Source organism: uncultured Algibacter sp. (assembly GCF_947487605.1).
GTDB lineage: Bacteria > Bacteroidota > Bacteroidia > Flavobacteriales > Flavobacteriaceae > Algibacter_D.
Map to the genome: position 1 here is coordinate 1 of NZ_CANKXK010000005.1, position 57,671 is coordinate 57,671.

General features: G+C 32.4%; 50 protein-coding genes (1 of these 50 running past the window's edge). 26 read left to right on the forward strand and 24 right to left on the reverse strand.

The genetic code is table 11. The features are described from left to right. From Q0739_RS06905 to Q0739_RS06920, 4 genes are all read left to right on the forward strand, one after another. On the forward strand, positions 1–1,323 hold a 1,323-nt coding region (locus Q0739_RS06905; RefSeq protein ID WP_298237980.1), incomplete at its 5' end, for a gliding motility-associated C-terminal domain-containing protein. An 11-nt stretch (positions 1,324–1,334) separates the two neighbouring features. Next, complete coding sequence (locus Q0739_RS06910) at positions 1,335–2,255, forward strand: type IX secretion system membrane protein PorP/SprF (protein ID WP_298237981.1); 921 nt, start codon at positions 1,335–1,337, stop codon at positions 2,253–2,255. A gap of 15 nt (positions 2,256–2,270) precedes the next feature. Beyond that, positions 2,271–4,187, forward strand: a complete 1,917-nt coding sequence (locus tag Q0739_RS06915; RefSeq protein WP_298237982.1) for an OmpA family protein — start codon at positions 2,271–2,273, stop codon at positions 4,185–4,187. A 242-nt stretch (positions 4,188–4,429) separates the two neighbouring features. Beyond that, positions 4,430–4,813, forward strand: a complete 384-nt coding sequence (locus Q0739_RS06920) for a hypothetical protein (protein ID WP_298237983.1) — start codon at positions 4,430–4,432, stop codon at positions 4,811–4,813. A gap of 208 nt (positions 4,814–5,021) precedes the next feature. On the opposite strand, the gene Q0739_RS06925 is transcribed toward Q0739_RS06920, so the two are convergent. Both Q0739_RS06925 and pdxH read right to left on the reverse strand, forming a co-directional pair. Next, the gene (locus Q0739_RS06925) at positions 5,022–5,516 is read right to left on the reverse strand and encodes a CAP domain-containing protein (RefSeq protein ID WP_298237984.1); all 495 of its coding nucleotides are present in this window, start codon (positions 5,514–5,516) and stop codon (positions 5,022–5,024) included. A gap of 165 nt (positions 5,517–5,681) precedes the next feature. After that, positions 5,682–6,329: a pyridoxamine 5'-phosphate oxidase gene (gene pdxH, locus Q0739_RS06930; protein WP_298237985.1), complete on the reverse strand. Its 648-nt coding sequence runs from the start codon at positions 6,327–6,329 to the stop codon at positions 5,682–5,684. Positions 6,330–6,401: 72 nt separating this feature from the next. On the opposite strand from pdxH, the gene Q0739_RS06935 reads away from it, so the two are divergent. Next, a complete protein-coding gene (locus Q0739_RS06935; RefSeq protein ID WP_298237986.1) occupies positions 6,402–6,830 on the forward strand; it encodes an SRPBCC family protein in 429 nt (142 codons plus the stop codon). A gap of 2 nt (positions 6,831–6,832) precedes the next feature. On the opposite strand, the gene Q0739_RS06940 is transcribed toward Q0739_RS06935, so the two are convergent. From Q0739_RS06940 to rpsA, 6 genes are all read right to left on the reverse strand, one after another. Next, positions 6,833–7,741 (reverse strand): ribonuclease Z, encoded by a 909-nt coding sequence (locus Q0739_RS06940; RefSeq protein WP_298237987.1) that lies wholly within the window; start codon positions 7,739–7,741, stop codon positions 6,833–6,835. Position 7,742: 1 nt separating this feature from the next. Further along, on the reverse strand, positions 7,743–8,213 hold the full coding sequence (locus Q0739_RS06945; protein WP_298237988.1) for a DUF3291 domain-containing protein: 471 nt from the start codon (positions 8,211–8,213) through the stop codon (positions 7,743–7,745). 1 nt (position 8,214) lies between these two features. Next, the gene (locus Q0739_RS06950) at positions 8,215–8,547 is read right to left on the reverse strand and encodes a ribonuclease Z (RefSeq protein WP_298237989.1); all 333 of its coding nucleotides are present in this window, start codon (positions 8,545–8,547) and stop codon (positions 8,215–8,217) included. A 2-nt stretch (positions 8,548–8,549) separates the two neighbouring features. Next, positions 8,550–9,479 (reverse strand): aspartate carbamoyltransferase catalytic subunit, encoded by a 930-nt coding sequence (locus tag Q0739_RS06955; protein WP_298237990.1) that lies wholly within the window; start codon positions 9,477–9,479, stop codon positions 8,550–8,552. Between the two features lie 125 nt (positions 9,480–9,604). Continuing rightward, positions 9,605–10,144, reverse strand: a complete 540-nt coding sequence (pyrR, locus tag Q0739_RS06960; protein WP_298238214.1) for a bifunctional pyr operon transcriptional regulator/uracil phosphoribosyltransferase PyrR — start codon at positions 10,142–10,144, stop codon at positions 9,605–9,607. Between the two features lie 124 nt (positions 10,145–10,268). After that, positions 10,269–12,101, reverse strand: a complete 1,833-nt coding sequence (gene rpsA / locus Q0739_RS06965; protein WP_298237991.1) for a 30S ribosomal protein S1 — start codon at positions 12,099–12,101, stop codon at positions 10,269–10,271. Positions 12,102–12,451: 350 nt separating this feature from the next. On the opposite strand from rpsA, the gene Q0739_RS06970 reads away from it, so the two are divergent. Then, a complete protein-coding gene (locus Q0739_RS06970) occupies positions 12,452–12,832 on the forward strand; it encodes a LysM peptidoglycan-binding domain-containing protein (protein WP_298237992.1) in 381 nt (126 codons plus the stop codon). Between the two features lie 50 nt (positions 12,833–12,882). Here Q0739_RS06970 and cmk read toward each other — a convergent pair whose 3' ends face one another. The 3 genes from cmk to lon all read right to left on the reverse strand — a co-directional run bounded on the left by cmk (position 12,883) and on the right by lon (position 17,313). After that, a complete protein-coding gene (cmk, locus tag Q0739_RS06975) occupies positions 12,883–13,584 on the reverse strand; it encodes a (d)CMP kinase (protein WP_298237993.1) in 702 nt (233 codons plus the stop codon). Beyond that, on the reverse strand, positions 13,584–14,606 hold the full coding sequence (porQ, locus tag Q0739_RS06980) for a type IX secretion system protein PorQ (protein ID WP_298237994.1): 1,023 nt from the start codon (positions 14,604–14,606) through the stop codon (positions 13,584–13,586). Before porQ ends, cmk begins: the two co-directional genes overlap by 1 nt. A gap of 256 nt (positions 14,607–14,862) precedes the next feature. Then, positions 14,863–17,313 (reverse strand): endopeptidase La, encoded by a 2,451-nt coding sequence (lon, locus tag Q0739_RS06985; protein ID WP_298237995.1) that lies wholly within the window; start codon positions 17,311–17,313, stop codon positions 14,863–14,865. A 254-nt stretch (positions 17,314–17,567) separates the two neighbouring features. On the opposite strand from lon, the gene Q0739_RS06990 reads away from it, so the two are divergent. Next, entirely contained in the window at positions 17,568–18,374 is an 807-nt protein-coding gene (locus Q0739_RS06990) for a hypothetical protein (RefSeq protein WP_298237996.1), read from the forward strand. 65 nt (positions 18,375–18,439) lie between these two features. Here the strand turns inward: Q0739_RS06990 and Q0739_RS06995 are convergent, their stop codons facing one another. Then, complete coding sequence (locus Q0739_RS06995) at positions 18,440–19,111, reverse strand: rhomboid family intramembrane serine protease (RefSeq protein ID WP_298237997.1); 672 nt, start codon at positions 19,109–19,111, stop codon at positions 18,440–18,442. Between the two features lie 55 nt (positions 19,112–19,166). Between Q0739_RS06995 and Q0739_RS07000 the strand changes: the two genes are divergently transcribed. Then, positions 19,167–20,045 (forward strand): lysophospholipid acyltransferase family protein, encoded by an 879-nt coding sequence (locus tag Q0739_RS07000; RefSeq protein WP_298237998.1) that lies wholly within the window; start codon positions 19,167–19,169, stop codon positions 20,043–20,045. Here Q0739_RS07000 and glmM read toward each other — a convergent pair. Then, on the reverse strand, positions 20,042–21,430 hold the full coding sequence (gene glmM, locus Q0739_RS07005; protein WP_298237999.1) for a phosphoglucosamine mutase: 1,389 nt from the start codon (positions 21,428–21,430) through the stop codon (positions 20,042–20,044). The two genes, Q0739_RS07000 and glmM, sit on opposite strands and share 4 nt — an antisense overlap. Before the next feature lie 78 nt (positions 21,431–21,508). On the opposite strand from glmM, the gene Q0739_RS07010 reads away from it, so the two are divergent. The 3 genes from Q0739_RS07010 to Q0739_RS07020 all read left to right on the forward strand — a co-directional run bounded on the left by Q0739_RS07010 (position 21,509) and on the right by Q0739_RS07020 (position 24,611). Next, the gene (locus tag Q0739_RS07010) at positions 21,509–22,105 is read left to right on the forward strand and encodes an acyl carrier protein phosphodiesterase (protein ID WP_298238000.1); all 597 of its coding nucleotides are present in this window, start codon (positions 21,509–21,511) and stop codon (positions 22,103–22,105) included. 3 nt (positions 22,106–22,108) lie between these two features. Next, positions 22,109–23,818: a gamma-glutamyltransferase gene (ggt, locus tag Q0739_RS07015; RefSeq protein WP_298238001.1), complete on the forward strand. Its 1,710-nt coding sequence runs from the start codon at positions 22,109–22,111 to the stop codon at positions 23,816–23,818. A gap of 88 nt (positions 23,819–23,906) precedes the next feature. Then, entirely contained in the window at positions 23,907–24,611 is a 705-nt protein-coding gene (locus Q0739_RS07020) for a hypothetical protein (protein ID WP_298238002.1), read from the forward strand. Between the two features lie 13 nt (positions 24,612–24,624). Here Q0739_RS07020 and Q0739_RS07025 read toward each other — a convergent pair whose 3' ends face one another. Further along, entirely contained in the window at positions 24,625–25,149 is a 525-nt protein-coding gene (locus tag Q0739_RS07025) for a hypothetical protein (RefSeq protein ID WP_298238003.1), read from the reverse strand. Positions 25,150–25,248: 99 nt separating this feature from the next. On the opposite strand from Q0739_RS07025, the gene uvrA reads away from it, so the two are divergent. The 7 genes from uvrA (at position 25,249) to Q0739_RS07060 (ending at position 37,687) form a co-directional block, all read left to right on the forward strand. After that, the gene (gene uvrA, locus Q0739_RS07030) at positions 25,249–28,080 is read left to right on the forward strand and encodes an excinuclease ABC subunit UvrA (protein WP_298238004.1); all 2,832 of its coding nucleotides are present in this window, start codon (positions 25,249–25,251) and stop codon (positions 28,078–28,080) included. Positions 28,081–28,096: 16 nt separating this feature from the next. After that, complete coding sequence (locus Q0739_RS07035; RefSeq protein ID WP_298238005.1) at positions 28,097–28,786, forward strand: TIGR00730 family Rossman fold protein; 690 nt, start codon at positions 28,097–28,099, stop codon at positions 28,784–28,786. 126 nt (positions 28,787–28,912) lie between these two features. Beyond that, on the forward strand, positions 28,913–31,744 hold the full coding sequence (locus Q0739_RS07040; protein WP_298238006.1) for a metalloprotease: 2,832 nt from the start codon (positions 28,913–28,915) through the stop codon (positions 31,742–31,744). A gap of 168 nt (positions 31,745–31,912) precedes the next feature. Then, the gene (locus Q0739_RS07045; RefSeq protein ID WP_298238007.1) at positions 31,913–34,324 is read left to right on the forward strand and encodes an alpha-ketoacid dehydrogenase subunit alpha/beta; all 2,412 of its coding nucleotides are present in this window, start codon (positions 31,913–31,915) and stop codon (positions 34,322–34,324) included. A gap of 92 nt (positions 34,325–34,416) precedes the next feature. After that, entirely contained in the window at positions 34,417–34,806 is a 390-nt protein-coding gene (locus Q0739_RS07050) for a DoxX family protein (RefSeq protein ID WP_298238008.1), read from the forward strand. A 133-nt stretch (positions 34,807–34,939) separates the two neighbouring features. Next, entirely contained in the window at positions 34,940–35,416 is a 477-nt protein-coding gene (locus Q0739_RS07055) for a hypothetical protein (RefSeq protein WP_298238009.1), read from the forward strand. Between the two features lie 102 nt (positions 35,417–35,518). Next, a complete protein-coding gene (locus Q0739_RS07060) occupies positions 35,519–37,687 on the forward strand; it encodes a DNA mismatch repair protein MutS (protein WP_298238010.1) in 2,169 nt (722 codons plus the stop codon). Positions 37,688–37,690: 3 nt separating this feature from the next. On the opposite strand, the gene Q0739_RS07065 is transcribed toward Q0739_RS07060, so the two are convergent. Further along, positions 37,691–38,830: a T9SS type A sorting domain-containing protein gene (locus tag Q0739_RS07065; RefSeq protein ID WP_298238011.1), complete on the reverse strand. Its 1,140-nt coding sequence runs from the start codon at positions 38,828–38,830 to the stop codon at positions 37,691–37,693. A 98-nt stretch (positions 38,831–38,928) separates the two neighbouring features. Then, complete coding sequence (locus Q0739_RS07070; protein WP_298238012.1) at positions 38,929–40,536, reverse strand: thiol-activated cytolysin family protein; 1,608 nt, start codon at positions 40,534–40,536, stop codon at positions 38,929–38,931. A gap of 305 nt (positions 40,537–40,841) precedes the next feature. Here Q0739_RS07070 and Q0739_RS07075 point away from each other — a divergent pair, with 305 nt between their 5' ends. The 3 genes from Q0739_RS07075 to Q0739_RS07085 all read left to right on the forward strand — a co-directional run bounded on the left by Q0739_RS07075 (position 40,842) and on the right by Q0739_RS07085 (position 44,983). Continuing rightward, complete coding sequence (locus Q0739_RS07075; protein ID WP_298238013.1) at positions 40,842–42,722, forward strand: tetratricopeptide repeat protein; 1,881 nt, start codon at positions 40,842–40,844, stop codon at positions 42,720–42,722. A gap of 123 nt (positions 42,723–42,845) precedes the next feature. After that, entirely contained in the window at positions 42,846–43,262 is a 417-nt protein-coding gene (locus Q0739_RS07080) for a thiol-disulfide oxidoreductase DCC family protein (RefSeq protein ID WP_298238014.1), read from the forward strand. Positions 43,263–43,504: 242 nt separating this feature from the next. Next, on the forward strand, positions 43,505–44,983 hold the full coding sequence (locus tag Q0739_RS07085) for a peptidase S10 (RefSeq protein WP_298238015.1): 1,479 nt from the start codon (positions 43,505–43,507) through the stop codon (positions 44,981–44,983). Between the two features lie 92 nt (positions 44,984–45,075). Here Q0739_RS07085 and Q0739_RS07090 read toward each other — a convergent pair whose 3' ends face one another. From Q0739_RS07090 to Q0739_RS07110, 5 genes are all read right to left on the reverse strand, one after another. Further along, the gene (locus tag Q0739_RS07090) at positions 45,076–46,236 is read right to left on the reverse strand and encodes a tyrosine/phenylalanine carboxypeptidase domain-containing protein (RefSeq protein WP_298238016.1); all 1,161 of its coding nucleotides are present in this window, start codon (positions 46,234–46,236) and stop codon (positions 45,076–45,078) included. 4 nt (positions 46,237–46,240) lie between these two features. Next, positions 46,241–47,071: an N-formylglutamate amidohydrolase gene (locus Q0739_RS07095; protein WP_298238017.1), complete on the reverse strand. Its 831-nt coding sequence runs from the start codon at positions 47,069–47,071 to the stop codon at positions 46,241–46,243. 3 nt (positions 47,072–47,074) lie between these two features. Next, positions 47,075–47,896 carry a sulfurtransferase gene (locus Q0739_RS07100; protein WP_298238018.1) on the reverse strand — a complete coding sequence of 274 codons (822 nt, stop codon included), beginning with the start codon at positions 47,894–47,896 and terminating at the stop codon, positions 47,075–47,077. Between the two features lie 89 nt (positions 47,897–47,985). Next, positions 47,986–49,023 (reverse strand): glutathione synthase, encoded by a 1,038-nt coding sequence (gene gshB / locus Q0739_RS07105; protein ID WP_298238019.1) that lies wholly within the window; start codon positions 49,021–49,023, stop codon positions 47,986–47,988. A gap of 135 nt (positions 49,024–49,158) precedes the next feature. Next, positions 49,159–50,484, reverse strand: a complete 1,326-nt coding sequence (locus Q0739_RS07110; protein WP_298238020.1) for a dicarboxylate/amino acid:cation symporter — start codon at positions 50,482–50,484, stop codon at positions 49,159–49,161. Positions 50,485–50,843: 359 nt separating this feature from the next. Here Q0739_RS07110 and dnaG point away from each other — a divergent pair, with 359 nt between their 5' ends. Beyond that, on the forward strand, positions 50,844–52,802 hold the full coding sequence (dnaG, locus tag Q0739_RS07115; RefSeq protein WP_298238021.1) for a DNA primase: 1,959 nt from the start codon (positions 50,844–50,846) through the stop codon (positions 52,800–52,802). On the opposite strand, the gene Q0739_RS07120 is transcribed toward dnaG, so the two are convergent. Together Q0739_RS07120 and nadE are read right to left on the reverse strand one after the other, a co-directional pair. Continuing rightward, on the reverse strand, positions 52,797–53,429 hold the full coding sequence (locus Q0739_RS07120; protein WP_298238022.1) for a response regulator transcription factor: 633 nt from the start codon (positions 53,427–53,429) through the stop codon (positions 52,797–52,799). The genes dnaG and Q0739_RS07120 overlap by 6 nt on opposite strands. 108 nt (positions 53,430–53,537) lie before the next feature. Continuing rightward, a complete protein-coding gene (gene nadE / locus Q0739_RS07125) occupies positions 53,538–54,326 on the reverse strand; it encodes an NAD(+) synthase (RefSeq protein WP_298238023.1) in 789 nt (262 codons plus the stop codon). 92 nt (positions 54,327–54,418) lie between these two features. Between nadE and gldB the strand changes: the two genes are divergently transcribed. Together gldB and gldC are read left to right on the forward strand one after the other, a co-directional pair. Beyond that, a complete protein-coding gene (gene gldB, locus Q0739_RS07130; protein WP_298238024.1) occupies positions 54,419–55,381 on the forward strand; it encodes a gliding motility lipoprotein GldB in 963 nt (320 codons plus the stop codon). Then, positions 55,381–55,716, forward strand: a complete 336-nt coding sequence (gldC, locus tag Q0739_RS07135; protein WP_298238025.1) for a gliding motility protein GldC — start codon at positions 55,381–55,383, stop codon at positions 55,714–55,716. The genes gldB and gldC overlap by 1 nt, the downstream gene beginning before the upstream one ends. 39 nt (positions 55,717–55,755) lie before the next feature. Here the strand turns inward: gldC and aroC are convergent, their stop codons facing one another. Further along, positions 55,756–56,817: a chorismate synthase gene (aroC, locus tag Q0739_RS07140; protein WP_298238026.1), complete on the reverse strand. Its 1,062-nt coding sequence runs from the start codon at positions 56,815–56,817 to the stop codon at positions 55,756–55,758. Between the two features lie 159 nt (positions 56,818–56,976). Here aroC and Q0739_RS07145 point away from each other — a divergent pair, with 159 nt between their 5' ends. Then, complete coding sequence (locus Q0739_RS07145) at positions 56,977–57,513, forward strand: acyl-CoA thioesterase (protein WP_298238027.1); 537 nt, start codon at positions 56,977–56,979, stop codon at positions 57,511–57,513. Positions 57,514–57,590: 77 nt separating this feature from the next. Next, a protein-coding gene (locus tag Q0739_RS07150) for a DUF3291 domain-containing protein (RefSeq protein WP_298238028.1) crosses the window boundary here: on the forward strand, positions 57,591–57,671 show its start. Its footprint extends 252 nt past the window's final position; only the first 81 of its 333 coding nucleotides appear in the window; it begins with the start codon at positions 57,591–57,593; its stop codon lies off the right edge, out of view.

Consider the following 57,671-nt stretch of genomic DNA (forward strand, 5'->3'; position numbering starts at 1 on the left):
GCCGATTATATCGCTTGGAGAGATGGTTTCGCTGGTGTAACTTCTACCGATATTTGTGGTGCTGCTACAATGAGCTTCACAGAAGGTACTTGGGATTCACAAGGATGTACTGATACTATAATTGTAACCTTTACAGCTACTGATGAATGTGGATTGACTTCTAGTCAAAATCAAACTTTCGTTATCTCTGATACAACGCCTCCTGCTTTAGCTGGTGGTGCTGATGGAGCTGCTGAGTGTACAGGTGATGATCCTGCTCTTAATGCCGATTATATCGCTTGGAGAGATGGTTTCGCTGGAGTAACTTCTACCGATATTTGTGGTGCTGCTACAATGAGCTTCACAGAAGGTACTTGGGACTCACAAGGATGTACTGATACTATAACTGTAACCTTTACAGCAACTGATGAATGTGGATTGACTTCTAGTCAAGATCAAACTTTCGTTATCTCTGATACAACGGCTCCTGAGTTAATAACTGAATTCCCTGCTCCTATTTCTGTGAGTTGTGATAACATTCCTGATGCGGCAGAATTAACGTTTGCTGATAACTGTTCAACAAATGTAACTGTTACTTTCACAGAAGAGTTTATGTATACTACAAATGATACTGAAGAATATGAGATTAAAAGAACTTGGAGAGCAGTTGATGATTGTGGTTTAGAAAGGGAAGTTGAGCAAATCATAACAGTAACTGTTGATGAATTTATAACTCAAGTTTCAGATGAAGCTTGTGTTGATGATGGCACAGTAGACCTTAATCAGTATGTAAGTGATTTAGATGATGATGCTAGCTGGACATTTGTATCAGGTGTTGGAACGCCTATACTGACCGATAATATTTTTGACCCATCAAACTTATTAGATTTCAATGGTGATTATGTATTTAGCTATACGTACACAAGCCCAACAGAATGTTTAGAAACAACTGAGGTGACAATAAATGTAAATAACGAATGTGTGGTATTCCCATGTACTTCAAATGATATAGTTATTTCTAAAGCAGTTACGCCAAATGGTGATAGTTATAATCAATCATTCGACATTGATGCCGATCCTAATTGTGGATTCTTAGCAGAAGTTAAGATATTTAACAGATGGGGAGCTCTAATTTTCGAGTCTAATAGTTACCCATTAGGGGTCAATGCAACTGGCACACCAGATCCTCTTAAATGGGAAGGACAAGCAAATGGCTCAATCGGTAATTCAGATACTGCTCCAAATGGAACATATTATTATATAGTCACTTTAAAAAATAGTACTGGAAACGGTGGAGTTGGATTACCTCCTTTTACTGGACCAGTTTACTTAGGAACCAAATAAAACTTTAACCTATGAAACTTATTAAACATTACATAATCGCAATTGCATTGTTTAGTTGTACGTTTGGAGTTGCGCAGCAATTGCCGCAGTTCACACAGTACATGTACAATACAATTTCTATAAACCCTGCTTATGCAGGTAGTAGAGAAGCCTTAAGCATTGTAGGCTTGCATAGAAGTCAGTGGGTTGGCTTTGATGGTGGCCCAGTAACGCAAACACTTTCTATTCATACACCTTTAAGAAATGATAGAATTGGCGTAGGGTTGTCTTTTATTCAAGATGATTTAGGCCCAGAGAATTACTCTTATTTATATGGAGATTTCTCATATACTATTCCAACTGGTGTTGATGGCAAATTAGCTTTTGGTATTAAAGGTGGTTTAACAGGCTATAGTTTGGATCCAGATTTTCAAGCATCTCAAAGTTTCGATCCTTCTATTAGAGGTATCGAAGATAGATGGAGTCCTAATATTGGTTTAGGTGTTTTTTGGCACACGAATAAATGGTATGTAGGTTTATCTGCTCCTCGTGTATTGAATACAGACAGAAACCGAGAAGATGGATTTGAAGCTCTTGAACGATTGAGCTACTATTTTACTGGTGGTTATGTATTCGATTTAAGCAAAAACATTAAGTTTAAGCCATCATATTTAGTTAAAGCAACAAATGGTGCACCACTATCTTATGACTTAACAGCGAACTTCTTATTTAATGAGAAATTTTGGTTAGGTGGTTCTTATAGAGTTAACGAACGTACTGGAGCATTTGGTGGCTTTGCCGATTTTCAAGTTTCAAGACAGTTACGTGTAGGTTATGCTTACGAGAAACCTATATCCGATATCAACAACTTTACGAATGGTACTCATGAAGTATTATTAATATATGAGTTCAAGTTCTTAAGCAATAAATTAAAATCACCTAGATATTTCTAATAAAAAAATCACCCCATGAAATTAAAAAATTACATATTAGTTTGTATCCTATTGACGGTGAGTTTTACAGCTTCGGCGCAATATGGAAAACAGAAAAAAGCAGATACTTTATTTAATAAGTTTTCATTTGTAAAAGCTTCTGAAGCTTATCAAGAACTTATAGAAAATAAATACAATGAGGATTATGCTATTAGAAGGTTAGCAGATTGCTACGCGCTTCTTAGAGATTCTAAAAATGCAGCCAAATATTATAAAAAAGCTGTTAATCAAGAAAATATTCCAATTGAATACTATTATAACTATGCACAAGCTTTAAGAGGTATTGAAAAATACGACGAATCTAAAGAATGGATGAAACGTTATAAAGATTCTGGAGGCGTTATAAATACTAGTAAGTATTTGAAAAAAGGTAATTTCATTACAAACATCTTTAATGCAAAGCAACAATATTTTTTAAAGAAGTTTAATCATAATTCAAAGTTAAGCGATTTTGGAGCTTATGAGCATAACGGTAAAATATACTTTGCTTCAACTCGTGATGAAGGAGTATCTATTAAGCGATTATATGGCTGGAACGAGCAACCCTTCTTAGATATGTATGCTGTTGAAAAAGATAGTAAAGAACCTGCAGATCATACTTCAAAAATAAAAGGTGATGTAAACTCTATCTATCACGATGGTCCTGTTACTATTACAAATGATGGTAATACTATGTATTTCACTAGAAATAGCTTTATTAAGAATGTTTACGACAGTAATAGTAAAGGCATAAACCAAGTAAAAATTTATAGAGCAACTCTAGTCGATAGTACTTGGACTAACGTTGAGGATTTATCTATTAACGATTCAGAATACAGTACACAACACCCTGCCTTGAGTCCTGACAATAAAAAACTATATTTTGCATCAGATAGACCTGGTGGCATGGGCGCATCAGATATTTATTCTGTAGATATTAATGACGATGGTTCTTTAGGAGAGCCTAAAAACTTAGGTGAAGTAGTAAATACTAAAGGAGCCGAAGGTATGCCATATTTAAACAATGAAGGAAGTTTATTCTTTTCTTCAGATGGTCATGTTGGTCTTGGAATGTTAGATATTTTTGGAACCATTGCCAATGAAGATGGTGACATCGTTGATATCATCAACCTTGGTGTTCCAGTAAATTCAAGTAAAGATGATTTCTCTTTTACAATGAATGAAGATGGGCTTTCAGGATACTTTGCTTCCAATAGAGCTGGTGGCATGGGAGATGACGATATTTATGCATACAACAGAGTACCATTATTAAACGTTGAAGGTACTGTAACAGATATTGTGAATAAAAAACCTGTACCAAATGCTATAATTACATTGTTAGATGGTAATGGTAAGCAGATTGCTTATATGGAAACTGATGAAGAAGGCTATTATGAAATCAATATTGATAGAGATGTAGATTATAAAATTACTGCTAGCCAGAAAAAATATGAAGATGATGTTAAAAACTTCACTTCTAAAAACATTGAAACTAGCGTAACAACTATTACTGCAGATCTAGAATTAACACCAGTACGCGATGTTGTTAAATTAGCCGATTTAGGTATTATTTACTTCGATTTCGACAAGCATAATATTCGACCTGATGCTGCATTAGAGCTTGATAAAATTGTTAAGTTAATGAACGAAGATTATCCAGGAATGGTAATTAGAATTGAGTCGCATACCGATTCTAGAGGTACATTATCATACAACGATAAATTATCTATAGATAGAGCTAATTCTACTTACGAGTACATAGTTTCTCAAGGAGTTGATGCTTCAAGAATTACAGAACATCAAGGATTTGGTGAGCGTAGATTAACTAATGGATGTGATGGAAGTATAAATTGTGAAGAAGATAACCATCAATTAAACAGACGTACTGAATTTATAATTATTCAAATGGAATAGACGTTTGAACCTCAAACAATAATTTTTAAAACCATCAAGTGAAAGCTTGGTGGTTTTTTAGTTAATTTAACAGCTCACGATTGTTTAGTAATTGTTTAAATTATTCAGCCTTACCTACTAAAAAAGATAACAGCTATAAAAACAATTAAGATTTCACTAACCTTTGTACGCTAGTTATAAGTATACTATTCTTCTTAACTACATGTTAAAAGTCATATAAACAAAATAATTTATAGGGAGTTATGGAAACATGTCCTTTTGCTTCATATAACCATACGGCATTGTTGGTAATAGATTTAGATTCTAGTGTTGCATGTTATCAGTATATCTTTAATTTTGATACAATCAACTACCCTTTTCCATACAGAAAACATATAAAAGCAAAATGGCTTTCCATTGGAGGTAATGCTGAATTACATTTAGGCGAATTTATTGGAGATACAACACAACACTATTACACTAGACATATTGGATTTACCGATAAATCTATAGATTCTATATTTTCAAGACCAAAAAACTTAATTATACGTTACCTCAAATTGAAAAAACACCAAATGGTGAAAGAACTAATCGTATTACCGATATTGATAGCAATAACATACATATCATTGAAAGACAATAGATAGACTAATGTTTGAAGTCCATCTTAAGAACTAAAAAAATCCTCTCATCTCTGAGAGGATTTTATACCTAAAGCTAAATTCAATAACAACAAGTTATCAAAAAATAACCATTTAATTACCAGTGTAAAAAGTCATAATAGACTAATACTTAGTTGCTACTAATCAGTAAATAAAAGGTTATGGGGTTATTGCTTAATAATATTAAACAATATTATTTCTTTATGAAGATGTTGGTATAATACCACTTTCCTTCAGAGTTTTGTTCAGCAGAAATTTCAAAGTTTGTAAAATCGCCTTCTATGTTTGCTTTATGTCCTTCACTTCTTATCCACGCATTAACAACGGACTGAGCAGAAGTATACCCGTAAGCAACATTTTCTGAAACAATTTTAGCTCCAGCATTATTTTTTAAATAACTGCTTCTAGTATAAAAATTATCGTGAGAAACAACAGCATTATCAACCATATAGTCTGTATGTGTATATGCAACAGATTTTACAACAGGTAAGGCATTTAATGGATTTAGACCTTCTGAAAGTCTATGATTATTAATAAGCTCTAAGATTTCAATCTCAATAGTTTTAGCAGTAGGTACTACAAGATTTTCAGTAATAGCTTCAACTTGATCGTCTACACTATCCGTTGAACATGAGTATGTTAGGATAGTAAACAGTGCCAATAAAGGCAGTTTTCTTAATAACTTCATAAGTAGGTAAATTTAGATTTGGTTCTGTAAAATTAGCAGCCTACTTAGAAGAGAGTGTTAAGGAAATGTTAAAATCGATTAAATACATGTATTTTGTCGATACATTATGTTTTTAATCGATGAAATACGTTTTTTAGAATCAAAAAGGTGTATTTCAACGATATTTTATGGAGATAATCGATGAATTTGCCAATTGTAGTCCTTTTGAAGTTGATAACGTATTCTATCATGAAGTCTATTAGGGCGTCCTTGCCAGAATTCAATTTCTACTGGCTTTACAATATAACCACCCCAAGTTACTGGTCTAGGGATTTCCTTGCCTTCAAATTTTTTTTCAAGAGATAATAATTTTTTTTCTAAAACTTCTCTATTAAATACAACTTCACTTTGATTGGATGCGATTGCACCTAATTGGCTTCCTCTTGGGCGCGACTCAAAATAACCATCACTTAAATTTGATGCTATTTTTTCTGCTTTACCCTTAATAATAATTTGTCGCTCTGCCCCATGCCAGAAAAACGACAAGCATACGCTAGGGTTTGCCTCTATAGCCTTTCCTTTTTCACTTGTATAATTGGTATAGAATATAAACCCTTCATAGGTGTACTTTTTAAGTAGCACTACCCTATTTTTTGGATAGCTATCAACACCAATGGTGGAAATTGTCATAGCGTTGGTTTCATCTTCAGCAAAAAAACGATCTACCTCATAAAACCATTTTTGAAATAGTTCCATAGGGTTTTCTGGCACTTCGCTTAAAAGTAATTCGCCTTTCTCGTAAGATTTTCTATAGTTGCCTAAATCCTTTTCCATACAGTTGCAAGTTACGTGTTTTTTAAAATATTTATAAAACATTTTTATTATATTAATACCAAACTTTATGCTATGAAATTTGTTTGTGCTATAGAAATTAATAAGCCAATAATTGAAGTTGCTAAACATTTTGAAGACCCTCAAGCCTTAAAAGAATCGCAAAAAGATTTTATAAGAGTAGAATTAATAAGTGGTGTTGAAGGAGAGGCTGGAGCAAAATGTAAATTGGTTTATAAGAAGTTTGATTTGATAGAAACTATAATTCACAACAAATTACCTAACGAGTTTTATGCAACTTACGAGCATAAGAGTATGACAAATACCATGCTATCAAAGTTCACGGCTATAAATAAAAACAAAACCAAGTTAGATACAGAAATTGAGTATTTAGAATTTAAAGGTTTTGTTATAAAACTAATTGCGAAACTATTCCCAAATATGTTTAAAAATCAAGTAGATAAATGGCTTGTGAGGTTTAAAGCTTATTGTGAAAAAGTATAGTTCTATTTAAAATCGAAGGTTTTACCATCTTCTGCTAATTCTACATTATCAAAAACTTCTTTTGCTTCTTCCTTGAATGCATTTAAACTATCGTAACGCGTTGAATAATGCCCAAGTATCAATGTGCCTACATTAGCTTTTTTAGCAATACTAGCGGCTTCTTTGGCTGTAGAATGCTTCGTTTTTGGTCCTAAATGGGCATGTTTTTCTAAAAATGTAGATTCGTGATATAAAACATCTGCATTTTTTATAATTGGAATAATACTTTCATTATAAACAGTGTCACTACAAAACGCATAGCTTTTTGGTTTCTTTCCATTTTTAGTTACAAGCGTGTTCTTTATTAATTTCCCTTCTTCATTTGTTACATCAAAGCCTTGCTTGAGTTTTCTATAATATGCAACGTTTATTTTTGCATCTTCAGCGGCAGTAATATCTAATTTTCGGTCTTTAGGTTTCTCTTTAAACAAAAAACCATTTGTGTAGACCCTATGTTCTAAAGGAATGGTGTGAACTTCAACCACTTCATCTTCAAAAATTAATTCTGATTCTGTAGAAGTTAATTCATGAAAGAAAATATTGTAATTAGTCCAAGAATCGGCGAGTTTCATTTGAAGCGTGACCACTTCTTTTATACCTTTTGGACCATAAACATGTAAATCGGCTTCTCTGGTAAGCAATCTAAACGTAGAAATTAAACCTACCAAACCAAAAAAATGATCTCCATGTAAATGAGAAATAAAAATATGTTTTATACGATTAAATTTTATTTTATGCTTACGAAGCTGTACTTGAGTTCCTTCACCACAATCAATTAAAAACATGTGGTTACTAATTTCTAGTACTTGAGATGTTGTATTGGTTAAAGCTCTTGGTGTGGCACTATAGCATCCGAGTATTGATAATTTCATTTTATTTACTCGGTTTATAATTTAAAAAATCGGTTACCGAAAAGTTGCTTTTAAAACTAAAAGCAAAAGGTGTATTGCCATAAGTGTTTAGATAATCTAATCGATTTTTTGCATCTTGAAACGTTGGTTCATAACCAATTGGTACATACCAAAAGGCCATGTGCATTATTTTCATTTTAGAAAACCATTCTTTTTTACGTTTAAAAACTTCAATATGTCCAGATTTATATGTGTAATTAAATAATGCTTCTAAGTCTGTCCAAACAGACATATTAATAATTAAGGTGTCATCTTGAAAGACTTCAAGGGCTTCATCTTTATCTTCATCTTGAAGGCGCCAAATAAATCCTTCTGCTTTATCTGCTATGGCATTTATTCTATCTAAGTTATTTACAAAATCTTGCATGATTGGGTCTTCCATAGGTGCCAATCGTTTTGCAATATTTACTTGTGCTAGATGAAACTCACTCATATTAAAACCCTAAATCACGCTCCATTTCTTCCATTTCAATAATATCGTAAGCTTCTTGAATGCTTGGAACTACAATTATTTCATCTGGGATAACATTTAAATCTACCTTATCTGAAACAATTACAAAGGAATGTTTCGTATTTCTATGTGTGTTTGATAATTGAAGAAATTCAACAATATCTTCTAAACTTATTTTGTTTAAACTAGTTAGACTAATTATAATATTGTCATTCTTAAATTTAGGATATAATGCTTGAATTTTTTTTACTAATTCAACTATAGTTGCCTTTTCTTGGGTAATGATAGAGACATTACCATTTTTATCTATTATCATACCTATTGTTTTATTTTTGATGCTAGCAAATAAATAACTGCCATCCTTATAGCAACACCATTTTGTACTTGATCTAGAATTATGGCTTGTTTAGAATCGGCTACATCACTAGTTATTTCAACTCCTCTATTAATTGGTCCTGGATGCATGATAGTAATTTCTTTATCTAAAGAATCTAATAGGGCCTTATTAACTCCAAATTGTTGTGTATATTCTCTTGTAGAAGGAAAATAGTTTATTTCCATACGTTCATTTTGAACTCTTAACATATTTGCAACATCGCACCAGTTTAAAGCTTTGCGCAAATTAGTCTCTACCTTAACCCCTAATTTATCTATATATTTTGGTAATAAGGTTTTTGGCCCGCAGACCATAACTTCTGCTCCTTGTAATTGCAGTGCGTAAATATTAGAAAGTGCCACTCTACTATGTAAAATATCGCCTACTATAACCACTTTTTTACCTTTAACCTCTCCTAGTTTTTCTCTAATAGAATAAGAGTCCAGTAATGCTTGCGTTGGATGCTCATGAGCCCCATCACCTGCATTAATAATGCTTGCTTTAACGTGCTTTGATAGAAAAACACCTGCTCCAGGGTTAGGATGCCTCATAACTACCATATCTACTTTCATAGATAAAATGTTATTTACAGTATCTATTAAGGTCTCCCCTTTTTTTACTGATGATTGTGCTGATGAAAAGTTTATAACATCTGCAGACAAACGCTTTTCTGCTAATTCAAAGGATAGTTTAGTTCTTGTAGAGTTTTCAAAAAATAAATTGGCAATAGTAATATCTCGAAGTGAAGGGACTTTTTTAATAGGTCTATTGATTACTTCTTTAAAGTGGTCGGCTGTTTTAAAAATAAGTTCAATATCTTGTTTGTTAAGATATTTTATTCCTAATAAGTGATTCACACTTAATTCGCTCATTGTAGCTCTTATTAGATATTTTTATTAATTTAATTAGGTTTCGACTTTAGCCTGTCTTGAACGACAGTCGAAAGGCTCAACCTGACAAGAACTTCTAACTTCCTGCTCCTGCCTTCAAACTTTAATTATTTTTCAATTAAGTAAACCGAATCTTCATCATCATGCTCTTTCCAATTTACTTTTACTTTTTCGTTATTAATAACATCGACCTGTCGACCTCTATAGTCTGGTTGAATAGGTAAATGTCTGCTAAAACGTCTATCAATTAACGTTAATAATTCAATTTCGTTTGGTCTTCCAAAAGATTGTATAGCCGTTAAAGCCGCTCTTATGCTTCGACCAGTATATAATACGTCGTCTATAAAAATGATGTTTTTATCTTCGACTATAAAATTAATTTCTGTTTTATTGGCAGCCAATGTTTTATCGCCTCGGCGAAAATCGTCTCTATAAAATGTAATGTCTAAATGTCCTAATTGAATATTTTTAACCTTATAATCTTCTCGTAGTATTTTGGCTAATCTATCAGCTAAAAACACACCACGAGGCTGTAAGCCTATTAAAACTGTGTTAGAAAAATCGTTGTGTTTTTCAATTAGTTGACAAGCCAATCGATGAAGAATGATGTTTACCTCTTTTGCGTTAAGTAAAACTTTTTGACTCATATATAATCCAAACGTATCTGGGGTACAAAGGTAATGCAAAAATTTAAAATTGCAGATGATAAATACTGATAATAAAAAAAGCCTTCAATTTCTTGAAGGCTTTAAGTTATAAATGTTGGGAAAATTATTTCTTACCGTCCATTTTATCTTTAAGAGCTTGTAAAGCATCATTAGCATCACCTAAAGTTGGTTTTGCTTCTGCTGCTGCAGTTGCCGCTTTTTTGGCTGCTGCTTTTACGTTTTTAATCTCTTCAGCTTTAAATATTGCTGTGTGAGACGCTACTACACGTTTAAACTCTTTGTTAAATTCAATGATTTTGAATTCTGCTTCTTCTCCTTTTTTAAGTTTATTACCGTCTTCTTTTTCAAGATGACGAGATGGTATAAAGGCAACGATATCTTCGTTAAATGCTACCGTAGCACCTTTATCAACTATTTCGGAGATTGCTGCTTTATGAACAGTTTCTAAAGCGAACTCAGTTTCATACTTATCCCAAGGATTATCTGTAGTTTGTTTGTGACCTAAACTTAATTTACGTCCTTCTACATCTAATTCTAAGACAACAACGTCTAATTTATCACCTACTGCACAAAACTCAGATGGATGCTTGATTTTCTTAGTCCAAGATAAATCTGAAATATAAATTAATCCGTCAATACCTTCTTCTAATTCAACAAAAACACCAAAGTTTGTAAAGTTACGCACAATACCTGTATGCTTAGAAGCTAATGGGTATTTACCTGTGATATCTGTCCATGGATCTGGCGTTAATTGTTTGATACCAAGAGACATTTTACGATCTTCTCTATCTAAAGTTAAGATTACTGCATCTACCTCATCTCCTACAGAAACGAAATCTTGAGCAGAACGTAAATGTGTAGACCAAGACATTTCAGAAACGTGAATTAATCCTTCAACACCATCTGCTACTTCAATAAACGCACCGTAATCTGCAATAACAACTACTTTACCTTTTACTTTATCACCTACTTTCACCTCTTCTGCAAGAGCTTCCCATGGGTGTTTGCTTAATTGTTTTAATCCTAATTGGATTCTTGATTTGTTTTCATCAAAATCAAGGATTACAACATTAAGTTTTTGGTCTAATTCTACAATTTCGTTAGGGTGATTGATTCTAGACCAAGATAAATCTGTAATATGAACTAATCCGTCTACACCACCAAGATCAATAAATACACCGTAAGATGTGATGTTTTTAACAACACCTTCTAATACTTGACCTTTTTCTAATTGACCAATAATTTCTTTCTTTTGTTCTTCAATATCAGCTTCAATAAGTGCTTTATGAGAAACTACTACGTTTTTAAATTCGTGGTTGATTTTTACAACTTTGAATTCCATAGTTTTATTTACATACTGATCGTAATCTCTAATTGGTTTAACATCAATTTGAGAACCTGGTAAGAATGCTTCAATTCCAAAAACATCTACAATCATACCACCTTTAGTTCTGCACTTAACAAAACCGTTTACAATTTCACCTGTGTCATGAGCAGCATTTACTCTATCCCATGCTTTAATTACTCTTGCTTTTCTATGAGATAATACTAATTGTCCTGTTGCATCTTCACGAACGTCAATTAATACTTCTACTTTATCTCCAACAGCTAAGTTAGGATTGTAACGGAATTCATTTAATGAGATTACACCTTCAGATTTTGCATTGATGTCAATAATAGCATCTCTATCTGAGATATGTACTACTGTACCTTCAACAACTTCGTCATTTAAAGTGTCTACAAAGTTTTCTGCTACTAATTTTTCAAATTCTTGTAATTGTTTGTCGTCAACTTCATCAATACCTTCTTGGTAATTGTGCCAATTGAACTCTTTTAAGAATTTTTCTGGGTTTGCTTGTGCTTCAGATACTACTGGAGCTTCAACTGCTGTAGTTTCAGTTACTTCAACTTCAGCTTGTTTTTCGTTTTCAGCCATGTGCTGATTAAGATTTGTATTCTATTTATTTCGGAAGTTTTAAGCGATTAATAAACAGAAGTGGTAAATTATTTTTATGTTTCATTCCTTTTATCTTTCCGACTATTCGCTAAAAGGAGCGCAAAAATACATATTATTGAGGTAATTACCTAAAAATGAGAAAATAAATAATAAGTTTTTTAATTCTTATGCGCCCCTTGATTTAACCTATATAAATGTTTGAAATGAATGTGACTTTTTTAAACCGCCTGTGTCTTATAAAAAGATAACAAAAGTAAAACCTTAATTTATTAAAAAAGATAAGAAATTTATTATCTTGTAAAACTCAAATTAATTTAAAATTCACAATTATGACAATGAAAGCAAAATACCAATCAGTTCTTGATTTAGGAGAATCTTTAAACATTCAAGACGGTAGTGTAACTGAAGAAAATGGTGTTCTAAAAGTAAAGGGAACGGCTAATACACAATATGAAAAAAATATCCTTTGGGACAAAATAAAAGAAATAGGCGGTGATAGCCCTTCTGATATTATGGCGAACATAACTGTTGCAGACGAAAGTGTATATCACAGACATGTTGTTAATAGTGGTGAAACTTTAGGAAAAATAGCGAAACATTATTATGGTGATGCTATGAAGTATAAAGAAATTTTTGCAGCAAACACAGATATATTAAAGAATCCAGATTTAATTTATCCAGATCAAGAATTGATTATTCCTAATTTATAATTGAAAAGGAAATATTTAATAATAAAAAAAACGGCAAATTGCCGTTTTTTTTATTCCATACCCTCAATTGTCATTTTTGCTAATTGTAATATTTTATCAAACTGATCTTGCAATGTCATATTTGAGTTATCTAATGCAATAGCATCCTCTGCTTTAACCAGAGGAGAATCTTCTCTGTTAGAGTCAATATAATCACGTTCTTGAACATTTTTTAAAACATCTTCATAATTAACATTGTTGCCTCTTTCTAAAAGCTCATGGTAACGGCGTATAGCTCTGGTTTCTGCAGAGGCAGTCATAAATAATTTTAGTTCTGCATCTGGAAATACAACGGTTCCAATATCTCGACCATCCATAACAACACCTTTATGCCGTCCCATTTCTTGCTGTTGTTCTACCAATTTTTGCCTTACTTCAGATATGGTAGCTACTTTGCTAACAAAACTCGAAACCTCAAGGGTTCTAATATCTTTTTCAATATTTTCATCATTCAAATAAACTTCAGCAAAACCAAGTTCTTTATTAAATTTAAAACTTATGTCAATACTGTCTAGCTGAGAAATTATAGCTTCAATATTAAAATTAAGATCATTAATAAAACCATTCTCCATAGCAAAGTAAGTAATAGCTCGATACATCGCTCCAGAATCGACATAAATATACCCTAGATGTTTTGCAAGTTGCTTTGCAACCGTACTCTTTCCTGTGGAGGAAAATCCATCAATAGCTATGGTTATTTTATTATTACTCATCACGGATTCAAATCAATTTGCAATCCAAAAAAGTTTGAATTGGCTGCACTCGTATATTTAGCATGCGTATAACTAAAGCGCATTTTATTCATTTTTATTGAAATTCCAGCAGATAATCCAGAAAAATTTCGCTGATCAACAATACGTAACTCCTCACCTCTTCTAAAGTTATAACCAAGTCTGATATTAAAACCACCTTCTGGAAATAATTCGGCTCCAAGAATAGTGTGTCTTATAACCTGCCCCAAGAAAGCTATTTTCTCGGAGGTTTGATTTCCTCCTAAATCGCTAGTAGCTCTTGCTGGATTAGGTCTAGCTATTGGCCAATCTTGTAGGTTTTCAAAAGTAACATGCCATCTTAATGGAACATGCTCTAATGTTTGTGACATACCAAAATCGATTTCAAATGGTAATGGCTCATTTAAACCTGCATAAGTTGTAATTTGCGACCCTAGGTTTCTAATTGCTAATGCGGCATTAAAATCTATATCTTCATTTATATACAATAAACCTAAGTCTACAGCAGCTCCAATAGAATTATACTGTTCTAATTTTGAAGTAATTAGCTTAACATTTGCTCCAAAATAAAAATCGGAATATCCCAATTGCAAAGCATACCCTACAGATAGGGCTGCCTCGTTACCTGTAAATGTTCCTGTAGCATTCCCGTCTTCATCATACCCATCAAAAGTTCCATAATTAATATAGGTAATTCCTGCATGAAAGGTTTGTGTACGTCTATCAACTGTATATGCGTACGACGCTGTACCGTAACCAATATCTCCTAAATAACTTGTATAATTTAAAGCTAATTGATTATCCATTTCTGGATTTATAGTAGCTGGGTTAAATAGAGCTTGAGTTACATCGTAATCTACATTTGTAAGCACCTTGCCTCCCAACGCTGCCTGACGAGGAGATGATACCAAATTTAAGAATTGATAGGTCGATTCGCCTCCTACTTGAGCATGCAAGCAAACACTCAACAACAAATAAAAAATTATGATATTCTTTTTCAGCATATTTACGGCACAAAGGAAATAAAAAATTTATTAAAAGGCTTCATGTTATTTAATTGGATTTGCTTTATTCCTTTTAATTATTCTTTATATAGAGTCCATTTTTTTTAGAATGACAATTTTAAAGGAAACCTTGAAATTATAATTCATGGAGTTCATCTTAAAGTAAATCTATTTTAAAACGATAGCATGTCTCATTTATTTTAAAACACAAAAAAACCTCGAATTAATCCGAGGTTTTTAAATGTAATAATAAAGTTTATAGTTTTTTTGCGTTTTTAACTTTTTGACTAGTTACAGCCAATTTTATAACGTCACTCATATCTGTAACATAGTGGAATGTAAGTCCATTTAAATATTCTGGCTTAATTTCGTCAATATCACGTCGGTTATCTTCACAAAGTAAAATTTCTTTAATTCTAGCACGCTTTGCAGCAAGAATTTTTTCTTTAATACCTCCTACTGGTAAAACTTTACCTCTTAGTGTAATTTCACCTGTCATAGCTAGGCTTTTCTTTACTTTTCGTTGTGTAAATAAAGAGACTAACGATGTAAGCATAGTAACACCTGCACTAGGACCATCTTTTGGTGTAGCACCTTCTGGCACGTGAATATGAACGTTGTACTTCTCGAAAATAGTAGTATCAATACCAAATTCATCAGCATTCGACTTTATATATTCCATAGCAATGGTAGCCGATTCTTTCATTACCTTTCCTAAGTTTCCAGTAATTGAAAGGCTGCCTTTCCCTTTTGATAAAATGGATTCAATAAATAAAATATCACCACCAACGCGTGTCCAAGCTAATCCCGTTACTACTCCAGCTACGTTGTTGTTTTCGTATTTATCTCTTTCTAGTTTAGGACCGCCTAATACCTCAATTATGTCTTCGTTAGAAACTTTTATGTTATAATCTTCTTCCATAGCAATATTTTTGGCAGCATAACGCACCATTTTTGCTATTTGCTTTTCTAGCCCTCGAACGCCAGATTCTCGTGTATATCCTTCAACAATTTTCTCAAGTTGAGGCTTTCCTATCTTCAAATTATCTGTGGTTAAACCATGCTCTTTTAATTGTTTTGGTAATAAATGGCGTTTTCCAATTTCTACCTTTTCTTCAATTGTATAACCCGTAACATTAATAATTTCCATACGGTCACGTAAAGCAGGTTGAATTGTAGACAAACTATTTGATGTTGCGATAAACATAACTTTAGACAGGTCGTAACCCATTTCTAAAAAGTTATCATAAAACTCACTATTTTGCTCAGGATCTAATACTTCTAACATGGCAGAAGAAGGATCTCCTTGATGCGAGTTTGATAATTTATCAATTTCATCTAAAACAAAAACTGGGTTTGATGTTCCTGCCTTTTTTAAACTTTGAATTATACGCCCTGGCATAGCTCCTATATAGGTTTTTCTATGTCCGCGAATCTCTGCCTCATCTCTTAAGCCGCCTAAAGAAATGCGTACATATTCTCTACCCAAAGCCTCGGCAATAGATTTTCCTAAAGATGTTTTACCAACTCCTGGAGGGCCATAGAGACATAAAATTGGTGATTTCATATCGTTGCGAAGTTTTAATACCGCTAGATATTCAATAATTCTGCGTTTTACATCTTCCAAACCAAAATGATCTCTGTCTAATATTTTTTTTGCGCGTTTTAAATCAAACTTATCGGTGCTAAACTCGTTCCAAGGTAAATCTAAAAACAGTTCTAAGTAATTGCGTTGAATAGAATATTCGGCAACTTGTGGATTCATTCGTTGCATTTTCGCAATCTCCTTCTCAAAATGTTTTGCTACGTCTTCATCCCATTGCTTTTCATTTGCTCGAGCCTTCATTTCTTCAATTTCTTCATCATGACTCACACCTCCAAGTTCTTCTTGAATTGTTTTCATTTGTTGATGTAAGAAATATTCGCGCTGTTGTTGGCTCATATCCATCTGAACCTTAGATTGGATATCGTTTTTAAGTTCTAACTTCTGAAATTCAATATTCATGAACTTAAGCGTAGCTAAAGCACGTTCTTTCAAATCATTTATCTCAAGTAAAGATTGTTTTTCTGTAACTGAAAGATTCATGTTTGAAGACACAAAGTTTACTAGAAACGAATTACTCTCTATGTTTTTAATAGCAAACGAGGCCTCACTTGGAATGTTAGGACTTTCTTTAATTATTTCTAATGCTAAGTCCTTTATAGAATCGATAATTGCAGAAAACTCCTTATTATTTACAGCTGGTTTTGCCTCAGGAATATCTCTTATAGTGGCGTTCATATATGGCTCCTCGGTAAGTACTTCGGCAACTTTAAAACGCTTTTTCCCTTGAATGATTACAGTAACATTACCATCTGGCATTTTTAAAACACGTAATATTCTGGCAACCGTACCAGTTTCATGAATTTCTTTTGCTGAAGGATTTTCGACTGATTCATCTTTCTGTGCAACAACTCCTATAACTTTTCCTCCTTTATTAGCATCATTTATAAGTTTTATTGACTTATCGCGTCCAGCAGTAATTGGTATAACAACACCAGGAAACAATACAGTATTTCTTAAAGAAAGGATTGGTAAGGTTTCAGGTAACTTCTCGTTATTTATAGCTTCTTCATCCTCTGGAGTCATTAGTGGAATTAACTCTGAGTTTTCATCAAATTCCTGTAATGACAAAGTGTCAAGAGTCATAATATTAGATTTCTTCATAAATATATTTAGGTCAATCTGTCATTAAAACAAGATTGATCATTTTTTATAATTCAAATTAAATATTTTAAAATATTGAATATCAGTAATTTGAATGCAAACTAAGATATACATCAGTATTATAAAGTCAATAGCTGTGCCAGACTGAAACTAATCATTACTATCAATATAAATTAATTAAGGTTTTTCCTAATAAATTATTTTATATGTAAGATTATATATCTATTTTTGATACTTAACTTAAACTCAAAACCATGAAATTAAAATTAATTTTACTAAGTGTTTTATTAATCAGTGTTCTATCCTGTAGTTCGGATTCCAATGACAATCCAGACTCACAAGTTCTAGACGATGTTTTAGTGAAACAAATAGTTTATGCAAAAGGTACATCTGATGAATATATAAATACATTTAACTACGATAGCAATAAACTTACTAGTGTCGATTATGGTGATGGTTACAAAAATGTTTATACTTATGATGGAAATAATAACTTGATTAAAGACGATTATTATGAAGAAAATATACTTACAGCTTCTATAGTACTAGAGTATAACTCACAGAACGTTTTAACTAAATCAACGGAAATTTTTTACCCTAATTCGGGGTTAGATGACCGCCAATATGAAAATATATTTACCTATAATCCTGAAGGAACTATAACGAAAGTAGTATATATTGATTATTTTGATTCCAATGCTGGCTTTGAACTAGCTTGGACAGAAACCATCTCTTATTCAAGCAACAATATAATTGAAATAGCCCATGATGATGGCTTTACTGAAACTTATACTTATGATAATGAAAATAATGCCTTCCAAAATATCCATACTGTTGAAATTTTAAATCTTTTAAGTGAAAATGAATTTGGATCTTTAATTTTTGGAAACACTAATAACGTAATAAGTTTTACTGAAGATGATAACAGTGCTGGAGATAATTACAACGATACCTACGAGTATACTTATAATAATCAAGGTTTTCCTATTACTGGCACATATACGTCTAAATACGGCAACCAAGTTGTAGACATTGAAACACTAGAGTTTATTTATCAATAAATAAATAATTAATTAATAAACCATTTATAAAGCGTAAACCTAATTTAGGCTTACGCTTTTCTTTTTTAGATTTTCCCAATTTTCTTCAAAACAAACAACAAAATAATTGGCAATGTTAATAAGCCAATCATCAATAAATTAGTTTCAAATAACCAAGGAGATAGTATTAAAGTAATAACAAAACCACCAATAGCTCCTCCAAAATGTGCATCATGCCCTATATTTCCTGTCCTTTTTTTCATTCCGTAAATCGAATACAATAAATAACCTATTCCTAAGATATAACCTGGAATACCTAAGTCTACATTGCCTATTCGAGAAGGCAAAAATAGAAAGTAATACTCCCGTTCTGGATTTAAAAGGATTGCAGAATATAAAATTCCTGTTACAGCTCCGCTTGCTCCAACAGCACTGTAATGATATTCGTTTTTATGAAAATATAAAGATAATAAGCTACCAGCAACCAAACTTCCTATGTAAATTATAAAAAAACTATATTGACCTACTTCATAAATCACTTGGCCAGAAAAAAGATATAACGCAAACATATTGAAGAATAGATGAGCAGTGTCTGCATGTAAAAATCCTGTACTTAGCATTCTAAATTGTTCTCCTCTCCTAATGCTACCTATATTAAATTTGTGCCTTTCGAAAAAACCAAAATCATTGAACCCCTTGTACGATACAAATATATTCGCTGCGATAATTATAATAGTAATTACATCTAAATTGCCCATTGAGTCCAAAGGTTTAAAGTCAAATAATATATATTTGCAAATCTAAAATTAATTCATGCAATTTCTAGTCTATATTCTTGTTTATCCATTTTTATGGCTAATTTCTATATTGCCCTTTAAATTGCTTTATCTCTTTTCGGATTTTCTCTATGTTATAGTTTATTACATTGTAGGCTACAGAAAAAAAGTAGTCTATGAAAATTTGAAATTGGTTTTCCCTGAAAAACGTGAGATTGAAATTAAACGTATTTCTAATAAATTCTACCATCACTTTTGCGATTTAATAGTAGAGTCTATTAAATCTTTAACTATTTCTGAAGCTGAAATGAAAAAACGCTTCAAATTTACTAATGTAGAATTAATTCGAGAGCTAGAAAAAAAACAGAGAAACACTATTTTAATGTGTGCTCATTATGGGAATTTTGAATGGATTTTTATACTTCAAACCTATATTAAAAGCAAAGGTTATGGTGTTTACAAGCCATTAGCTAATAAATATTTTGATGCGCTAATTAAGCGTAAAAGAGCTAAATACAATAGCTATTTAATAAGCACAAAAGAGGCAATACCTTCTCTAATAAGAGCTAAAAGGAATAACGAATTAACTATAAGTGGTTTTGTTGCAGACCAGTCACCAAGATTGGATAAAGCTTTTTATTGGAATGAGTTTATGGGTGTTAACACACCTGTGCATACTGGCGCCGAAATGTTAGCTAAAAAATTAGATATGCCAGTTGTATTTTTTGCTGTTAATAAAATAAAGCGTGGATATTACGAAACAACTTTCGAAACTATAACGACCACCCCAAAAGATTATAAGAATTATGAAATCACAAATAAGTATTTAAAACTGGTTGAAGCACAAATTTATAAAGCTCCAGAGTTCTATTTTTGGACGCATAAACGATGGAAGCATCGTAAAAAGCAGCATTAATTTTTTGCCACTTCTCCTATTTCAGTTATAAACTTATCTGCTAAAGCATCTGCCTCGGTTTGTGTTTTAGCCTCTGTATAAATTCTAATAATAGGCTCTGTATTACTTTTTCGTAAATGAACCCAACTATCTGAAAAATCTATTTTTACGCCATCTATGGTAGTTAAATCTTCATTTTTATAACGATCCTCCATTGTTTTTAGAATACCATCAACATCTAAGCTAGGTGTTAACTCTATCTTCTTTTTACTCATAAAGTAATTAGGATATGTTTTACGAAGTTCACTAACTCGCATTTTCTTATCTGCTAGCAAGCTTAAAAACAATGCTATGCCAACAAGTGCATCGCGTCCATAATGAGACTCTGGGTAGATAATTCCACCATTACCCTCTCCTCCTATTACTACATTGTTTTTCTTCATTAAATTAACAACATTAACTTCTCCTACCGCACTAGCTTCATAAGTGCCACCATGCTTTTCAGTTACATCGCGAAGTGCTCTTGTAGAGCTCATATTACTTACGGTGTTTGCTGGTGTTATACTTAATACATAATCTGCACAAGCAACCAAAGTATATTCTTCACCAAACATCTCACCATTTTCATCTACAAACGCTAAACGGTCTACATCTGGATCGACTACAATACCAAAATCTGCACGTTCTTTTACTACTTTCTCAGACAAATCTGTTAAATGTTCTTTGAGTGGCTCTGGATTATGAGGAAAATAACCAGTAGGTTCACAATATAACTTAATAACATCAACACCTAAACGCTCTAAAAGCAACGGAATAATAACACCTCCCGAAGAATTAACACCATCTACAACTACTTTAAATCTAGATTGCTCAATAGCCTTAACGTTAACCAATGGTAAATCCAAAACTTCAATAATATGTAAATCGAAATATGCCTGATTCTTAGTTATTTTTCCTAAGCTATCGATATCTGAAAAAGACATTGTATCACTTTCTGCTATTTCCAAAATTTTAGCGCCTTCTTCACCATTTAAAAATTCGCCATCTTTATTTAACAACTTAAGTGCATTCCATTGCTTTGGATTATGGCTTGCAGTTAAGATAATTCCTCCATCAGCATGTTCCATAGGAACAGCCATTTCTACAGTTGGGGTTGTAGAAAGTCCCACATTTACAACATGAATTCCTTGACCAACCAACGTGTTCATAACTAAATTCTGAATCATTTTACCAGAAATTCGAGCATCGCGTCCAACTACTATTTTGTAAATTTCTTTTTGGCGTTGCTGTTTAACCCAAACACCATATGCTGCCGCAAACTTAACGACGTCAATAGGTGTTAAATTATCACCTACTTGACCACCAATAGTACCTCTAATTCCAGAAATTGATTTTATAAGCGTCATGAATAAGAATTTTTATTAAGCAACAAATATACAATTAGAAAACTGTAATTCTTAAATCCTAATTCGTAAATTACACGAATGAATTTTTTAGCACATATCTATCTTTCTGGAGAAAATGATTTAGTTACAATTGGTAATTTTATTGCTGATGGCATCAAAGGAAAAGATTATAAAAATTACCCTATAGACATTCAAACTGGCATATTATTGCATCGCAATATTGACACCTATACAGATGCACATAAGACTGTAAGAATGAGCACTAAGCGATTGCATGAAAAATATGGACACTACTCTGGTGTGATTGTAGATATTTTATACGATCATTTTCTTGCAAAAAATTGGAATATATATTGCGATGAACCTTTAGATGATTATGTGCAAAAATTTTATAACTCATTAGAAGAAAATTATGATATATTACCACTTCGTATCCAAAAAATGATGCCTTTTATGGTAACCGATAACTGGCTTCTAAGCTACGCTTCTATTGATGGAATAACTAGGGTTTTAGAAGGCATGAATAGAAGAACAAAACATCGTTCTGGCATGAATGAAGCTGTAAATGAACTTGAAGAATTCTATTCAGCTTTCGAAAAAGAGTTTACACATTTCTTTGAAGAACTCATCGAATTTTCTAAATCAAAATTAAACGAGTTAACTTCACAATTATAAAATATGAGTCGAATTTTTTATTTATTTTTTTTTATAGCAATCACCGTTTTTACTTCATGTAAAAAAGAGAAAACATTAGAAAATAATAAAGTATTAAAAAGAGGGCTTATTACTAATAATGCCATGGTGGTTTCTGCACGTGCTGAAGCTTCTAAAATAGGCAGCAACATTCTTAAAAAAGGTGGCAATGCTTTTGATGCTATGGCCGCAACCCATTTAGCTTTGGCAGTAGCCTATCCATACGCGGGAAACATTGGAGGTGGCGGATTCATGGTGTATAGAAAATCTAATGGCGAAACTGGTGCATTAGATTTTAGAGAAAAAGCACCATTGGCAGCGACAAAAGACATGTATTTAGATGAGAACGGTGATGTAATTCCTGGAAAAAGTACTTTGGGAGCCATGTCTGTTGGAGTACCAGGGTCTGTTGCTGGGGTGTTTGCTGTTCATGAAAAAATGGGTAGTCTACCAATTGAAGGCATAATAACGCCATCTATTGAATTAGCCAAGAAAGGTGTTATAGTAACAGAAAAACAGGAAAAAATGATTGTTAAATATATGCCCGGTTTTAATAAAGCTAACAAAGATTCGATATTATTTCAAAAGTATTGGAAAGCAAAAGACACTATCAAGTATGTAGCATTGGCAGAAACCTTAACTCGAATAATGAAACATGGGAAGGATGAGTTTTACAAAGGAGAAACTGCTAAAATTCTAGCAAAGTTCATACAAGATAATGGTGGGGTTTTAACAGAAGAAGATTTGAATAAGTACGAAGTCAAATGGCGTAAACCAACAAGTTTTAATTATGATGACTTGAGTATTATTTCTATGCCTCCTCCATCAAGCGGAGGTATATGTTTGGCACAAATACTAAAAATGATAGAGCCTTATCCATTGCATGAGTATGGCCATAACTCTTTAAAAGCAATTCAATTAATAACCGAAGCTGAACGTCGTGCTTATGCAGATAGAAGCTTTTATTTAGGCGACCCAGATTTTGTTTATATCCCAATTGAAGAATTAATAAGTGAAACATATTTAAGTGGTAGAATGAATTCTTTCACATTTGAAAGTGCAACGTTGTCAAGTAACGTCTCACACGGAAATGTTGAAGTTATTGAAAGTGATGAAACCACCCATTACTCTATTGTTGATACTTTTGGAAATACCGTTTCTGTTACTACAACTATTAATGGTGCTTATGGTTCAAAATTATATTGTTCAGAGTTAGGTTTTTTTTTAAATAATGAAATGGACGATTTTAGTAGTAAGCCTGGGGTTCCAAATATGTTTGGTGTAACTGGTGGTAAAGCTAATAGCATCTTACCTGAAAAACGTATGCTAAGTTCTATGACGCCTACCATAGTAGAAAAAAACGGGAACTTATTTATGTCTGTTGGTACACCAGGTGGCTCCACAATTATTACTTCTGTCCTGCAAACTATTTTAAATGTTCATGAATATAATATGACCATGCAAGAAGCGGTTGATGCGCCTCGTTTTCATCATCAATGGCTTCCAGATGAGATAAGAATGGAACCAAATTCTTTCGATAAAAAGATTATCACAGAATTAGAAAAATTAGGGTATTCTGTAAACGAATCTCGCTCTCCTGTTATTGGCAAGGTCGACGGAATACTTGTTTTAGATGACCAAACGTTAGAGGGTGGTGCAGATCGTCGAGGTGATGATACGGCTGTCGGTTTTTAAGATTTTTACTTCTTTTAGTGCTTTCTAGTTAGTAATTTAGCTATAAGTAGATACCATTTTTTAGATTGAAATCTACAGCATTACTATAATGAGGTTTAAAAAAATAATTAAAATATCTATTGGGGTAATTATATTTTTTACGCTACCAAGCCTATTACTTTATGGCTTTGTATATTTTAAATATAACGAAGAATTACCAACAGGTTTGCAAGGAGACAAAGCAGATGCTCTTGCATACAAGATGTTGAATGCATTAGATTATGAAGCCTTTGAAAATACCGATTACATAGAATGGACCTTTAAAAAGAGACGTCATTATAAATGGTATAAAAATGAGAATAATTGCGATGTCCATTGGAAAGACTATAAAGTCAATATAAATCTTAAGGACGCTTCACTTAATAAAGCCTATGTCCATGGATTCATCATAGAAGGAGATGTAGGTGAAGAACTTATAGAGAAAGCTGTTAAATATTTTAAAAATGATTCTTTTTGGCTAGTAGCCCCCTATAATGTTTTTGATGAAGGAGCTGAAAGGCGTTTGGTAAAAAACCAAGGACTTTTGGTAACTTATAAAGAGGAAAATGCCAAAACCCAAAATTCGTATTTATGGTTGTTAGATGAAGAAGGCAAACCAAATGCCGTTAAAATGTGGACACCACTCCTACCTATAAATGGTCTTGAAGCTTCTTGGACCGATTGGATAATTACCGAAAGTGGTGCACAATTACCCACAAACCACAGATTTATTTTTAGCAACTTAGGAATCCAAAACTTAAAAACAAGTTTATAGAATTTCCCTTATTTTATTTGGAACGTTGCCCAACGAAATTATGGCTCTTCGATTTAAACAGCACGTTAAAGCTAGTTAAACTGCCGTATATTCTTGTAATATATTGCTGTAAATCTATCTTACCTTGTTCATCTAAATCACTAGAATTGATACGTTGTTCCATAACACGCAACCTATCACGAACCATTGTTATTTTATGAAAAAAGGTATCAATTGGTAACTCATAAGATTTCAAACTCGTATCTGCTGGTTCAAAAATAATTTTACCGCCTTTATATTTATCTGCAATGGGTACAATCTCACTTGCATCACTCCACTTTTTTAAAATTTTAACCAGACTGCTTTCAACTTCAAAAAAGCTAACAGCATCAACGTCGCCATCTGCTGCTTCAATAACTTCAAAATCACTATCTATATCTATAGTTTCCAGTCCAGTTTCAATAAAAGTTACCCAATAATGTTGCGATGTTACATTAGTAACTACTCCTTTTCCGTATTCAGAATGATTAATTCTAGAACTTATACCTAATAATTTCATCTATCAAATTTTACTAATTATTTACAAGTATAATAAATCTGAGATTAATCTTCACAAGAATTTAACATCTAAAATTGTACCTTTGCAACTTTGCATTTTATGAGCCACTTTGAAGAACATATTGAAGTAAAAGGTGCTAGAGTTCACAACCTTAAAAACATCGATGTATCCATACCTAGAGAAAAACTTGTAGTTATTACAGGGCTTTCAGGTAGTGGTAAATCATCATTGGCTTTCGATACAATTTATGCTGAAGGTCAACGTCGTTATATAGAGACTTTTTCGGCATATGCACGACAATTTTTAGGTGGTTTAGAACGTCCAGATGTCGATAAAATTGATGGCCTTTCTCCAGTAATTGCCATTGAGCAAAAAACGACAAGTAAATCGCCCAGATCTACAGTTGGTACAATTACAGAGATTTACGATTTTTTGCGCTTGCTTTTTGCTAGAGCAAGTGATGCTTATAGCTATAACACTGGAAAAAAAATGGTTAGTTATACCGATGAGCAAATTAAAAACTTAATTCTCGAAAATTTTAAGGATAAGCGCATAAATATATTAGCGCCTGTTATTCGTTCTAGAAAGGGACATTATAGAGAGTTATTCGAACAGATTGCGAAACAAGGTTTTGTTAAGGTAAGAACAGATGGTGAAATTCGAGATATTGTAAAAGGCATGCGCCTTGATCGCTACAAAACTCATGATGTAGAAATTGTTATAGACAGGCTCGTTGTAAATAAGGCTGTAGATAATGATAAAAGACTAAGCGAAAGTATTAATACAGCCATGTATCATGGTGAAGATGTCTTGTTAATAATAGATCAAGACACTAACGAAACTCGCTATTTTAGTAGAAGTTTAATGTGTCCTACTTCGGGAATATCTTATCCTAATCCAGAACCCAATAATTTTTCTTTCAATTCCCCAAAGGGTGCATGCGATGCTTGTAATGGTATTGGCGAATTATACCAAGTAAACGAAAACAAGATTGTTCCTGATGATAGCATTTCTATAAATGCTGGGGCTTTGGCACCACATGGCCCTGCAAAGAACAGCTGGATATTTAAACAATTTGAAACCATTTCTCAAAGGTTTAATTTTAAATTAACCGATGCTTATAAGGATATTCCACAAGAGGCAAAAGAAATGATTTTATATGGGGGTAATGAAAAATTTTCCATTGAAAGCAAAGTTTTAGGTGTTACTAGAGATTATAAAATTGATTTTGAAGGTGTTGCTAATTTTATCGAAAATCAGTACAAAACAGCAGAATCTACTTCATTAAAGCGTTGGGCAAAGGATTATATGGACAAAATTAAATGTCCTAAATGCGAAGGATCTAGACTAAAAAAGGAGTCGCTTTATTTCAAAATAAATAATAAAAATATAGCTGAATTGGCTAATATGGATATTGTTGAAATAGCGGAATGGTTTAAAGATTTACATAAACATTTATCTGAAAAGCAGTTAAAAATTGCTGAAGAAATAATAAAAGAAATAAAATCGCGCCTTCAGTTTTTATTAGATGTTGGCCTCGATTATCTAGCTTTAAATAGAAGTTCTAAATCCTTATCTGGTGGCGAAGCACAGCGCATTAGACTCGCAACTCAAATTGGATCACAATTAGTAGGCGTGTTATATATTTTAGACGAACCTAGCATAGGATTGCATCAACGAGATAATGAAAAATTAATTAATTCATTAGTTTCTCTTCGAGATATTGGTAACTCTGTTATTGTTGTAGAACATGACAAAGACATGATTGAACGGGCAGACTATGTTATTGATATTGGTCCAAAAGCAGGTAAACATGGTGGAGAAATCATCAGTATTGGTAATCCTGATGAATTAAAAACTCAAAATACCTTAACAGCAGATTATCTAAATGGTTCTAAAAAAATAGAAGTACCTAAAAAAAGAAGATCTGGTAATGGCAAAAAATTAACTCTAAAAGGATGTACTGGTAATAATCTAAAAAACATTTCGGTTGAACTTCCTTTAGGTAAAATGATTGGTGTTACTGGTGTTTCTGGTAGTGGCAAGTCTACATTAATTAACGAAACGCTTTACCCTATTCTTAATGCACATTACTTTAACGGTGTAAAGAAACCAATGCCATATAAAAGTATAAAAGGCTTAGAACATATAGACAAAGTTATTGATATTAATCAATCGCCAATAGGCAGAACCCCTAGAAGTAACCCCGCTACTTATACAGGTACTTTTAGTGAAATAAGAGCTTTATTTGCTAAAATTCCAGAAGCAATGATTCGTGGTTATAAAGCTGGAAGATTTAGCTTTAATGTTGCAGGCGGTCGCTGCGAAACATGTAAAGGAGGTGGTTTAAGAGTTATTGAAATGAATTTTCTTCCAGATGTCTATGTAGAATGTGAAACCTGTCAAGGAAAACGATTTAATAGAGAAACCTTAGAAATTAGATATAAAGGAAAGAGTATTAGCGATGTTCTTAATATGACCATTAATGAAGCCGTGTCTTTCTTTGAACATATTCCTAAGATATACAAGAAACTAAAAACAATAAAAGATGTTGGTTTAGGTTATATTACTCTCGGGCAACAAAGCACTACCCTTTCTGGAGGTGAAGCACAGCGAATAAAGCTCGCTACAGAACTAAGTAAGCGCGATACAGGTAATACCTTCTATATTCTAGATGAACCAACTACGGGACTTCACTTCGAAGATATTAGGGTACTCATGATAGTTTTAAACAAACTAGTTGACAAAGGAAATACCGTTCTTATAATAGAACATAATCTTGATGTTATTAAAACGGTAGATTACATAATTGATATAGGATATGAAGGCGGCAAAAATGGCGGAGAAATAATAGTGGAAGGAACACCAGAAACAATTATAAAGCACAAAAAAAGCTATACAGCCAAATTCCTCAAAAAAGAATTAAATTAATAATAAAAAAAGGTATATGAGAAAAGAGCAGCACCACAAAGGATGGAATCAAATTAAGACAAACGATTCATGGGCAATTTTCAAAATCATGGGAGAGTTTGTTAATGGATTTGAAAAGATGAGTAAAATTGGTCCTTGTGTTTCTATTTTCGGATCTGCAAGAACAAAACCAGATAACGAATACTACAAATTAGCTGAAAAAATAGCTAAAGGCATTGTTGAAGCTGGATACGGAGTTATAACTGGTGGTGGTCCAGGTATTATGGAAGCTGGAAATAAAGGAGCCCATTTAGGCGGAGGAACTTCAGTTGGCTTAAATATTGAACTACCTTTTGAACAGCATGACAACCCTTATATCGACCATGATAAGAGTTTAGATTTTGATTATTTCTTCGTTAGAAAAGTTATGTTTGTTAAATATTCTCAAGGGTTTGTTGTTATGCCTGGAGGCTTTGGAACATTAGATGAACTTTTTGAAGCAATTACACTTATACAAACCCATAAAATTGAAAAATTCCCAATTATTCTAGTTGGAACTTCTTTTTGGGAAGGTCTTTTAGACTGGGTAAAATCTACACTTTTAGATAAGTTTTCTAACATTAGTGCAAAAGATCTTGATTTAATTCATTTGGTGGATACCAAAGAAGAAGTAATTACAATTTTAGATGCCTTCTATAAAGAATCAAGGTTAAGTCCAAATTTCTAAACCTAATACCTTTTGTCGATAAATTAATATACAGATTTTGTGTATGTTGAATTATTAGTAGAGTTAAAAAACATATTTCATTATATTGCGTCGCTTGAAAAAAATTATCACTTAACTTCAAATAAATTGAAACTCAAACTTATAGCATTATCTGTATGCTTCTTAATGGTATTACAAACTTTTAGTCAAAATAAAATTGACTTAAAAGCCGATTTTGATATTTCTAATAAGGAAATAACTATTTCTCAATCTATTACTTATACCAACGAGACGCAAGATGAGTTAAAAATTATTTATTTGAACGATTGGAACAATAGTTATGCAACTAAAAAAACACCACTAGCTATACGTATTGCCGATGAATATGTAAACGATTTTCATTTAGCAAAAAACGAAGATCGTGGGTATTCTGTAATCACTTCTATTAAACAAAATAAAAAGGATGTTCGATACGAACAAGTAAAAAATCAAATTGATGTTATAAAAGTGGTTTTAAATACGCCATTAAAACCAAATCAATCTTACACATTAGAACTAAATTACATAGTAAAGATTCCGAGTAATAAATTCACAAATTATGGAATAACGAAAGAAGGTGATGTTAATTTAAGATATTGGTTTATTACTCCAGCTATTTACAATGGCAAATGGCGCTTTTACAGCAATAAAAATTTAGATGATTTATTCATTCCAAAAGCAGACTTAAGTTTAGAAATTAAGTATCCAAATGGTTATTATGTAACATCAGATTTAGATTTAACTGATGTTTCTGAACATACTAACAATCAAACAATTAAACTAGAGGGAAAGGATAGAATTAATAACCGAATTTATTTTAATAAAGAGAAGATATTTAATACCGTTGCTTCTGAGGGTTTATCAATCACTTCTAGTATAGATGACGAAGGATTAGAACTTATGAATAAGGTTTTAATTACAGATAAAATTAAAACGTTTTTAGAAGAAAATTTTGGAAAATATCCTCATAAAAAATTAGTAGTTAGCGAGATTGATTATAATAAAGATCCTGTTTACGGACTTAACCTGTTACCAGATTTTATAAAGCCATATCCAAGTAATTTTGAATACGAATTAAAGCTACTAAAAGTAATTGTTCATAATTATTTAGAGAATACTTTATTAATAAATCCTAGAGAAGAACAGTGGTTATTAGACGGAATACATATTTTTTATTTAATGAAATATATTGATGAACATTATCCTAACATGAAATTCCTAGGGTCTATAGCCGATATTTGGGGAGTGCGTTCATTTCATGCAGCAGATATGACATTTAACGATAAATATGTTTTCGCATACATGTCTATGGCAAGAACAAATAGAGACCAACCACTAACAATGGCGAAAGATTCTTTATTGAAGTTCAATAAAAATATTGCAAATAAATATAAGGCTGGTGTAGGTTTCAAATATCTTGATGATTTTATAAATTCAGATATTCTAGAAAATTCTATTGAATCCTTTTTAGTAAATAACAAGCTGCAAAATGTTACTGGGAAAGATTTTGAGTCCTACTTAAAAACCAAAACTTCAAAAAGCATTGATTGGTTTTTTACTGATTATCTAAGTACTCGAAAAAAAATCGATTTTAAAATTAAAGATGTACATAAAACAGAAGATTCGGTTACCTTAACAATTAGAAATAAACGCGAAAATAACATGCCCATTTCTTTGTATGCATTAAAAAATGATAGCATTGTATCTAAAACTTGGGTTGAAAACATCAATGAAAATAAAACAATTACAATTCCAAGAAATGGTGCTAATAAGTTGGTACTAAACTATGATAAAATTATCCCAGAATACAATCTTCGAGATAATTGGAAATCATTAAAAGGTTTTTTCTTTAACAATAAGCCATTACAATTTAGGTTAATAAAAGACATTGAAGACCCTTATTACAATCAAGTCTTTTTAATGCCAATTGTTGAATTTAATAATATTTACGATGGACTAACATTGGGGGCAAGAGCATATAACACAACACTTCTAAGAAAACGCTTTAACTATAAAATAGCACCTAAATATTCTTTAAAATCAAGGTCTCTAACAGGTGGTGCTTCAGTAATTATGACTCATTTTTTCGAGGATAGTAATCTTTTTGCCATTAAATATGGTATTGGAACCAGTTATACTTCATATGCTGAAGATTTGTTTGTTCGACAAATTAAGCCAACTATAAGCTTTTCATTTCGACAAAATGATGACTTTAGGTCTAATAAAAGACAATCTATAATCTTAAGATATCTAGATATAAATCGTGATGAAGATCCTAATGATTTATTAAATGAAACCGAGCCAAATTATAGTGTATTTAATGCCAGATATATTCATTCTAACGATAACCTTATCAACTTTAGTAAATGGTATGCAGACTTTCAAGTAGCTAAAACTTTTAGTAAAGTATCCTTTAATTATGAATACAGAAAACTTTTCGAGAGTAATCGTCAACTTAATTTACGTTTTTTTGCAGGTACTTTTCTTAGCAATAAAAGCGATGTAGGCTCAGATTATTTTAGTTTCGCTCTAGATAGACCAACCGATTATTTATTCGATTATGCTTACCTAGGAAGGTCTGAAAATTCAGGAATTTTTAGCCAACAATATATTGATGCAGAAGGTGGTTTTAAATCTAAATTAGATACGCCATTTGCCAATCAATGGATAACCACTTTAAATACAAGTACCACATTGTGGAAATATATACTTGCCTATGGCGACATTGGTTTAGTAAAAAACAAATTTAACGATCCCCATTTTGTTTATGACTCTGGAATTAGAGTAAACTTAGTAACAGATTATTTTGAAATCTATTTCCCAATTTATTCTAATCTTGGCTGGGAAATGGGCCAACCGCATTACGACGAGAAAATAAGATTTAAATTTACAGTAGATCCACAATCATTACTTGGACTCTTCAGAAGGCGCTGGTATTAAATGTTAAAATATTGAATAATATCACGCATATTATTCAATATTTGTGATAATATTAAATATATTCGAATAAAATGTTGTTTTTTTATCATATTCGCAAATACTTATAGTATTCTTTAATTGCAAAACACATAAAATTTAACTAAATTTGCACGGCTTCAACCCTATACTATGCAAATAATTCCCGATTTAAAAAATAACATATCATTTGAAGATTTTAAAGCTGAAGTTTTAAATGATTATGCCATTGCAGTACGAAGTCGCGAATGTAGTTTGCTTGGAAGAAGAGAAGTACTTACTGGAAAAGCGAAATTTGGCATATTTGGCGATGGGAAAGAGGTTCCGCAACTTGCCATGGCTAAAGCATTTCAAAAGGGAGATTGGCGTTCTGGCTACTATCGAGACCAAACGTTTATGATGGCAATTGATGCATTTACTGTTAACCAATTTTTTGCAGGCTTATATGCTAATACAGATTTGGAACTAGAACCAATGTCTGCAGGACGACAAATGGGCGGTCATTTTGTAACCCATAGTCTCGATGAAAAAGGTAATTGGAAAGATCTTACTAAGCAATATAATTCAAGTGCAGATATATCCCCTACTGCAGCTCAAATGCCGCGTTTATTAGGTCTTGCACAGGCATCAAAAATTTATCGCCATTTAAATGAAATAGACAGCACAAAATTTTCTGTAAATGGAAATGAAGTAGCTTGGGGTACTATTGGTAATGCTAGTACAAGTGAAGGTTTGTTTTTTGAAACCATAAATGCAGCTGGTGTTTTACAAGTACCAATGGTTATAAGTGTTTGGGATGATGAGTACGGTATTTCTGTACACGCAAAACATCAAACAACTAAAGAGAACATCTCGGAAATATTAAAAGGCTTCCAACGAGATAAAGACAATAAGGGTTATGAAATTTTACGTGTAAAAGGTTGGGATTACCCAAATCTAATAGAAACATATCAAGAAGCAGCTGCTATAGCCAGAGAAGAGCATGTGCCCGTTTTAATTCATGTTCAAGAACTTACACAACCACAAGGTCATTCAACTTCTGGATCGCACGAACGCTATAAAAGTAAAGAGCGATTAGATTGGGAGGCAGACCACGATTGCAATAAAAAAATGCGCGAGTGGATTATAGAAAGTGGCATAGCAAGTAATGAGTCTTTATTAGAGCTTGAACGATCTATCAAGCGAGAAGTTCGTGAAGCCAAAAAAAACACATGGGATGTTTTTTTAAAGCCTATTAGAAAAGAGCATAAAGAGTTAATAACCATACTTGAAAATGTAATTCCTAATAGTTCTAATGGTGTTTTCATATCTAAACTAAAAGATAGTTTATCCAAAATTAATGAGCCTACAAGAAAAGATATTTTATCGCATGCTAGAAAAGCACTAAGGTTTATGATTGGTGATACTTCAAAAGAAAAAGATATTTTATCCAATTGGATTACTACAAACATTAAAGAGAGTCAACCAAAATTTAGTTCTCACTTATATATCGAATCAGATAGATCTGCCTTATTTATAAAAGAAGTAAAAGCAACTTATAATGATGATGCAAGTCAAGTAGATGGAAGAATTATTATAAGAGATAATTTTGATGCCATTTTTAACAATTATCCAGAAGCTTTAATTTTTGGAGAAGACACTGGAAATATAGGAGATGTTAATCAAGGTCTAGAAGGTTTACAAGAAAAATACGGAGAACTACGCATCGCAGATACAGGTATAAGAGAAGCAACAATTGTAGGTCAGGGAATTGGGATGGCATTACGAGGCTTACGTCCAATTGCAGAAATTCAATATTTAGATTATGTCCTATATGCTTTACAGATTATAAGTGATGATTTAGCAACACTTCAATACAGAACCAAAGGAAAGCAAAAAGCACCATTAATTTTAAGAACCCGAGGTCACAGATTAGAGGGTATATGGCATTCTGGCTCACCTATGGGAGGTATTCTCAATTTAGTTAGAGGTATATGTGTGTTAGTGCCTAGAAACATGACTAAAGCAGCCGGTTTTTATAATACACTTTTACTTAGTGATGATCCAGCATTAGTAATTGAATGTCTAAACGGATATAGGCTAAAAGAAAAAATGCCAAATAACCTTAGTGAAATAAAAACACCAATTGGTGTTGTAGAAACCATAAAAAAAGGAACAGATATTACATTAGTATCATACGGATCTACGCTACGCATCGTTATGGAAACAGCCAAGGAATTATTGGCAATTGGCATAGATGCAGAAGTTATAGATGTACAATCATTATTACCATTTGATTTAAATCATGATATTGTTAAAAGCATAGCTAAGACTAATAATGTTATGATTATTGATGAAGATGTTCCTGGAGGTGCCTCTGCTTATATTTTAAATGAAATCCTAAACGTTCAAAGTGGTTATCAATATTTAGATAGTCAGCCTAAAACATTAACTGCCAAAGCTCACAGACCAGCTTACGGCAATGATGGGGATTATTTCTCCAAACCATCTGCAGAAGATATTTTTGAAGCCGTGTACGATGTCATGCACGAATTGAATCCTATTGATTTTCCAAAGTTGCGATAAGAATATTTTTAATTTTTGGTTGTTAGCTTCTTTTAATCCTTTACATTACAAGTTTTAATTTTTATATATTTATAAAAAACAATTTAAAGAATATGAAAAATTTGTTTGATTACGGATTATTATTACTTAGAGTTGGCATAGGCGGGTTAATGCTTACCCACGGTATTCCAAAAATATCAAAGCTCGCAGAAAGTCCCATTAAATTTCCTGACCCCATAGGTTTAGGTTCTACAACCTCTTTAATTTTAACCTTAATTGGCGAAGTAGTCGCTCCAATTTTAATTATAATTGGTTTAAAAACAAAGTTTGCCTCTATTCCAGCTGCCATAACAATGTTTGTTGCATTTTTTATAGTACATGCCAGCGATCCAATAGGTAAAAAAGAAAAGGCATTACTCTATTTAATTTGTTTTCTTGTTATATTTCTAACAGGTGCTGGGAAATATTCCTTAGATGGTCTACTTAATAAAAAGAAATACTAGGACAACTCTTAAATAATATTTTGTTCCATAAAAAGTTTTTCTAAATATTAAGAATCTATTTTTATAGATATCCTTCATATGTTTTCTTAAACTTCATAAAAAACATTCAAACCTTTTATAATAAATTTATTTAATGAAAGCTGTTTCTGTAACTACAATCAAAAAAGAATTACAACATTATTCTCAAAACGATCTTTTAACGCTTTGTCTACGGCTCTCTACATTTAAAAAAGAAAATAAAGAACTCCTCACCTATTTGCTCTTCGAATCACATGATGAGCAAGGTTATATAACTTCTATAAAAAACCATGTTGATGATCAATTTGAATTAATAAACACTAAAAGTTATTTCTACATCAGAAAAAGCGTTCGTAAAATACTTAAAGAAATAAAAAAATTTACGAGGTATTCCAAACAAAAAGAAACTGAGGTTGAGCTTCTGCTATATTTCTGTCAAAAGCTAAAAGATTTTCGCCCTAGTATTAATAAAAGTCAGCAATTAGTTAACTCATACCAACGACAGCTAGTACTAGCAAAAAAAATTGTAGCATCATTGCATGAGGATTTGCAGTATGATTATAGCTTGTTAATTGAGGAGCTTGAGTTTTAATATATCCACATAAATTAAGAATCATTATTATTAAGGCTTTATCAAGAATATCATACAAGAATTTATAAATTTGTCATTCTTGAAAAAGGCTTAGATAAATAGATGATTAACATTCATAAAAAAACATTACAAGATTTAGAATTTCATACAGTTTTGCAACAAGTTAGCGAACTATGTATAACACCCTTAGGAAATGAAAGAGCATTAGAAATTTATCCGTATAAAACTAAGGAAGAACTTCATATTGCTCTTAAATTAACTAATGAATATGTATCATCGTTTTATAATGATAATCGAATACCAAATCATGGATTCGATACTATCTCCAAAGAATTAAAACTCTTAAATATTGAAAACACCTTTCTAGAAATTCATGGTTTAAAGAAAATTGTGGCCATGTCTATAAGTGTAAACGCCATAGTTACTTTTTTAAAAAAGTTTGAAGAGTATTACCCAAGTCTAAACGATTTCGCTTCACATATAGAAGTTACAAAAGTAATTATAGAAAAAGTAGATGCTATAGTTGATAGATTTGGAGATATTAAAGATAACGCATCAAGCTTACTTTTTGAGCTAAGACAATCTATTAACCGCATAAAAGGCAAAATAAACCAAAGTTTTTCTTCTGCCTTAAATATGTATCATAATCTTGAATATTTAGACGATATTCGAGAAACCGTAGTAGACAACAAGCGTGTATTGGCTGTAAAAGCTATGTATAGACGTAAGGTAAAAGGCGCCATCATGGGTGGTAGTAAAACTGGAAGCATTGTATATATCGAACCAGAAACAACCTTACAGCATACAAGAGAACTCAATAATTTAGAGTATGAAGAACAGGAAGAGATTACAAGAATTTTAAAGGAAGTAACCAACTATATTCGTCCGTTTTTGCCATTATTAAAAGACTATCAAGATTTTTTAATCAATCTAGACGTAATTTCAGCAAAAGCCAAGTATGCCAAATCTATGAATGGGATTCTTCCAGAAATCTCTGAAGACAAAAGCATGTTGCTTCGTGATGCCTTTCACCCACTACTCTATTTAAATAATTTAGAAAAGAAAGAAAAAACATTTCCGCAGACTATAGAACTAAAACAAGACAAGCGAATCATTGTTATTTCGGGTCCCAATGCAGGCGGAAAAAGTATTACTTTAAAAACGGTTGGTTTATTGCAAGTCATGTTACAAAGTGGTATGCTAATTCCAGTACACGAGCGTAGTACAGCTTGTTTGTTTGATCGTATTTTAAGTGATATAGGTGACAACCAATCCATAGAAAACCATTTAAGCACTTATAGTTATAGGCTAAAACAAATGAATTACTTCTTAAAGAAATGCAATAAGAATACACTTTTCCTTATTGATGAATTCGGTACTGGAAGTGATCCTGAATTGGGAGGTGCTTTGGCTGAAACGTTTTTAGAAGAATTCTATCATCGTGAAGCATTCGGTATTATAACCACGCATTATTCAAACTTAAAAATATTAGCTAACGAATTACCAAATATGCTCAATGCCAATATGTTATTTGATGAGCGTACTTTAGAGCCACTTTTTAAACTCGTTATTGGTCAAGCTGGAAGTAGTTTTACATTTGAAGTTGCCCAGAAAAATGGCATTCCATACAGTTTAATAAACCGTGCTAAAAAGAAGATTGAACGCAGTAAAGTTAGGTTTGATGCTACTATTGCTAAACTTCAAAAAGAGCGCTCTCGATTAGAAAAAACGGGGCAATCACTAAAACTAAACGAAAAGAAAAAAATTGAAGAAGCCGATAAACTAGAGGAAATAAACACTAAAATTCAAAAGAAACTAGAAAGCTATCAGGAATTATACGATAGTAACCAACGTTTAATTTATTTAGGTCAAAAAGTAAATGATATTGCAGAAACCTATTTTGAAAACAAGCGTAAACGCGAATTAATGGCAGAGTTATTCAAGTTGGTACAAATTGAAAACTCTAAACGAAAAAAAGTTTCAGCAAAGCAGAAGAAAGTTCAAAAAGCTAAAGAACAGCAGGTAAAACAAGAAGCTGAAAAGAAAGTAAACGTTATACGTAAAAAGAAAAAGGCTGAAAAGAAAAAAGCTATTGAAACACCTAAACCTAAACCCGTTTTAAAAATTGGTGATCGTGTTAGACTTGAAGACGGTCGTGCTGTTGGTAGCATTGATAAAATTGAAAAAAACAAAGCCACAGTTAACTATGGCTTGTTTACTACAAATGTAAGTTTGGAACAACTCGAATTAGTTGAGGCTAAAAAATTATAACTGCTATTTTTTCATAATTTTATAGGTCTTAGCGTTAGATTGTGAATATAATCTAATCATATAGAAACCATCGCTTAGCGCACTTAAATCTACTTTGCTTTCAATATCCAGTATCGCTTTTATTTTTTTTCCAGACAGATCATATATATCCATATTGTAATTATCACCTTTTAAACCTTTAATATTTAAAATAGAGGTCACCGGATTAGGATATATTGAAACTTCATCTAAAATATTAGAATTAGTACTTAGCGTAGCTTCCTCAAAAGAAATAGCATCTACAAAACCCCTATCTAAACCGCTGCTACCACTAGCATCTTTAATATATAACCATTCAATAGTATTTGTATTCTCTGTAAATTCAATAGTTTTTGTAATCCAGCCAGATTCTCCAGAGATTTGCTCATCAAGAACACCATTTACAAAAACTTGTAAATAATCACTTGCTGCAGATGATACGCGCCATTTAAAAGTTACACTACTTTTATTACTAACCGTTGTTTTTATAATTGAAGATTGATTATTACCAATAGTCCCAGAAGCAGCGCAATCTACACCATCGCTAGACCAATTACCCGTTGCACCCCAAAAAGGTCTATCACTACCTAAAGTTGAAAAAGATTCTGATGAGTTTTCTACAGCAAGATCAAGAAGCGTTACTGCATACCTGTAAGTATAGGTTATATTCATATTGAAATTACTATTTCCAACATTACCTGTTTTTGTAGTTAGGCTGCTTTCATCTGGATTCGACAAGTTGAATGATTTTGATATATTAGTTAAACAATCATCACTGTTTAATCCAGTGTCATAGGTACATCTATTTCCATTATCATCTTCCCAAGCTCGGATGCGCCAAGTAATTTGTGTTGCTGTATTAGTTTTAGATCTTAAACCACTACTTTGAGTAAGGGATGTAGAGCCATTTACAGTTTTCTGTTTGCACCCCGTCGAGGCTTCCGTAGTGTTAATGTTATCTTTAGCGTAACCATACCAGGTATATTCTTCGTCCCCGACTTCACTAGTACAGCTATTGGAATTAGCTACAAACTTGGTAACCCAAGTTTGATGAAAAATATTTTGTGCGAAAATGCATGATGTAAATAAGCACAAGTAAATTATTAAAGTATATTTTGTTTTCATTTTATTATTTTTTAAAGTGAATAATAACAGCCAACACCAAGTTGTTGAATCTACAACTTTAGGTGCCAGCTGTATCTTTACTAACTCAAACTATCAATTTACTTAACTCTAAGGACATCGTAGTAAACGCGTACTTCATGGTTTGCCATCTCATCAAAATTTAAACGATGTGTATAATCTAAACCTCCTGGACGATTTTTATTAATATCCTTTAAATAAACTTTTAAAGTTCTTGATCCTAGATTATCATTACCAAATGCATCCTTATCTTTTAAACTACCAGATAGGTAAACATAATCTGTATCGTAATTAGGTCTGTAAAGTGTAAATGTTTCAGAATCATTCACTGGATGAGGAGATCCCTTATCAATTTTAAGATTATTACTTTCTGTCCTACTCCAACTTACATCCGTTGCGTTAGTATTACTTTTCACATAGCTTCCTCCCTGGTTCATTCTTCCTTTAGCATTGCCATGTACTTCTAAATGACTACCCTCTGTTCCACCTGGCGTATCGATTGTAGAAATGCGAATTAGAGTAATTTTAAACTGTGGATAGGCCAAATCGCATGATCTAATAGTATACTCACTAGACAATACAACTTTAGCAATAGGAAAATCTTTTCTAATATACCTTAAAGTATACCCCAAGGGTAGCCCAGGTGAATCTGCAGAATAATCGCCTCCGTTGGTAATATATTCAAACACACCAGCAGGTCCTGAAACTACATTAGCCGCATCACCACCAGAGCCACCAATTACTAATGCCTTAACTATGGAGCTACTCCAAAACGTATCGTACTCACCATTTCCACCTGCCGATCCGCCGTTGAAAGCAGCACTAAATGCAGCATTAGTTTCAGTTAATTCTGAGTCTGTTTCTACACTATAGATTAGCATACGACCATACTTTACCGATGACACAATTACGGGGCTGGTAGAATCTAAATCTGGGACATCTGTAAATAAAGATCCTGGACTATTATTTGGCGGTAAAGTTAAATCAATAGTATAATAGATTTGTAAGTACTTTACAACGTAACGATACTTTTTTGTAGTCTTACTAAAATCAAAAGAAGCAGACACACTATTTTTTCCTTTTGAATAACTAGCTCCTAAGGCTACACTCAAATGTTCTTGAGAATAAACCTCCTCTGTTGTAAAGTTAATTTTGGCTGGAGTAGATCCTGTAACACCTTGTTGTAGCATGTCTTTCACACTCTCTCTAACTGTATCTATTCGTGGATTATCTATAGTCGTTGAAGGCTTTCCATTTAAGTTTTCTAGTGATACGGATAATGTAATTGGTGCTCTCCCACCATTTATACCAATATATTCGCCAGTTGGTATTGATTCTCCTTTTAACATAGCACCAGGATAAATAACATCACTAGTAGGGTCTAGAAGTAACATTTCACTGTAACCTGGTGCCACTTTGTAATTTTTTACAACACACTCCAAAGTGTTATCTTCTGTGTCTCTTTCTGGTGTTCCAGTACCCTCTAAACTTGTTTCCGATTCTTCGGGTTGGTTAAAATTTGACAAGCTAGCCAGAAAATTATTAATTTCTGCTAATTTATCTTCAGATACTGGAGCTTCACCTCCATCATCTACACTGTCACTACTACAACCAAAAAAGGCAAATAGTATGACTAATAAAGTTAGTCCTAAATTAATAGGGGTAATTGTCAATAGCTTTGTTTTCATGATAAATATTTTTTGTGATTCAACATCTCAAAACTAGAAAGCAATGACCCTGAAAACTAATTTTTGGTATGGACAAAGTATGGACACCTTATACTAAAACTACCCAAACACCCCATGGACATTATATAAATATCAATGATCCCGTTCAACCATAAGATACTAATTAACAGCTATATAGACATTATTACATGTGGCAAAAAAGACCAAATCATAGATTTTATATGGACAAGTGCTTTTGAGGCTTTGGACAAAATTGAATTCCGAACTGATATAATAACTATCTTAGAGGGACAAAATAGCAACCTATGAAACTTCAATTTTCACTACTATTTCTTATAATTTTCGTTTGTAATTCTGTGATTGGTCAAAATGATAAATATGTTGATAGTCTTTTTGCCGAATACGAGAAGGAAAATAAGATTGAAATGCAAATCCCTTTGCTAGCTAAAATAAGCGAGTTCTACATGTACAATAATACCTTAGAAGCCAAAAAAATTGCTGAAAGTATAATTACTCTTTCCACCCAAGATGACTATGGCTTTGGTATTACTACGGGCTTTTTTTTAAAGGGTAATTGCTATGCCGCCCTACAAAAGATGGATAGTGCTATTTTTTTTTATAACAAAACGCTAAAGACCGCTGCGCGTTTTAAAACTAATAACTGCGTAGCTAGTGCATTAGCAAACATTTCGGTTATTGAAGGTCAAAATGGAAATTATGCAAAAGCAATAAAATTAATGGACTCGGTTGCAATAATAAACATAAAGGAGAAAGATTACCTTAATTATGGCGTAACTTTAAACAACAGAGCATACCATTTTTATGAGCAAGGAGATTACTTAAATGCCATGAAGGGATTTCAAGCAGCGTTAAATGTTCTTGATACCATAAATAGGGATATATATAGAAAAGCAGATGTATTAAGAAATATAGGCAAATTGAATTATCAGGAAAAAAGTTACCCAAAGTCAATTGAATATTTTACAAAAGCCTTAAATATATATAACGAATTAGATGACTTTCTTTACCAGTCATATTGTCTAGTAGATATTGGCAATGTATACATGGGTAAAAAAGACTTCAAAAAGGCAATTGAATTTTTCAATAAAAGCATCAAAATAAGCAGAAAATATGGGTTCAATGAAAACTTAGTAAATGCCTTAAGCAATATTGGTGTAGTCCAAAGAGAATTAAAGCAATACAAGCAAGCATTAAATTCACTAAAAAGCATAAAAAGAATTGAAAACTACGACGTAAGTATTACCAATTCAGTAATTTCCTTATATCAAACAGGGTACACTTACGCACTCCTAAACAATAAAACACTGGCTATTAACAATTTAAATAAAGCCGTAAAAATATCTGACTCGCTTAATCTTAAAAAAGAATTAATTAATGCGCTCTCGCTCAGATCAAAAACTTTTGAAAAATTCAAAAACTACGAAAAAGCACTGAACGATAACCTTGAAATGATAAAAATAAAAGACAGCCTTTTCTCTTTACAAAAAAACAATCAAATAAATCAACTACAAGTTATATACGAAACCGAAAAAAAAGAAGCCGAAATAGCCCTCCAAAATGAAGAGATTAAAACCCTAAATATTCAAGCAAAAAATGATAAGCTAACCAAAACACTTTATGCCAGTGGCATGTTCTCATTTTTAACCATTGCAGGATTAATCTATTTTGGCTTTAGACAACGTATTAAGAAAAATGAAATAGAGCGTGAAAAGCAGGAAGCCATTTTAAAACAAGAAATTGAATTTAAAAAGAAAGAACTCGCTTCTCAGACACTTCATTTAGTACAAAAAAGCACCTTTTTACAGGAGCTTAAAGAAAACTTAGAGAAGATTAAAAAATCACCAGAGCTCTTTAAAATAGAGTTTAGGCGCTTGGTGATGCTCCTAAAAAAGGAAAGTGCCGAAGATAAAGATTGGGAGGTTTTTAAATCTTATTTTTCCGAAGTACATAATAATTTTGATAATAAACTTAAGAACCTTTCTCAAGATATTACTGAAAAGGAAATTAGACTTGCCTCATTTTTACGCATGAATCTTTCCACCAAAGAAATAGCATCCATGCTTAATGTATTACCCGAAAGTGTTTTAAAAAGCAAATACCGCCTTAAAAAGAAGCTTAATTTAAATAAGGAAACCGATTTAAACGCCTTTTTGAATACAATGTAAAGCGGTATCTTTGTAAATGTCATTCTGAGCTTAAAAAAAACGTGAGAATCTTTGTTAAATTTAAAGATTGCCACGTCATATTTCCCTGTCTGCCGACAGGCAGGCTCGCAATGACAAATAGTTATGATTAGTATTCCACAAGATAAACAGCTTATTCTTTTTGACGGTGTTTGTAACCTTTGCAATAGCTCCGTTCAATATGTAATAAAGCACGACAAATCGAACAAATTCATGTTTGCGCCCTTACAAGGCACTACTGGAAAAAACATTGTTGAGCATTACAACATCGACACCTCAAAAATAGATTCCATTATACTGTACACGCCAGAAAAAGGGATTGTATACAAAAGTAAAGCAGCACTTAAAGTGGCTTCTAAACTAAGTTTTCCAACCAATTTGCTTGGTGTATTTTTAATTATTCCAGCCTTTATCCGAAATTGGGTTTACGATTTTATTGCTAAAAATCGTTATAAATGGTATGGTAAAAAGGAGGCTTGTATGATTCCTACTCCTGAATTGAAAAGTAAGTTTTTGGAGTAGTATAACGTTATTCTCAAACCAATATTAAGCAATAAAAACTGCATAAAATACTTACAACTGCGTATTGACTTATTGACAAGAAAATTCTAACTTCGCTTACTTATGCTGTCCCGATAGCTATCGGGATTATTTCAGTATTAAAACGACGTATATCATTAAAGTTGTGAAGCATTACAATCATAAATAGATTACTAATCACAGTATTTAAAAATTAAACTATGAAAATAATAAATGTTTTTATCTTGTTTTTCATATACTCGGTAACACTATCTGCACAGGAGAAAAAAGAGAAAATAAAGCCAATACCCGAAGAAAAATCCTTTACTACCAAACATGAAATAACCAGCGGGGGAAAGTCAATCAAATACAATGCTGTCGCTTCTGAAACCTATTTAAAAAATGATGTAGGGGAATCAGTAGCATCTATTTGGTCTGTGGCATATATTAAGGATGGAATAAGTGACCAAAGTAAGCGTCCAGTAACCTTTGTATTTAATGGTGGTCCTGGTTCTGCGTCAATGTGGTTGCATATGGGTATGTTTGGGCCTCAATTGGTGAAAGTTAATTCTAATGCAAAAGAAGATGATGGTGCTGCACCATATAACTTAGTGGCCAATAAAAATGGATTATTTGATCTAACAGATTTTGTCTTTATCGATCCCGTTGGCACTGGCTATAGCAGAGTTGTCGGTAAAGGAAAAGTGAAGGATTTTTGGGGTTTAACAGAAGATGCCAATTCCATAGCCAAGTTCATGCGGCAATGGATAACGGAACAAAATCGTTGGTTTTCTCCAAAATACATCGCTGGTGAAAGCTTCGGAACAACAAGAGCGGTTGCAGTAGCCAATGCATTAGAAGGCGGTGGGCAAAATATGTCGTTAAATGGCCTAATACTTATTTCTCAAGCATTAGACTATGCTGGTTCAACCTCAATTCAGGACAATATAACTTCTTATCTAACTTACTTGCCAAGTATGGCGGCAACAGCTTGGTATCATAAAAAAGCTGGCGTAGGAGAAACACTTGAGTCATTTATTGAAGAGTGCAGAAACTATACCTATAATTCATATGCGCCTGCTCTTTATAAAGGTTCGCTATTGGGCGAGATCGAAAAAAATGAAGTTGCTAAAAAACTGAGTTATTTCACTAGCCTTAGTAAGGGTTACATTTTAAAGGCAAATCTTAGAATTCTAATGCCTAGATTTCAAAAGGAACTTCTTTCAGAAGAAGGACTCGCCGTTGGTCGGTTAGATGGTCGTTTTATGGGGAATGAAGTTGATAAACTTTCTGATGGGCCCCATTTAGGAGACCCAGCGAGTTATCAAATAAGCGCAGCATACACTGCGAGTTTGAATTATTACTATGTGACTAAACTAAAGGTGAAAATGGATCGCCCATACATAACGAGTAATAGTGAAATTAATACGAAATGGAATTGGAGAACTGAACCTGAAGGAAAGGCATGGGAACCTACAACAGTAAATGTCGCCCGTAAATTGAGCGAAACAATGAGACGAAATACTGAAATGAAAATAATGGTTGCTAGTGGGTATTATGATTTGATTTGCCCATTTTTTGATGCAGAGTATACATTTTCTCGACATGGAATAGAGAGAGAAAAAATAAAAATGACGTATTACGAAGGTGGACATATGATGTATACACATGAACCTGATTTCATAAAATTATCCGATGACATTCGAGAATTTTTATCTAATTAAAATCAAAATAACACATCACAACAATGTATAAGCGACATTAAAACGACCGCTTATACTTACCGATAAGCGTAACTAAAAAAAAAAAATCAGCTCTATTTCAAACTCTTTAAAATAAAATCTACTTTTTTATTGGTGTTTTTATTTTGAGCATAGGAGTCGGTAATATGTTTCGATTGAACTGCCAATCCTTTTTGTATTAACGATTGTATTTCTTGTACATATTCAAGTGATACTTTACCCGTTAATAGCAAACTTAAGTTTTTTCCAGATTGGTAATAATCGTATACTTTTTTAAGCCCTGTTAGGTATAAATAGTCCTTTGTGAATCCGCCACCACGGTGCGCGCGGAGTGTAATATAAAATGCGGTTTCTCTATCTAAATCGTATTGATTGTGCAGGAGTCTAAAAGTTCTAGAAAATGGATAGCCTTTTGCTAAAGTATCCACAGCTATAACACGATACGCTAATTCTTTAAGGCGCGTAATGGTTAGGTTATTACTCATATATTCCGAAAAAACAGCTAAACCTTCTTGGGTTTCTTCGTTATTAGGGAAACCGTGAGAAAATATTTTTAACGGATGTAATAAGCCATTCATAGTCGTTACCATATGTACTCCAATTTCATGATTGGCAAGTACAGCTATTTCATTATCAGAATAGGTATGATTGGTGTTTAATACCAAAGTCTTAGTATTATTCAACACCATGGCTATTGCCGAAATCTTATCTGAAAATGCGATATTGTATTCGAAATTATATTGCTTTGAGAAAGCTTCAAAATGTACTTCGGCTTCCTTGGCAGAATATTTAGGTTGAAATGCTGGAGCATCACTATTTTCATCTTCAAAATGTAAAATAAACTTCGCGTTTTCAACATCATTTTCAGTTGGTGTACCAAAGCAATGTAAGCAATTGTAGTAAAATTTTTTACCGTTACCAATGGTTTCAATACATTGAATCAAACCAGAGTACGCATAAATAATATCCTCATACAGGTTTCTTATTTCCTCATCTTCAATAGATTCTAGAGATTGTGTAAATAATTGCCTGTGCAATTTAAACTTGTCGAAATTTATAGAAGGATATTTAAAAACAGGATCGGTTAAATATTTAGACGAAAAAAAACGTGCTTTCTCTTCTTCAATATTTATGGGATTAACATAACTAAGCAATTCTATTTGCTTAACTAGCTTATCAATATTTTTATCTATTGCTAAAAGTACTTTAGATGTTACACTACTGTCAATCTTCATAAATCTAACTTTTAAACATTTCGTATACTTCAAAAGCATGCTTCGGAATGCGATTTTTTAACTCATCTTCAACCGTTTTAACAACTTCTGGATATATAATTTGCTCATATTCATCGCAATATACTTTTGCGATTTCGGTAGCCAAAACTAAGGTATTTTTAAAGTTTTTAGTAATATATTTTAAGAAATATCCGTTGCCTTGGAAGGTGTCGTTTATTAATGATGTAGATTTAATGCTATTAGGAAATTGAATTTCTGAAAGACTTTTTCGCCATGTTTCAATAACATTTCCAAAACGATCATTATCCACATTGCTAGTACCTAAATTCCATGTAGGCACTTCCCTATCCCATCGTTTCCAATTGTAACTATGCATATCGTAAACCGTACAAAACCCGAACTTAGATTCTAGTGTTTCTATAAGTGCATGTACAACTTTATAAAAGTTGGTGTGCTTTTGAAGGCTTTTAGCTTTCATAGCTTCTGAAAGGGGTTTTTTCCAAAGATCCTTACCCCAAGCAGTTACAAATACTGCATCGTCTGGAGTACGGTTTAAATCGTATTCAAAACGCGAATCACAACCCGCAATAACAATGGGATGCGTTTTTACCATATGCTTTGTTTCGGGGTCTTCTTCATACCAGCGTTCGTATTCTGTATGAATACAATTCCCCCAAAGTTCTTTTCTAAATTGATGCCCATCATGTACTGCCCCACAGGCATAAGGTACATACTTATCAATTTTTATTGTAAACGAATAATCTGAAGACACCGCTTCAAATATTTCTTCGTTTTTAATCTTGGTGATAATGTCTTTTAATGCTAACTTTTGCATAATTTATTCCTTTACCAAAGTGCCCCACTCTGTCCAGCTTCCGTCGTAAATTGAAATATTTTTATAACCTGAAACTTCGGCTCCTAACGCTAAAATACAGGCTGTAATACCAGACCCACAGGAAAAAATAATATCATCTGTTTTATTTGCAACCATATATAAAGCTTTTGCTAAATCTTTTTTGGGTTTTAAAACACCATCTTCTAACAAATCTGTATATGGTAGATTTACTGAATTTGGAATGATTCCCATGCGCAAGCCTTTTCTGGGTTCGGCATCAATGCAATTAAATCTTCCTGAAGAACGTGCATCTATAATGGTATGTGTATTATTGTTTGAAGCTTCTTTTACATCATCAAAAAACTTCATATAGCCAGATTGTAAGTTTGCTATAAAATCACCTTTCTTTTCACTATAAGGGGTCATGGATTCAGTTGGATATTCTGCTTTTAACCAAGCTGGAAATCCACCATTTAAAACAGCAATATTGTTAAAACCGAACGCCTTAAATAGCCACCAAACTCTTGCACTGGAATAAATACCTTTGTCGTCGTATACTACTATAGCACTATCTTGATTAACGCCTAATGCTCTAGCTTCTTTTTGAAATTGTGCTTCGGAAGGAAACGCACTGGGAAACGGATTGTTAGTATCGCTAAATTTTTGTTTTATATCAAAAAATCTGGTCTTTGGAATTTGTTTTAAAGAAGAATCAAAAATTTTGTTGATAGTCCCATCTAAAACAATTATGTTATCGTTTTGCAAATGCTCATTTAACCACGTAACTGAAACTACTTGAGATGTCAATAATACTTTAGAAGTCATTATTATAAATTATTTTAAAGATGTAGACTAAAAAAAGTTGATAGACAATTAAACATTAAAATATAAAAACTACCAACTAAGGTTACCAATTAAGCATCTTGAACTGTTTTTCTAAGTCTCGTACGCCTATCGAAAGCTTGAAGTTTATCTATTACTTTCATTTCAAGGAAATCAATAACTTTTTCCTCAATCTTGGTCTTCAATTTATAAACTTTATTAATATAGGTTATCCCGCCAGGAGACATGACATTAACTTCAACTAATTTTCCACCAATTACATCTATACCAACAAAATAAAGTCCGTCGTTTACCAATTTAGGACCAATTTGTTTGCATAAGGCTTTTTCTGCTTTAGTTAGCGAATGCTTTTGTACACTACCTCCAGCAGATACATTAGAACGATGGTCATCACTACCTGGCACACGCTTCATGGCACCTACAGGTTCACCGTTCAATATTAAAATACGCACATCGCCTTGATCGGCGCCTTCAATATAATCTTGAAGAATAACATAATTGGAAGAGCCATCGCCACTGGTAATATAAAAATCGAGCAACGAATTAATATTACTCATAGCCGATTTTTCAATTAAAATAACCCCTGAGCCACCAAACCCATTTAATGGCTTTAAAATCATTTTGTCTGCTTTAGACTCTTTTATTTGTTTAATTAAATAGTTTTTACTTTTCGAGACATGTGTCGCAGGAATAATATTGCTATGCGCATCACCAAAAGCCGCAGTGTATAACTTGTTGTTTGCTTCACGCATGCCTTCTAATGAATTCATAATGAATACATCATCTTTAACTGAATCTAAAAAGTTAAGCATAATAGGGTCTAATGGCGGATTAGCACGAAAGAAAATAACATCAAATCCTGCTAACGGAAGCATTTCTTCACGCAGTTCTACTTTGTTATAAAAAGATTTTAAGGAACTAGGTGTTTTTTCCATTCTACCTAAAACGGTACAATTAGCAGTTGTTACACTATTTCTTATGGTTAAATTTGCTGGTGTACACATGGCAACACCATGTTTGCGCTTTACACATTCTTTAATTAACGCTAAGGATGTATCATTATCTGGGTCTATTTCTGCCCATGGATACATTATAAAACATATGTTCATTTCTAAAATCTTTGTTTATTCAAGCTTAAAAATAAAGAAATTATACAATTAATTTGACCAATATTACCAAATTATTAAAAGTTCTACTATTTACAGAAACGACAATTAATATTAGGGTGAGTAATATTATTTAAACTACTTCACTTCATCATAATGATCGTCCCATTCTTTAGGCTTCGGATCATGCAATTTATCTAATGATTTAGCAACAATCATTGATACCGTTGCATCACCAGTTACATTTACTACAGTTCTACACATATCTAAAGGTCTGTCTACTGCAAAGATAAGCGCTAAACCAATTGGAAGAAGTTCTGCTGGAAATCCAATAGACTCCAATACTATAACCAGCATAACCATACCTGCACTTGGTACTGCTGCACTACCAATTGATGCCAATAAAGCTGTTACAACAATAACTAGTTGATTTGTAAATGTTAACCCTTCTGGCCAAATAACTTGCATAATAAATACGGCCGCTATACCTTGATATAGACTAGTACCATCCATATTAACCGTAGCTCCTACTGGTAATACAAAACCAGAAACTTCTTTATCTACGCCTAAATGTTCTTCAACACGTTCCATAGTTACTGGTAAAGTTGCTGCACTACTACTTGTTGAAAAAGCCAACAATTGAGCTGGACTAATTTGCTGTAAAAACCACATAGGTGATTTTTTAGTATAAACACTAACCAAAATAAGATAGAATACAATCATTAGCATCAGCCCACCAACAACACAAAATGCGTAATATAAAAGCTTGATTAAAATTTCGACATCATCAAAAGCAATGATAACATTTGCTAATAAAGCGAAAACTGCATACGGTGCAAAAAGCATTATTAAATCTACCATTTTCATGACGACTTCGTTCAATGAATCGAAAAAATTTATCAACGGTTTTGCTTTCTTTTCACCAATTAATAACAAACAAATACCAACAAACAAAGCAAAAAAGATAACTTGCAACATTGATGCTTCAACAAAAGACTCGAATATATTACTTGGAAAAATATCTACCAAAGGTTGCAATGGGCCAGCTTCTTTTTGAGCTGATGCTTTCATTAATTTGTCGGTTACGCCTGCATCGTTTTCATATTTTAATTTAATTTTCTCAATGGTTTCCTGAGGCATCCCGTTACCTGGCTTAAAGGTGTTTACAATACTTAAACCAATAACAATAGCTACTAATGTTGTTCCTACATAAATTCCAATGGTACGTAAGCCCATAGATTTTATTTTAGAAATATCTTTTAAATCTGAAATTCCTTTTATTAAAGAAGCCAATATTAAAGGCACTGCTATGAGTTTTAATAGGTTAATAAAAATAGTGCCAAAAGGTGCAATCCAATCTGTTACGAATCCTTTGCCACCATCTACTGTATTCATTAAAAATCCAAAAATGATTCCCAGAATCATTCCAATAATAATTTTCCAATGCAGTGCTAGTTTCTTCATATGAGTGCTTTAAATTTATTGATGACAAGATAAGTATTTTTTGATGTTTAACTTAATAGTATAAAACATCTATTATTTTAACTGGTAACTAAATATTTACAGCAAATAATTTTTAGCATCTCCAGTAGTTCGTGTTTTTTTTTATGTATCAAAATATCTTGTATTATTTTCTTTATAAGATTTTATTATTTTAATACTATACACAACCATCTTTTTAATATGGTTTGTTATGTATTCATCCTATTCTGTTTTAAAATAACATTCAATATTTTTTAAAGAAAATAGTAACTCCAATTAGTAAGTTATTGAGATATGTATTATTTTATATTACATTTACAATGTCTTTTAATTTTCACAATTTGATATCACCAACATCCATAGATCAAGTGTTTGAAACCGCCCGAGTTGAGGAGGTTATAGGTGATTTTGTGCAGTTAAAAAAGGCTGGAAGTAATTTTAAAGGACTCAGCCCATTTAGCGACGAACGTTCTCCAAGTTTTATGGTGTCTCCTGTCAAACAAATTTGGAAAGATTTCTCAAGTGGTAAAGGAGGCAATGTTGTAGCGTTTTTAATGGAGCACGAACATTTTACGTATCCTGAGGCTATTAAATACCTAGCCAAAAAATATAATATCGAGATTGAAGAAACCGAACAAACAAACGAGCAAAAAGAGCAAGCAAATGAACGCGAGAGTTTATACTTGGTAAGTGAGTTTGCTAACGACTACTTTCAAAACATAATACATAAAACAGATCAAGGAAAATCGATAGGTTTAAGCTATTTTAAAGAACGTGGTTTTACAGACGAGACCATTAAAAAATTCAACTTAGGATATTCACTTAATGAGTGGCAAGCTTTTACCGATGAAGCTTTAAAAAAGGGTTACAATATAGATTATTTATCGAAAACAGGATTAACAATTGTAAAGGATGATAAGCGATTCGATCGCTTTAAAGGACGTGTAATGTTTCCTATAAAAAGTATGAGTGGGCGCGTACTTGGCTTTGGTGGACGAATTCTTATTGCCGATAAAAAAGCTGCTAAATATGTAAACTCTCCAGAAAGTGATATTTACCATAAGAGTAAAGTTTTATACGGTATTTATCATGCTAAACAAAGTATTGCAAAGGAAGATAACTGCTATTTGGTTGAAGGGTATACCGATGTTATTCAATTTCATCAAACAGGGATTAAAAATGTAGTGTCCTCTTCAGGAACAGCGCTAACCTCAGAACAAATTCGGCTTATAAACAGACTTACCAAAAACATTACCGTCCTTTTTGATGGAGATGCAGCTGGATTGAGAGCATCGCTTCGAGGGATTGATTTAATTTTGGAACAGGGTATGAATGTTAAAGTTTGTACATTTCCAGAAGGTGAAGACCCAGATAGTTTCTCAAAAAAGAATACTTTAGAAGAACTTTCGTTGTATCTTGATGAGAACGCCCGAGATTTTATTCAATTTAAAGCATCAATACTTTTTGAAGATTCTAAAAATGACCCTATAAAAAAGGCGGAAACAATTCGGGATATTGTGAATAGTATTTCAAAAATTCCAGACCGAATAAAAAAAGAGATTTATATTCAAGAGTGTGCTAGAATCATGGATATAAGTGAAGAAGTTCTTTTTTCAACTTTAGCTCAAATAAGTAAAAAGGAGTTAAACGAAGAAAATAAACAATATAAAAAAGATCAAAAAGCCTTTCAAGTTATTAAACATCAACAACCAGTAAAAAAAGTTGACGTTCAGTATGTTTTAGAACAAAAAATAATAGAGGTTTTATTGCTTTATGGCAATAGAACAGAAGATTTTGAGGATTTAGTTCTAAAAGAAAACGAAAAAGGCGAACTTATATTAGAACCTGTAATTCATCAAGCCAAAGTTTTCGAAAAAATATTTCTTGATCTTCAAGATGATGAAATGGAATTTACCAATGAAAAGTTTAAAACACTTTATTATACGGTTATTGATACTTTAAATCAGAATCCAAATTTTGAGTTACGGACTTTTGTTAATTCAGTAGACCAAGATATGGCTAACGAAATAACAAATATCTTAATGGAAGACGAGCGCTATGCACTAGATAATTGGGAACGTATGAATATATTTCCCAAAGGAAAAAATCATTCTGTTGCCCAATTAGTAAGTGAAACTATTTTAAGTCTTAGATGCTTTTTAATAGACCAAAAAGTAAAAGAATTTCAGCTAGAAACAATGAAAAACACTAATGATTCCAATAGAAATATTCTAGAGGAAGTAAAAGATTATTCAAGTTTAAAAATGCTGCTTTCCAGAAAACTTAACCGTGTTCTATAACTCGGCGGTTCTAAGTTTAGCTTGATTAACTAAGTCTACCAGATTAGTAACCTTAAGTTTACGCATTAATCGCGCTTTATAAGTACTAACAGTTTTTTCGTTAATATCTAACTCTTTAGAAATTTCTTTGTTTTTTCTACCAATAGTTAAAAGCTTTAAAACTTCTGCTTCTCTAGTTGATAATTTCTTATAAAATCTACCAGATCTGTTCATTTTAGTACCAAAAGCAAGTTGCTGTGTAAGTTCGTTGCTTAGGTAAATACCACCTTCTGCAACTTTCATTATAGCTTCGCTAATAGTAATAATATTAACAGATTTTGAAACATATCCAGAAGCACCAGCCTTTATAGCATTGATAGCGTAAACCTCTTCTGGTTCACCACTAAAAATAATGGTTTTAATGTCTGGATATTCAGTTTTTAAATGTCTTAAAACCGTAAGCCCATTTAATTTAGGGAAATTAACTTCGGTTAAAATAATGTCTACAGGAGTCTTTTTAATAAACTCCAAAATGGCTTCGCCATCATCTACGCTTCCTACAATTTCGATGCTAGAAGACGCTGAAAAAAGCAATTCAAGCCCTTTTCTAATAATCGGATGATTATCTGCTATTAATAATTTTGTCATAATTTGTTAAGCTATTTTTTAATCTTAATTACTTGAGAGTATAACTAAGATTGTGAGAGTTATAAGCTACGGCGTAAATATAGGAAATTATTGATAATATCGCAATAATTATCTCAAATTCGTAGGTATTTCACAAATAGGTATAGGAATCATTTTATGATTGTTAGCTGTGTTAAAGCGTTTGTAAATTTTAAACACCTCTTTTTCACGTCCTGTAAAATCAATTGCAGTTTTTCCAGCATCATCCATAGACATTGCCCATTCAAGTTCGGGGTAAGAAGCACCTATTTGGTCTTCATCGCTTCTTGCATCACCAAATAAACCATCGCTAGGAGCCGCATTCATAATACTTATTGGAACTTGCACATGCTTACCAATTGCATAAACTTCAGATTTTAACAAGTCGGCAATTGGACTTAAATCCACACCACCATCACCATACTTAGTATAAAAACCAACACCAAAATCTTCTACTTTATTACCAGTACCTGCCACTAATAACTTTTTAAGTCCAGCATAATAATAAAGTGTTGTCATTCTTAAACGGGCTCTTGTATTTGCTAATGCCATATCAACAGTTGCTTGGTCGGCATCTAAAGATACTTCTGTTTTAAATTCTTCAAAAACAGGTGTTAAGTCGGCTCTAGTATCTGAAACATTTTTAAAACGTTCTTTTAATTGAGAAATATGTTCTTGTGCTCTTGATACATGACTTTCTGCTTGATGTATAGGCATTTCAATACATAAAACTTCTAATCCTGTTTTAGCACATAAAGTTGAAGTAACTGCCGAATCGATGCCTCCAGATATACCAACAACAAATCCGTTTACTCCTGCATTTGTAGCATAATCTTTTAGCCAATTAACAATGTGATCAACAACTTTTTCTGTTTGCATATTAAATGAATTTAATTCTAAGAATAGTACCTTTGCAAACAAAAATAAAGTAATCACTCAATTAATAAAAATTTATGGCGTTTAAGTTTTATATGAAGCATATATTAACTCTTTTTGTAAGTGTATTAGTGATTGTTTCTTGTAAAAAGGACAATCAATTAGAAAATGAGATTGCGAGTATAAATATTGATGTTACAGTGGATCGTTTTGATAGATTCTTTGCAGAAACTACCATAAATGATTTTTCGAAAATAAAACAAGCTTTCCCTTTTATGTTTTCTGAAAAAGATACAGATTCATCTTGGGCTGAAATAAAAAGAGATACTTTTCAACTACAATTACTTGACGAAGTAAATAAAGTGTTTACTAGTTTTGAGAAAACGGAAAAAGAAATTGAATCACTTTTTAATCATTTAAAATATTATTTTCCAGAGTTTAGACCTCCACGTATAATAACCACTACCAATTTTGTGCGTTACAGGAATCGCGTTGTTGTTACTGATACAATTTCGGTTATAGCTTTAGATTCTTATTTGGGGAGTAATCACGAATTTTACGGAGGTATTCAAAAATACATTGTTGCAAACTTAAGAAAAGAGCAAATAGTTGTTGATTTAGCAAAAAAGTATGCTGAAAAATATATCCATCAGGAAGCTAAGAAAACACTTCTTGATGAAATGGTGTTTTTTGGAAAGCAACTTTACTTTAAGGATGTGGTAATTCCGTTTGTTGAAGATGAAGAGCGTATTGGGTATACCACAAAACAGTTAGATTGGGCTCGAGCTAATGAAAGTTATATATGGCGTTATTTTGTAGAGCGTGAGTTATTATATAGTACTGATTCAAAACTACCAAGTAGATTTATAAATCCAGCCCCTTTTTCTAAGTTTTATTTAGAAGAAATTGATAGTGAGTCACCAGGGCAATTAGGTCAATATATAGGTTGGCAAATAGTAAGAGCTTATATGAATAATAATGACGTTTCTTTAAAAGAAATGTTAATAAAAAGTCCAGAAGAAATTTTTAATAAATCGAAGTTTAAACCACGAAAATAATGGCAGAAAATAGAACCTCAAAAATTGAATTGAATGTTGAACTTGATGCGAATCGAATTCCAGAAAAGCTACATTGGACAGCAGAAGATGGTGGTATTACAAACGAAGAGGCAAAAGCCATAATGCTTGCGGTTTGGGATGCTAAAACTAAAGAAACTTTGCGAATAGATTTGTGGACTAAAGATATGCCAGTAGATGAAATGAAACAATTTTTTCATCAAACATTAGTAGCCATGAGTGATACATTTAATAGAGCCACGCAGGACGAAAAAATGACAGCTACTATGAAAGATTTTTGCGATTACTTTGCCGAAAAACTAGAGTTAAAGAAGTAAGGCATTTTAGTTTTAGCACTAAAAAATTTAAATTAGCTTCTAGGAATATACCTTATTTATTAAATAAAAATCTGCCAAAACTAAGGCAGCCATGGCTTCAACAATAGGCACTGCTCGAGGTACAACACATGGGTCGTGTCTTCCTTTGCCTTGCATTTCAACCGTATTTCCCTCTTTATCGATAGTTTCATACTTCTGAATAAGTGTTGCAACAGGTTTAAAGGCTACGTTAAAATAGATATCCATACCATTACTTATACCTCCTTGTACTCCTCCTGAAAAATTAGTTTTTGTTGTACCATCACTATTAAAAGCATCATTGTGGTCACTACCATACATCGTGCTTCCATGAAAACCGCTACCATATTCAAATCCTTTTACAGCATTAATAGAAAGCATGGCTTTACCTAATTCGGCATGTAATTTATCGAAAACAGGTTCGCCTAAACCTACAGGCACATTTTTTATAACACAGCTAACAATACCACCTACAGTATCACCTTTACTACGCACTTCTTTTATATAAGATTCCATATTAGCTGCAACATCTTGGTCTGGACATCTCACAATATTTGATTCTACTTTGGTAAGATCAAGTTCTGTATAAAATTTATCTAATTTTATGGTTCCAACACTAGATACATAAGCAGTAATTTCAATGCCTTTTAGCATTTGTTTTGCTATAGCACCAGCAACAACACGGCAAGCAGTTTCACGTGCAGAACTACGTCCGCCACCACGATAATCTCTTACACCATATTTTTTATCATAAGTATAGTCGGCATGACTTGGTCTGTAACTATCTTTTATATGAGAGTAATCGTGAGATTTCTGGTTGGTATTCTCAATTACAAAGCCAATAGATGTTCCAGTGGTTACCCCTTCAAAAATACCTGAATAAAATTTTACTGTATCTGGTTCTTTTCGTTGTGTTACAATAGCTGACTGACCAGGTTTTCTTCTGTTTAACTCATTTTGAATAGCATCTAAATCTAATGCAATTCCAGATGGGCAACCATCAATCACGCCCCCTAAAGCAGGTCCATGTGACTCGCCATAAGTAGTTAAATTAAATAGTTTTCCGAAGGAATTTCCAGCCATAATTTCAATTTTTGGCTAAAATAAAGGTTTTTTAGAAAATAGCACCCAAAACAAAGTGCTTTAAAAGCTATTACCTTAAAGAAACTTTATAGTACATAAGTTATTAATATATTAATTTTCATTATATTCTATTTTCTAAGAAACCTAAAAATATAAAAAATGAGATGGATAAAATTGCTTACTGTAATTTTCCTTGCTAAGTTTAAAAGTAAGATTAAAACCTCTGATACTTTTATTTTAAATTTTAGAGTTTGGATTACAGATATTGATGTTTCTGTAATGAACCACGCGGCAATTATGACTGTTTTTGAAATGGGTAGAGCAGAATTTATGGTTCGCTCTAATTTTTTTAAAATTGCCACAAAAAACAAATGGTTTTTTCCTAATCAGGCTATTAGTGTTCAATTTTACAGACCTTTAAAAATGTTTCAAAAAGCTAAAGTTTATACCAAGGTATCTTACGTTGATGATACTTTTTTTTACTTTGAACAAAAAATAATGAGAAATGGTAAACCAATGGCTGCCTGTTTAGCAAATGGTATGGTAAAAAGTGGCAGAGATACAGTCCCAACATCAGAAATAATTAAAGCTTTAGATTTTGAAGAAGTTCCGCGAACAAATTTTGAATTAATTACTGCTTTTAAAGACAAAAACAAGCATATGACAGAGAGAATAATTGATAATTGGGAGGTATAGTTAAAAATTAAGTTATACAATTTAGAACTTTTTATCAATATTCTATTTTTTTAGAATAGGTTTTATAAATACTCCTTATGAAAGTAACAATAACATCCATAGAATTAAAAAACCCTTTTAAGTTTTTTGTTTTGTCAACCATTTCCTTAAAAATTGTT

Coding starts and splice junctions, on each gene's coding strand:
- Q0739_RS06910 (WP_298237981.1), top strand. CDS start 1,335: ATGAAACTTATTAAACATTACATAATCGCAATTGCATTGTTTAGTTGT.
- Q0739_RS06915 (WP_298237982.1), top strand. CDS start 2,271: ATGAAATTAAAAAATTACATATTAGTTTGTATCCTATTGACGGTGAGT.
- Q0739_RS06920 (WP_298237983.1), top strand. CDS start 4,430: ATGGAAACATGTCCTTTTGCTTCATATAACCATACGGCATTGTTGGTA.
- Q0739_RS06925 (WP_298237984.1), bottom strand. CDS start 5,516: ATGAAGTTATTAAGAAAACTGCCTTTATTGGCACTGTTTACTATCCTA.
- pdxH (WP_298237985.1), bottom strand. CDS start 6,329: ATGGAAAAGGATTTAGGCAACTATAGAAAATCTTACGAGAAAGGCGAA.
- Q0739_RS06935 (WP_298237986.1), top strand. CDS start 6,402: ATGAAATTTGTTTGTGCTATAGAAATTAATAAGCCAATAATTGAAGTT.
- Q0739_RS06940 (WP_298237987.1), bottom strand. CDS start 7,741: ATGAAATTATCAATACTCGGATGCTATAGTGCCACACCAAGAGCTTTA.
- Q0739_RS06945 (WP_298237988.1), bottom strand. CDS start 8,213: ATGAGTGAGTTTCATCTAGCACAAGTAAATATTGCAAAACGATTGGCA.
- Q0739_RS06950 (WP_298237989.1), bottom strand. CDS start 8,547: ATGATAATAGATAAAAATGGTAATGTCTCTATCATTACCCAAGAAAAG.
- Q0739_RS06955 (WP_298237990.1), bottom strand. CDS start 9,479: ATGAGCGAATTAAGTGTGAATCACTTATTAGGAATAAAATATCTTAAC.
- pyrR (WP_298238214.1), bottom strand. CDS start 10,144: ATGAGTCAAAAAGTTTTACTTAACGCAAAAGAGGTAAACATCATTCTT.
- rpsA (WP_298237991.1), bottom strand. CDS start 12,101: ATGGCTGAAAACGAAAAACAAGCTGAAGTTGAAGTAACTGAAACTACA.
- Q0739_RS06970 (WP_298237992.1), top strand. CDS start 12,452: ATGACAATGAAAGCAAAATACCAATCAGTTCTTGATTTAGGAGAATCT.
- cmk (WP_298237993.1), bottom strand. CDS start 13,584: ATGAGTAATAATAAAATAACCATAGCTATTGATGGATTTTCCTCCACA.
- porQ (WP_298237994.1), bottom strand. CDS start 14,606: ATGCTGAAAAAGAATATCATAATTTTTTATTTGTTGTTGAGTGTTTGC.
- lon (WP_298237995.1), bottom strand. CDS start 17,313: ATGAAGAAATCTAATATTATGACTCTTGACACTTTGTCATTACAGGAA.
- Q0739_RS06990 (WP_298237996.1), top strand. CDS start 17,568: ATGAAATTAAAATTAATTTTACTAAGTGTTTTATTAATCAGTGTTCTA.
- Q0739_RS06995 (WP_298237997.1), bottom strand. CDS start 19,111: ATGGGCAATTTAGATGTAATTACTATTATAATTATCGCAGCGAATATA.
- Q0739_RS07000 (WP_298237998.1), top strand. CDS start 19,167: ATGCAATTTCTAGTCTATATTCTTGTTTATCCATTTTTATGGCTAATT.
- glmM (WP_298237999.1), bottom strand. CDS start 21,430: ATGACGCTTATAAAATCAATTTCTGGAATTAGAGGTACTATTGGTGGT.
- Q0739_RS07010 (WP_298238000.1), top strand. CDS start 21,509: ATGAATTTTTTAGCACATATCTATCTTTCTGGAGAAAATGATTTAGTT.
- ggt (WP_298238001.1), top strand. CDS start 22,109: ATGAGTCGAATTTTTTATTTATTTTTTTTTATAGCAATCACCGTTTTT.
- Q0739_RS07020 (WP_298238002.1), top strand. CDS start 23,907: ATGAGGTTTAAAAAAATAATTAAAATATCTATTGGGGTAATTATATTT.
- Q0739_RS07025 (WP_298238003.1), bottom strand. CDS start 25,149: ATGAAATTATTAGGTATAAGTTCTAGAATTAATCATTCTGAATACGGA.
- uvrA (WP_298238004.1), top strand. CDS start 25,249: ATGAGCCACTTTGAAGAACATATTGAAGTAAAAGGTGCTAGAGTTCAC.
- Q0739_RS07035 (WP_298238005.1), top strand. CDS start 28,097: ATGAGAAAAGAGCAGCACCACAAAGGATGGAATCAAATTAAGACAAAC.
- Q0739_RS07045 (WP_298238007.1), top strand. CDS start 31,913: ATGCAAATAATTCCCGATTTAAAAAATAACATATCATTTGAAGATTTT.
- Q0739_RS07050 (WP_298238008.1), top strand. CDS start 34,417: ATGAAAAATTTGTTTGATTACGGATTATTATTACTTAGAGTTGGCATA.
- Q0739_RS07055 (WP_298238009.1), top strand. CDS start 34,940: ATGAAAGCTGTTTCTGTAACTACAATCAAAAAAGAATTACAACATTAT.
- Q0739_RS07060 (WP_298238010.1), top strand. CDS start 35,519: ATGATTAACATTCATAAAAAAACATTACAAGATTTAGAATTTCATACA.
- Q0739_RS07065 (WP_298238011.1), bottom strand. CDS start 38,830: ATGAAAACAAAATATACTTTAATAATTTACTTGTGCTTATTTACATCA.
- Q0739_RS07070 (WP_298238012.1), bottom strand. CDS start 40,536: ATGAAAACAAAGCTATTGACAATTACCCCTATTAATTTAGGACTAACT.
- Q0739_RS07075 (WP_298238013.1), top strand. CDS start 40,842: ATGAAACTTCAATTTTCACTACTATTTCTTATAATTTTCGTTTGTAAT.
- Q0739_RS07080 (WP_298238014.1), top strand. CDS start 42,846: ATGATTAGTATTCCACAAGATAAACAGCTTATTCTTTTTGACGGTGTT.
- Q0739_RS07090 (WP_298238016.1), bottom strand. CDS start 46,236: ATGAAGATTGACAGTAGTGTAACATCTAAAGTACTTTTAGCAATAGAT.
- Q0739_RS07095 (WP_298238017.1), bottom strand. CDS start 47,071: ATGCAAAAGTTAGCATTAAAAGACATTATCACCAAGATTAAAAACGAA.
- Q0739_RS07100 (WP_298238018.1), bottom strand. CDS start 47,896: ATGACTTCTAAAGTATTATTGACATCTCAAGTAGTTTCAGTTACGTGG.
- gshB (WP_298238019.1), bottom strand. CDS start 49,023: ATGAACATATGTTTTATAATGTATCCATGGGCAGAAATAGACCCAGAT.
- Q0739_RS07110 (WP_298238020.1), bottom strand. CDS start 50,484: ATGAAGAAACTAGCACTGCATTGGAAAATTATTATTGGAATGATTCTG.
- Q0739_RS07120 (WP_298238022.1), bottom strand. CDS start 53,429: ATGACAAAATTATTAATAGCAGATAATCATCCGATTATTAGAAAAGGG.
- nadE (WP_298238023.1), bottom strand. CDS start 54,326: ATGCAAACAGAAAAAGTTGTTGATCACATTGTTAATTGGCTAAAAGAT.
- gldB (WP_298238024.1), top strand. CDS start 54,419: ATGAAGCATATATTAACTCTTTTTGTAAGTGTATTAGTGATTGTTTCT.
- gldC (WP_298238025.1), top strand. CDS start 55,381: ATGGCAGAAAATAGAACCTCAAAAATTGAATTGAATGTTGAACTTGAT.
- aroC (WP_298238026.1), bottom strand. CDS start 56,817: ATGGCTGGAAATTCCTTCGGAAAACTATTTAATTTAACTACTTATGGC.
- Q0739_RS07145 (WP_298238027.1), top strand. CDS start 56,977: ATGAGATGGATAAAATTGCTTACTGTAATTTTCCTTGCTAAGTTTAAA.